The sequence below is a fragment of the Psychrobacter sp. TB67 genome (genome assembly GCF_000511065.1).
GTDB lineage: Bacteria > Pseudomonadota > Gammaproteobacteria > Pseudomonadales > Moraxellaceae > Psychrobacter > Psychrobacter okhotskensis.
Window position 1 is genome coordinate 1 of sequence record NZ_AYYA01000051.1, and the last position, 57671, is coordinate 57671.

53 protein-coding genes and 1 tRNA gene (1 of these 54 running past the window's edge) are annotated in these 57671 nt (G+C 43.5%); 16 read left to right on the forward strand and 38 right to left on the reverse strand.

The features are described from left to right. The first annotated feature begins 66 nt into the window (after positions 1-66). The 4 genes from W293_RS0108040 (at position 67) to W293_RS0108055 (ending at position 3101) form a co-directional block, all read left to right on the forward strand. On the forward strand, positions 67-372 hold the full coding sequence (locus W293_RS0108040) for an IS630 transposase-related protein (RefSeq protein ID WP_025651943.1): 306 nt from the start codon (positions 67-69) through the stop codon (positions 370-372). After that, positions 347-910 carry a transposase gene (locus W293_RS0108045; RefSeq protein WP_198015433.1) on the forward strand — a complete coding sequence of 188 codons (564 nt, stop codon included), beginning with the start codon at positions 347-349 and terminating at the stop codon, positions 908-910. The genes W293_RS0108040 and W293_RS0108045 overlap by 26 nt, the downstream gene beginning before the upstream one ends. Positions 911-917: 7 nt before the next feature. After that, a complete protein-coding gene (locus tag W293_RS0108050; RefSeq protein ID WP_025672618.1) occupies positions 918-1514 on the forward strand; it encodes an AIPR family protein in 597 nt (198 codons plus the stop codon). A gap of 267 nt (positions 1515-1781) precedes the next feature. Continuing rightward, entirely contained in the window at positions 1782-3101 is a 1320-nt protein-coding gene (locus W293_RS0108055) for a valine--pyruvate transaminase (protein ID WP_025651946.1), read from the forward strand. Between the two features lie 85 nt (positions 3102-3186). Here the strand turns inward: W293_RS0108055 and W293_RS0108060 are convergent, their stop codons facing one another. From W293_RS0108060 to hisB, 5 genes are all read right to left on the reverse strand, one after another. Beyond that, entirely contained in the window at positions 3187-4098 is a 912-nt protein-coding gene (locus W293_RS0108060) for a DJ-1/PfpI family protein (RefSeq protein WP_025651947.1), read from the reverse strand. 207 nt (positions 4099-4305) lie between these two features. After that, on the reverse strand, positions 4306-5154 hold the full coding sequence (locus tag W293_RS0108065) for a hypothetical protein (protein ID WP_025651948.1): 849 nt from the start codon (positions 5152-5154) through the stop codon (positions 4306-4308). 61 nt (positions 5155-5215) lie between these two features. Beyond that, on the reverse strand, positions 5216-5599 hold the full coding sequence (locus W293_RS0108070) for a hypothetical protein (protein ID WP_025651949.1): 384 nt from the start codon (positions 5597-5599) through the stop codon (positions 5216-5218). A gap of 142 nt (positions 5600-5741) precedes the next feature. Then, positions 5742-6386, reverse strand: coding sequence for an imidazole glycerol phosphate synthase subunit HisH (gene hisH, locus W293_RS0108075; protein WP_025651950.1), 645 nt, complete (start codon positions 6384-6386; stop codon positions 5742-5744). Next, a complete protein-coding gene (gene hisB, locus W293_RS0108080; protein WP_025651951.1) occupies positions 6387-7052 on the reverse strand; it encodes an imidazoleglycerol-phosphate dehydratase HisB in 666 nt (221 codons plus the stop codon). It lies immediately after the preceding gene. A 356-nt stretch (positions 7053-7408) separates the two neighbouring features. Here hisB and W293_RS0108085 point away from each other — a divergent pair, with 356 nt between their 5' ends. Beyond that, positions 7409-7831, forward strand: coding sequence for a hypothetical protein (locus tag W293_RS0108085; protein WP_025651952.1), 423 nt, complete (start codon positions 7409-7411; stop codon positions 7829-7831). A 111-nt stretch (positions 7832-7942) separates the two neighbouring features. Beyond that, positions 7943-8018: transfer RNA gene (locus W293_RS0108090), tRNA-Phe, on the forward strand. Between the two features lie 161 nt (positions 8019-8179). Here the strand turns inward: W293_RS0108090 and W293_RS0108095 are convergent. Further along, positions 8180-8554: a hypothetical protein gene (locus W293_RS0108095; RefSeq protein ID WP_025651953.1), complete on the reverse strand. Its 375-nt coding sequence runs from the start codon at positions 8552-8554 to the stop codon at positions 8180-8182. A gap of 179 nt (positions 8555-8733) precedes the next feature. On the opposite strand from W293_RS0108095, the gene W293_RS0108100 reads away from it, so the two are divergent. Together W293_RS0108100 and W293_RS0108105 are read left to right on the forward strand one after the other, a co-directional pair. After that, entirely contained in the window at positions 8734-9234 is a 501-nt protein-coding gene (locus tag W293_RS0108100; protein ID WP_025651954.1) for a DUF4385 domain-containing protein, read from the forward strand. A 127-nt stretch (positions 9235-9361) separates the two neighbouring features. Next, positions 9362-10039 (forward strand): phosphoglycolate phosphatase, encoded by a 678-nt coding sequence (locus W293_RS0108105; RefSeq protein ID WP_025651955.1) that lies wholly within the window; start codon positions 9362-9364, stop codon positions 10037-10039. A 27-nt stretch (positions 10040-10066) separates the two neighbouring features. Here the strand turns inward: W293_RS0108105 and W293_RS0108110 are convergent, their stop codons facing one another. Further along, a complete protein-coding gene (locus tag W293_RS0108110) occupies positions 10067-11644 on the reverse strand; it encodes a YifB family Mg chelatase-like AAA ATPase (RefSeq protein WP_025651956.1) in 1578 nt (525 codons plus the stop codon). A 493-nt stretch (positions 11645-12137) separates the two neighbouring features. Here W293_RS0108110 and W293_RS0108115 point away from each other — a divergent pair, with 493 nt between their 5' ends. From W293_RS0108115 to hemN, 3 genes are all read left to right on the forward strand, one after another. Further along, the gene (locus tag W293_RS0108115) at positions 12138-14651 is read left to right on the forward strand and encodes a penicillin acylase family protein (protein ID WP_025651957.1); all 2514 of its coding nucleotides are present in this window, start codon (positions 12138-12140) and stop codon (positions 14649-14651) included. 309 nt (positions 14652-14960) lie between these two features. Continuing rightward, on the forward strand, positions 14961-15905 hold the full coding sequence (locus W293_RS0108120; RefSeq protein ID WP_025651958.1) for an arylamine N-acetyltransferase family protein: 945 nt from the start codon (positions 14961-14963) through the stop codon (positions 15903-15905). A 155-nt stretch (positions 15906-16060) separates the two neighbouring features. Beyond that, positions 16061-17602 (forward strand): oxygen-independent coproporphyrinogen III oxidase, encoded by a 1542-nt coding sequence (hemN, locus tag W293_RS0108125; protein WP_025651959.1) that lies wholly within the window; start codon positions 16061-16063, stop codon positions 17600-17602. Positions 17603-17728: 126 nt separating this feature from the next. Here hemN and W293_RS0108130 read toward each other — a convergent pair whose 3' ends face one another. The 5 genes from W293_RS0108130 to W293_RS0108150 all read right to left on the reverse strand — a co-directional run bounded on the left by W293_RS0108130 (position 17729) and on the right by W293_RS0108150 (position 21348). Next, the gene (locus W293_RS0108130; RefSeq protein WP_025651960.1) at positions 17729-18589 is read right to left on the reverse strand and encodes an SPFH domain-containing protein; all 861 of its coding nucleotides are present in this window, start codon (positions 18587-18589) and stop codon (positions 17729-17731) included. A 38-nt stretch (positions 18590-18627) separates the two neighbouring features. Then, positions 18628-19119 carry an NfeD family protein gene (locus W293_RS16285; protein WP_051395162.1) on the reverse strand — a complete coding sequence of 164 codons (492 nt, stop codon included), beginning with the start codon at positions 19117-19119 and terminating at the stop codon, positions 18628-18630. A gap of 226 nt (positions 19120-19345) precedes the next feature. Then, the gene (locus W293_RS0108140) at positions 19346-19894 is read right to left on the reverse strand and encodes a porin family protein (RefSeq protein ID WP_025651961.1); all 549 of its coding nucleotides are present in this window, start codon (positions 19892-19894) and stop codon (positions 19346-19348) included. A gap of 207 nt (positions 19895-20101) precedes the next feature. Beyond that, positions 20102-20656, reverse strand: a complete 555-nt coding sequence (locus W293_RS0108145) for a porin family protein (RefSeq protein ID WP_025651962.1) — start codon at positions 20654-20656, stop codon at positions 20102-20104. 146 nt (positions 20657-20802) lie between these two features. After that, entirely contained in the window at positions 20803-21348 is a 546-nt protein-coding gene (locus tag W293_RS0108150) for a porin family protein (protein ID WP_025651963.1), read from the reverse strand. A 292-nt stretch (positions 21349-21640) separates the two neighbouring features. Here W293_RS0108150 and W293_RS0108155 point away from each other — a divergent pair, with 292 nt between their 5' ends. Further along, a complete protein-coding gene (locus W293_RS0108155) occupies positions 21641-22873 on the forward strand; it encodes an 8-amino-7-oxononanoate synthase (protein ID WP_025651964.1) in 1233 nt (410 codons plus the stop codon). 71 nt (positions 22874-22944) lie between these two features. Beyond that, on the forward strand, positions 22945-23754 hold the full coding sequence (locus tag W293_RS0108160; protein WP_025651965.1) for a methyltransferase domain-containing protein: 810 nt from the start codon (positions 22945-22947) through the stop codon (positions 23752-23754). A 145-nt stretch (positions 23755-23899) separates the two neighbouring features. Here W293_RS0108160 and dnaK read toward each other — a convergent pair whose 3' ends face one another. Together dnaK and grpE are read right to left on the reverse strand one after the other, a co-directional pair. After that, positions 23900-25843: a molecular chaperone DnaK gene (gene dnaK / locus W293_RS0108165; protein ID WP_025651966.1), complete on the reverse strand. Its 1944-nt coding sequence runs from the start codon at positions 25841-25843 to the stop codon at positions 23900-23902. 275 nt (positions 25844-26118) lie between these two features. After that, positions 26119-26724, reverse strand: a complete 606-nt coding sequence (gene grpE, locus W293_RS0108170; protein WP_025651967.1) for a nucleotide exchange factor GrpE — start codon at positions 26722-26724, stop codon at positions 26119-26121. A 703-nt stretch (positions 26725-27427) separates the two neighbouring features. Here grpE and W293_RS0108175 point away from each other — a divergent pair. Further along, positions 27428-28723, forward strand: coding sequence for an alpha/beta hydrolase (locus tag W293_RS0108175; RefSeq protein WP_025651968.1), 1296 nt, complete (start codon positions 27428-27430; stop codon positions 28721-28723). On the opposite strand, the gene W293_RS0108180 is transcribed toward W293_RS0108175, so the two are convergent. From W293_RS0108180 to fmt, 16 genes are all read right to left on the reverse strand, one after another. Continuing rightward, positions 28688-29815: a metallophosphoesterase gene (locus W293_RS0108180; protein ID WP_025651969.1), complete on the reverse strand. Its 1128-nt coding sequence runs from the start codon at positions 29813-29815 to the stop codon at positions 28688-28690. The genes W293_RS0108175 and W293_RS0108180 overlap by 36 nt on opposite strands. A gap of 156 nt (positions 29816-29971) precedes the next feature. Next, complete coding sequence (locus W293_RS0108185; RefSeq protein WP_227502402.1) at positions 29972-31006, reverse strand: metallophosphoesterase; 1035 nt, start codon at positions 31004-31006, stop codon at positions 29972-29974. 187 nt (positions 31007-31193) lie between these two features. After that, complete coding sequence (locus W293_RS0108190; RefSeq protein WP_025651971.1) at positions 31194-31655, reverse strand: thiol-disulfide oxidoreductase DCC family protein; 462 nt, start codon at positions 31653-31655, stop codon at positions 31194-31196. A gap of 131 nt (positions 31656-31786) precedes the next feature. Then, entirely contained in the window at positions 31787-32644 is an 858-nt protein-coding gene (locus W293_RS0108195) for a fatty acid desaturase family protein (RefSeq protein ID WP_025651972.1), read from the reverse strand. A gap of 116 nt (positions 32645-32760) precedes the next feature. Further along, positions 32761-33234, reverse strand: coding sequence for a hypothetical protein (locus W293_RS0108200; protein WP_025651973.1), 474 nt, complete (start codon positions 33232-33234; stop codon positions 32761-32763). A 79-nt stretch (positions 33235-33313) separates the two neighbouring features. Continuing rightward, the gene (locus W293_RS0108205; RefSeq protein ID WP_025651974.1) at positions 33314-34279 is read right to left on the reverse strand and encodes a TIGR01777 family oxidoreductase; all 966 of its coding nucleotides are present in this window, start codon (positions 34277-34279) and stop codon (positions 33314-33316) included. Between the two features lie 23 nt (positions 34280-34302). After that, on the reverse strand, positions 34303-34803 hold the full coding sequence (locus tag W293_RS0108210; RefSeq protein ID WP_025651975.1) for a hypothetical protein: 501 nt from the start codon (positions 34801-34803) through the stop codon (positions 34303-34305). A gap of 274 nt (positions 34804-35077) precedes the next feature. Continuing rightward, complete coding sequence (locus W293_RS0108215; protein ID WP_025651976.1) at positions 35078-35527, reverse strand: hypothetical protein; 450 nt, start codon at positions 35525-35527, stop codon at positions 35078-35080. Between the two features lie 57 nt (positions 35528-35584). Continuing rightward, positions 35585-36541: a fatty acid desaturase family protein gene (locus W293_RS0108220; RefSeq protein ID WP_025651977.1), complete on the reverse strand. Its 957-nt coding sequence runs from the start codon at positions 36539-36541 to the stop codon at positions 35585-35587. Positions 36542-36667: 126 nt separating this feature from the next. Next, complete coding sequence (locus tag W293_RS0108225) at positions 36668-37186, reverse strand: GbsR/MarR family transcriptional regulator (protein WP_025651978.1); 519 nt, start codon at positions 37184-37186, stop codon at positions 36668-36670. Positions 37187-37307: 121 nt separating this feature from the next. Continuing rightward, positions 37308-37937, reverse strand: coding sequence for an L-threonylcarbamoyladenylate synthase (locus W293_RS0108230; RefSeq protein WP_025651979.1), 630 nt, complete (start codon positions 37935-37937; stop codon positions 37308-37310). A gap of 158 nt (positions 37938-38095) precedes the next feature. Beyond that, positions 38096-39343 carry a DNA-processing protein DprA gene (gene dprA, locus W293_RS0108235; protein WP_025651980.1) on the reverse strand — a complete coding sequence of 416 codons (1248 nt, stop codon included), beginning with the start codon at positions 39341-39343 and terminating at the stop codon, positions 38096-38098. Between the two features lie 48 nt (positions 39344-39391). After that, the gene (locus W293_RS0108240; RefSeq protein ID WP_350588207.1) at positions 39392-40489 is read right to left on the reverse strand and encodes a LysM peptidoglycan-binding domain-containing protein; all 1098 of its coding nucleotides are present in this window, start codon (positions 40487-40489) and stop codon (positions 39392-39394) included. Positions 40490-40827: 338 nt separating this feature from the next. Continuing rightward, a complete protein-coding gene (gene thrC, locus W293_RS0108245) occupies positions 40828-42249 on the reverse strand; it encodes a threonine synthase (RefSeq protein WP_025651982.1) in 1422 nt (473 codons plus the stop codon). Between the two features lie 58 nt (positions 42250-42307). Continuing rightward, on the reverse strand, positions 42308-43882 hold the full coding sequence (locus W293_RS0108250; protein WP_025651983.1) for a transcription antitermination factor NusB: 1575 nt from the start codon (positions 43880-43882) through the stop codon (positions 42308-42310). Positions 43883-43948: 66 nt separating this feature from the next. Further along, positions 43949-45040 carry a methionyl-tRNA formyltransferase gene (gene fmt / locus W293_RS0108255; RefSeq protein ID WP_025651984.1) on the reverse strand — a complete coding sequence of 364 codons (1092 nt, stop codon included), beginning with the start codon at positions 45038-45040 and terminating at the stop codon, positions 43949-43951. Positions 45041-45271: 231 nt separating this feature from the next. Between fmt and W293_RS0108260 the strand changes: the two genes are divergently transcribed. Beyond that, a complete protein-coding gene (locus W293_RS0108260) occupies positions 45272-48205 on the forward strand; it encodes a response regulator (protein ID WP_025651985.1) in 2934 nt (977 codons plus the stop codon). A gap of 125 nt (positions 48206-48330) precedes the next feature. Here W293_RS0108260 and W293_RS0108265 read toward each other — a convergent pair whose 3' ends face one another. The 8 genes from W293_RS0108265 to rpmH form a co-directional block, all read right to left on the reverse strand. Continuing rightward, positions 48331-49005 carry a riboflavin synthase gene (locus W293_RS0108265; RefSeq protein ID WP_025651986.1) on the reverse strand — a complete coding sequence of 225 codons (675 nt, stop codon included), beginning with the start codon at positions 49003-49005 and terminating at the stop codon, positions 48331-48333. A 419-nt stretch (positions 49006-49424) separates the two neighbouring features. Continuing rightward, positions 49425-50510, reverse strand: a complete 1086-nt coding sequence (gene ribD, locus W293_RS0108270) for a bifunctional diaminohydroxyphosphoribosylaminopyrimidine deaminase/5-amino-6-(5-phosphoribosylamino)uracil reductase RibD (RefSeq protein ID WP_051395161.1) — start codon at positions 50508-50510, stop codon at positions 49425-49427. A 42-nt stretch (positions 50511-50552) separates the two neighbouring features. After that, positions 50553-51029, reverse strand: coding sequence for a transcriptional regulator NrdR (gene nrdR, locus W293_RS0108275; protein WP_025651988.1), 477 nt, complete (start codon positions 51027-51029; stop codon positions 50553-50555). Positions 51030-51151: 122 nt separating this feature from the next. Continuing rightward, positions 51152-52597: a tRNA uridine-5-carboxymethylaminomethyl(34) synthesis GTPase MnmE gene (gene mnmE, locus W293_RS0108280; protein WP_051395160.1), complete on the reverse strand. Its 1446-nt coding sequence runs from the start codon at positions 52595-52597 to the stop codon at positions 51152-51154. Between the two features lie 173 nt (positions 52598-52770). Continuing rightward, positions 52771-54462 carry a membrane protein insertase YidC gene (gene yidC / locus W293_RS0108285; protein ID WP_025651990.1) on the reverse strand — a complete coding sequence of 564 codons (1692 nt, stop codon included), beginning with the start codon at positions 54460-54462 and terminating at the stop codon, positions 52771-52773. 219 nt (positions 54463-54681) lie between these two features. Beyond that, positions 54682-55056, reverse strand: coding sequence for a membrane protein insertion efficiency factor YidD (gene yidD / locus W293_RS0108290; protein WP_025651991.1), 375 nt, complete (start codon positions 55054-55056; stop codon positions 54682-54684). Between the two features lies 1 nt (position 55057). Next, positions 55058-55429 (reverse strand): ribonuclease P protein component, encoded by a 372-nt coding sequence (gene rnpA, locus W293_RS0108295; RefSeq protein WP_025651992.1) that lies wholly within the window; start codon positions 55427-55429, stop codon positions 55058-55060. Positions 55430-55614: 185 nt separating this feature from the next. Next, a complete protein-coding gene (rpmH, locus tag W293_RS0108300) occupies positions 55615-55749 on the reverse strand; it encodes a 50S ribosomal protein L34 (RefSeq protein ID WP_007394757.1) in 135 nt (44 codons plus the stop codon). Between the two features lie 611 nt (positions 55750-56360). Between rpmH and dnaA the strand changes: the two genes are divergently transcribed. Beyond that, positions 56361-57671, forward strand: the 5' portion of a protein-coding gene (gene dnaA / locus W293_RS0108305; protein WP_025651994.1) for a chromosomal replication initiator protein DnaA. Its footprint extends 135 nt past the window's final position; only the first 1311 of its 1446 coding nucleotides appear in the window; the start codon lies at positions 56361-56363; its stop codon lies off the right edge, out of view.

Consider the following 57671-nt stretch of genomic DNA (forward strand, 5'->3'; position numbering starts at 1 on the left):
TATAGTCACCTGACCACAAAAATGTTATAAAATAAATCAACTAAACGATTACCACAATAAATAACCATGACTTACTCCCTAGATTTTCGCAAACAAGTCTTAAAAAGCTTAGATGAGGGCATGACCTTTGCTGAAGCTGCTGTTTTCTATGATATCAGTCCAACGACTATCCAGAAGTGGAAAAAGCGTCTTCATAGTAAAACCACTCGATATATTAAGCCCTACAAAATAGAGGATGAAGCCTTAGCTCAAGATGTCAAAGACCACCCTGACGATTATCACTATGAGCGAGCACAGCGTTTTGATTGTAGCCCAACAGGCATCAGTAAAGCCTTAAAGCGTATTGGTGTTAGCAAAAAAAAAGACACTTGAGCATCCCAAAGCCTGTCCTGTGAAAAGAGCGACTTATCTAGCCAAGCTTAACCACTACATTGCTCAAGGCTTTGCTATTGTCTATATGGACGAAAGTGGGTTTGAGAGTGAAACGATGCGTCCTTGTGGTTATGCACCCATTGGTAGCCCCTGCATTGGCAGTTACAATTGGCAAGCCAAAGATCGAACCAACGTCATTGGTGCACTATATGGCAAAACGCTGTTTGCACTCAATTGCTTAAAGACCAACATTAATAAAAAGATTTTCTATCACTGGTGCAAGTTCACGCTGATACCAAAGCTTAAGAGAAAATGTGTAATCGTTATGGATAATGCAGCCTTTCATAAGCGCGTTCAAAAGCTGCTTAACAGGCATGGTCACAGGCTATTATTCTTACCTCCTTATAGTCCTGACTTAAATCCCATCGAGAAAAAGTGGGCTCAAGTGAAGTTTTTACGCCAAGGTTGGATGGAAAATGACTTATCTAAATTGTTTTATGATATTCATCCAAAACATAACTCTTTTGTAGTGCAGTGACTATACTTTGTTACGTGCAACAGAACCCGTACAAAGACATTTGGAATTATTTTTCTTAAATGAAGGCTATTATTATGATAGACGGAAAAACTACTATAAAAATCAAGGGAAACCAGCGACGAAAATATTTAGTATTCAACTAACAGCTCAAGCGGTTCAATCTATTGCTTATAACGATCCACATACAGCTAGATCGCGTCCAACCTCTTTGTTAAAAACGGAAGCTAATTATAATAAAATATTTGATCCTAAGAAGGATTTTAAACCGATGTTCAACTGCTGTCTTATATATAAGAAAGGGCATAGTTATTGGCTAAAGCATTCTGATAGTAAAGAGAAGAGTAAAACATCGAATTTTAAATTACACTTAGGTATGATAATTTCTAGAATTTATTTTAAGAAGACAAACGTTTCTTTTGAAGATATATCTATTATTGATCTATCTCTGATTACTCAAAATATTTTCGAAGAAGCAATAAATTTTCTAGCTAATAGCATTGATAATTACTTACTAGCCAATTCAGAGAAAAATCTAATCAACATTGCAAAAAGTAAAGAGTTTACTGATTATCTGCTAGAACAGTTAAATAACAAATTTAAATAAATATGTTAGAAATTGCGCATTCTAATTCATTTAGATTAAGTTTTTAATTATCTTAAAGAACTTTTCAGTAACAAGGCTTTTCAGCACTGATTGAATTGGTATCTTGGCTCCAAAACCCCAAGCCCCTAAAACAGCAAATCCGAAACGCTCGCTATTGATTTGGCGGGCGTTTTTTTATTACGCTTATACGCGTACCCCGCATTTGCTATAATAGCGCCACTTTGCACACAAATAACTCCTACCCCTCATTAGCCCCACGGTACTCTTATGAAATTCTCAAAGTTCGGTCAGAAATTTACCCAGCCCACTGGTATCTCGCAATTGATGGATGACTTGGGCGATGCGCTAAAAAGCGATCAGCCAGTCAATATGTTAGGCGGCGGTAATCCTGCCAAGATTGAGGCGGTGAATGAGCTGTTTTTGCAGACTTATCGAGAGCTTGGCAATGATAATGATACAGGCGAAGCGAATAGCACCTCAATCATCAGTATGGCGAATTATTCTAATCCGCAGGGCGATGCGGCTTTTATCGAGGCTTTGGTCAGCTTTTTTAATCGTCATTATGATTGGAATTTGACCGCAGAAAATATCGCTTTGACCAATGGTTCGCAAAATGCCTTTTTCTATTTGTTTAACTTGTTTGGTGGTGCTTTCGCTGACGAACAGAGCGAATCTATAGACAAATCTATCCTACTACCGCTAACGCCTGAATATATTGGCTATAGCGATGTGCATGTCGAAGGTCAGCATTTTGCCGCAGTATTGCCACATATCGACGAAGTGACTCATGATGGCGAGGACGGATTTTTTAAATATCGGGTGGATTTTGAAGCGTTAGAGAACTTGCCCGCGCTCAAGGAAGGTCGTATTGGCGCGATTTGCTGCTCGCGTCCGACCAATCCAACGGGTAACGTACTGACCGATGAGGAAATGGCGCGGTTAGCTCAGATTGCCAAGCGTTACGAGATACCACTGATTATCGATAATGCCTACGGTATGCCCTTCCCTAATATCATTTATTCAGACGCGCATCTCAATTGGGATCATAATACGATACTGTGCTTTAGCTTATCTAAGATTGGCCTGCCCGGTATGCGTACCGGTATTATCGTCGCCGATAGCGAAGTGATCGAAGCGGTCAGCGCCATGAATGCGGTGGTGAATTTAGCACCGACACGTTTTGGCGCGGCGATTGCGACGCCACTAGTAGCGGATGATCGTATCAAGCAACTCTCCGATGACGTGATCAAGCCTTTTTATCAGCAGCAAGCTAAGACAGCAGTGAAGCTATTAAAAGAAGCGTTGGGCGATTATCCGCTAGTGATTCATAAGCCAGAAGGCGCGATATTTCTGTGGTTATGGTTCAAGGATTTGCCGATTAGCACCTCTGAGCTTTATGAGACTCTCAAAGAAAAAGGTACGCTTATCGTGCCGAGTGAGTACTTCTTCCCTGGTGTCGATATCAGCGATTATAAACATGCACATGAGTGTATTCGTATGAGTATTGCCGCCGATGAGCAGACTTTGATTGATGGCATTGCGGTGATTGGTGAGGTGGTTCGTGGGTTATATGACGAGGCTAAGTGAATAGTTTGAGCGTCTTATTTTAAAGTAAAAAAACGGACTATTAAGTAGTCCGTTTTTTTGCGCTATATATATATTTGAGAACAATCTAGCCTAGCTCTTTCAATAAAGCCTTGGCACTGATTTTACCAAACTCATTAGCCGCCAATGGCCCATCACCTGAAATCAGCTTTCTATCCTGATGCGTCTGCCCTGAGGCGAGCTTATTGCTAATCGTGACACCCAAATCCTCTAATTTTTCACCGAAATACCAAGGCATAGGTCCCGGCAGATAACCAATTTTTGGCATTTGCTTATCCATTATAGTTGGGAACGCAACCATTTCGTAACCTTTAAAGATAAAGTCTTTGTTAGCGTTATCGACTTGGTTTGAGCTATCAGGACTTTCTAAATTAGCTGCTAGTAGAGCAGCTGGTCCATGACAGATGGCTAAGGTAAATAAATCCTTTTCGTGACCCCAACGTAACAGTTCACCAAGATTATAATCTTCAGGTAAGCCTAGCATCGCGCCGTGACCGCCGGGAATGAAGATAGCGGCGTAGTCGTCACTTTTAGCCATGTCATTTTTGACAAAGTCAGCAATACTTTTTGGATTATTGAGCTTGGACTCATACTCGCTATAGATTTCTTTAACGTTTTCGTCATCCTCTGGCATGGCCCACTGCTCAACCTTTACTGACTCACCAGTTGGGGTAAATACGTCTACTTCAAAGCCCGCTTTTTTAAAATGCAGTAAAGGTACCATCATCTCGACTGGATGATTGCCTGTCTCGAATTTTTTATCATTGGTCATGGTCATGTACTGCTGCTCAGTGCAGACCATCATGATTTTTTTATCACCCGTATAAGGTGTGTCATAATCGGTATTATCATAGTTAGTTTTGCTCGGTGCTGCTATCTTGAGCGAGGATACGGAGGGAATATAAACTCCTTCCTCAATTTGTATTGGTTCTAAACCCAACGTATCTTTAGCTTTATCTAATAGGTCTTGGATATTCATAGTGACTCCTTTTTGATAGGTTTTTTATTATTTGTAGTTGTGGATAGCTCAATCGATAGAACCGATAGGCATATCGATTCAGCTTTTGTCTAAATGTAAGGTAACAAACTAAAAAGGCGTTAAATAGAGGAGAGTTTTTATGTTTCGTAAGCTTTGTAAGGGGTCGGTTGTTAAGTTGCAGAGTTTTCTATGTAACAACTAACCACTCTATAAATCAACTTTTATCCTAATATACTGCGTCTGTGCATTGACGCGACCGCCTATCTGCATGGCACTAGCGCTATGAGTCACCGCTACATATAAATAGCCGTCTCTCGCCCAAAATATATCAGCAGGATCAGTGATAGGCATCCAATTTTTAAAGCCTGCACTCATAACAGGGATGATCTCTCTGCCTTTAACTTTATAGAGTCCGAGATCGGTATGACCCTCATATGGGTTAGCGTAAGCTGAGATGATATAGCGTTTATTTGGTGAGAGATAAGGATAAGCTGAAAACTCTTGAGTTAAGAACCCTTCAACTTGATCAAACATTTGATAGTTCTGACTCTCCCAACGCAGTACTTCAACCAGATGCTGATCTAAGGCATCTATTTGGCCGATATATCTATACGTTTCGCCATCATCGTCACTATCGATATCTACTAGTTTCAAAGAGTCCTTAACCAGTTGAATGGATATGACGCCATCTTGTTTTTTAATCGCGTTTTTATGTGATAGATAATCGACAGCGAGCGGACGTTTTTTCTCAAAAAAGGCTTTATCTATTAATTCAATTTTAAGATAGTCATTGAGTACTTTGCCAGCTGGAAAAAGTTGATCTTTTTTGCCTACTGACAAATGCGTTATTCGATTTAACTCATTAGTATCAAGTAATTTGACAGGTACAGGTGTTGCGTGGGCTGATGGTTTTTTAATGGAGGGGTTTGTCGATTTAATGACATTCTGAGCAGCCATTGCCGAATGGTAACTGCCAAAGCTAAGTAGCAAAGCGGTTACTACCAGAAGAAGGTTAGCAGCGTAAGACTGAAACTTTGTGGAGATAAACATGGTCATAGCGCCTCTTTTAGGTTTGAAAAACAACCGCATTAATTTACCTTATTTTTATGGTAATCAGCTAAGATCGTTTTTTTAATAATCTAACGGTTGGCGCAGGTGCGGTGGGACGAAAAATCTTAGTCCATTTATTCAACCCATAAAGCACGTAAGGTATCAGGCAAGTATTGATCAAATCATGGAGACTTGCCTTGATGTCTACCATTCCTAATGCAAAAAGCCCTCTCGGTCTAATGATATGGCGGTTGTCTAAATACTCACCCAATAAAGCAATACCCGTGACGACGATTAAAGCTATAAAGGACTTAATACCTTGCTTTTTAATAATAGGCAGCAGCACAAGCAGACACAAAAGATAGACGCCGACACCGACATAGATATGCAGAGCATCTTTAGCCAGTCCGGTTACTTCAATAATATCGATTTTAAAGGTGGTGAAATCCACTAGAGTATTCCAAATATAAGCAAGTAGAAAATAACTGAGAGTATAGCTAAAAATTTATAACTGAACATAAAAAAGGCAGATTATACAATTGATAATCTACCCTCATACTAAAATAAATATTCATTTCACGTTTAGCGTCTCTCTAAATATTCCATTCGACGAAGTTTTTGAGCAGTTGCAAACCTGCAATGTGGCTTTTCTCTGGATGGAACTGGGTCGCAAATAAATTGTCTTGAATAATACTGGCACAAAACGGTTGACCATAATCACAGATAGACGCCACTTGTGAGCTGTCGGCAGGCGCACAGTAATAGCTGTGCACGAAGTAAAAATGGGCGTTGTCCTCGATACCATGCCACAATGGATGATCAACATCCATACCGCTGATGGTATTCCAACCCATATGCGGGACTTTAATAGTCGCACCTTGTTCGTCTTGCCACGTCGGGTCAAACGCTTCTACGCTACCTTTTAAAATACCAAGGCAATCTGTACCACCATTCTCAGATGACTGCTCAAATAACGCCTGCATACCGACGCAGATGGCCATGACAGGCTTGTTGAATATCGCCTGACGTACAACCTCATCAATGCCTGCTTCATGCATGCCAGCGATACAGTCGCGCATGGCACCGACACCGGGGAAGACTATTTTGTCCGCCACCGCTGCGATTTTTGGGTCATTAGTGATAGAGACTTCTGCGCCAACGCTCGACAGTGCTTTACTGACAGAGTGCAAATTACCCATACCGTAGTCTAATAGTGCAATCTTTGTAGCTCTACTCATCTAGAACGCCTCTTTGGTCGACGGCAAGGTATTCAAAGCGCGCTCATCATATTCGCAAGCCATACGTAGCGCACGAGCAAAGGCTTTAAAGGTTGATTCAATCTGGTGATGGCTATTTTTACCTTTGAGGTTGTCTAAATGCACCGTCATCCACGAGTGATTGACGAAGCCGTAGAAGAATTCGCTAAATAGATCCACATCGAATTTGCCCACGTGTGAGCGAGTAAAAGGAATGTCCATATGCAAACCCGGACGACCTGATAGATCAACGACTGCACGCGTCAAGGCTTCATCGAGTGGCGCATAAAAATGCCCATAACGACGAATGCCCTTCTTATCGCCTAAAGCTTTATTAAAGGCTTGACCAAGCGTGATACCCGTATCTTCTACACTATGATGATCATCGATAAAGGTATCGCCGGTACATTTAATATCTAAGTCAAACAAACCGTGACGCTTGATTTGATCAATCATATGATCCAAGAATGGCACGCCAGTGTCTACAGTGCCTTGACCCGTACCATCAAGATTAACGGTACAGGTAACTTGCGTCTCTGCAGTAATACGCTCAACGGTGGCGATACGTTCAGGGTGACCGTGTAGGTTTACATTTGAAGATTGGTTTTGCCCAGTTGTATTGGCTGTCGTTGTTGAATTGGCGGTCATGGCTACTCTCTATTAATGAAAAGCGGTCAATAAAATAGGACGAAAAAGTGCTTAATAAATGATCATTCACAGCTGCATCAGCTACTAACGAAAAATCTAAGATAAAATACGGTTAGCGTCGACGTACAACACTGAATTACTTGGTTTCATGCATATAAAATGCTGCCCATGCTCATCATAGCAAACCCTAACCACTCCTGCCACGACCGAGCAGTAAACCACGCACAAAATCGTGTCATTCTGCTAAAATAGTGGATTCAGTTTTATCAATCATTACTCGCGCCGACTCTGAGAACCCATACTCTACGGCCCTACACTCCATGACATTGTGCTGTCTCACATTATAGGAACCGATTATGCCCTTAGAAGCGATTGCCATCAACCGTTTGGATGCGCCACTTATCAAAAAACCTGCACGTGAGAATGAACTCTCGGAGCGCTTGCATGATTTGTATGACAGCGATGATAACCAGCCAAGTGGTCTCGAGGTATTAAGTATCGTTGAGCAGGGTTTTAAGCGTGGTCAAACGCTTTACGTCGGTATGTTCAATGATAAGCCTATCGCTGCTGTTGCCTGCTTTGACGATGGACAGACCAATGCCAAGCGCTTGCAATATCTTACTGTTCATAGCCAAAATCGTGGTCGTGCTATCGATGCCAAGTTTATTAAACTGGTTTATGATGCCGAAGTAAAAAAAGGCGTGCGTGAATTCGTCCCTGTTGATGCGGATATTCATCGTATTATGAGCGAGTATGAGCTACTGCGCGTTAAGGATTAATCTTAAGGTTAAAACCTTATATTTGACTATTTATGCCTTTTTATCGCCTATTATGCAAAAATCACTTGACAGTAACGTCTATATTTAGTTTAATAGCGCCTCAACGAAGACGGCTCGATAGCTCAGTCGGTAGAGCAACGGATTGAAAATCCGTGTGTCGGCAGTTCGAACCTGCCTCGAGCCACCATTCGTTTAAGCATTCTAAAAAGCCCTGAACAGCAATGTTTGGGGCTTTTTTTATGCTTAATTTTTATAGCCTTTTATATAGCCAATCCATAATAAGGCTTTAAGAATGAAATAAGAATGAAATAAGAATGAAATCGATATATTGATAACTATAAGTAAACGCTACTCTTGATACAGTCGACCACGTAATAGCAGATTACAACGCTCGCGTGAATCCAAGTCATAAATGGTCGCACGGTAATCAATACCGTGACGGCCTTCAAAAAACACCACCCGATCGCCCACGGCTAAAAAACAAGACGTACGCGCATCATAGATAAAACCATCAATGACGAATGCCAAATCACGATCTATCTCCCGTACCGTATAGGTCTCACCTTGTGGAATCAAACGCTCAAACCATGCGCTATGGGCGGCATTGGTGCTTAGCACACTTATGAGCAGCAGCGCTGATATCATAAAGATACTTTTTAACGACATCGCAAAAGTCGCGCCAGCTAAGCTGATTTTATTTAGGATATTTTTATTAACTGTCATGACCTTAACCTACTCAAACCTGCTCAATGATTGATTCTGTTCGCTATGCTACTTATGCTAAACGCTTACTGTCACGGTTGCATAACATTTCTGTGCTGTTTTTTAGACGGCAGTGCTCAGTATACTCGATAGCAATGATAATGCTAAATAAGACAGATAAATGCTAATAGGGATAAGCGATGAGAGAGTTTGATTATGATTTGGATTATAAAAACCTAGACTTGCGGGCGCAGCCTGAGCTGTATCGCGTCGGTCGCGGTGAGCAAGGCGTATTATTGGTAGAGCCTTATAAGTCTGAGATACTGCCGCACTGGCGCTTCGCCACGCCTGATATTGCAACTGAAAGCAGCGAGACAATTTATCAAATGTTTTTAGATTATCTGGCTGCCGATGACTTTGTCGGTGCCGATATGGCGCGCAAATTTATCCAAATGGGTTATACCCGCGCCCGTCGCTATGCCAATCATAAAGGCGGTAAAAAATATAAAGGCCCAGTACCTGATGATAAAAAAGGCCAAAGCGGCGCACATGGTCGTGCAGAGCTACCACGGCAAGAGGAAGATCCGATTAAAGCAGAGTCCGCGCGTATTTTTAAACAAAAATGGGATGAGTGCCGCGAGAACAAAGATTATCTAAAAATGAAAAAAGAGCATCGTGAACGCTACAAAGATATCGAGTGACTGCTGATGTTTATGATATTAAGAACAGTAAATAACTAAATTGACTGGTCTCAAAACACTACTGTGCTAAGGTATGGCACGATATACCAAACATAATAAATATAACGACTTTCAATAGTGAGGAATAATGGATAAGCAACTTTTAATTTTTGATTTCGACGGCACTTTAATCGATAGCGTACCAGATTTGGCTGATGCGACCAATGCGATGCTGACCACGCTCGGCAAAGAGACCTACCCTATTGACAGCATACGTAATTGGGTCGGCAATGGCTCAAGAATGCTGGTCGAGCGCGCGATGGTGGGTAAGGTAGAGGTGTTAGAAGGTGAGTTGACGGTCGAGGAAGCTGATCATGCCGAGCAGGTATTTTTTGAGGCTTACAATAATATTAGCGGTAGCAAAACTGTTGCCTACCCATATGTCGATAGCGGACTAAAGAAGCTGAAAGATGCAGGCTATACGTTGGCATTAGTGACCAACAAGCCGATTCGCTTTGTTCCCAAAATATTACAATCCTTTGGCTGGCAGGATTTGTTTGCTGAAGTGCTGGGCGGTGATAGTCTAGCTGTTAAAAAACCAGACCCCGCGCCGCTACTGCATGTTTGCGACGCTTTAGATGTAACTCCAGCACAAGCAGTCATGATTGGTGACTCAAGAAACGATATATTGGCAGGACAAAACGCTAATATGGACACTCTTGGACTGTCTTATGGTTATAACTATGGGCAGGATATTCGTGAGCTCAATCCTACCGCAGCGTTTGATGACTTTGCCACACTGGTTGATTATCTTTTACAAGGATAAATGATAAATTACTGAACATCACGCCAGCTACTTACTACGATAGCTCAATGCTTCAGACACATGTGCGCTAGTGATATCGGTACTGTCAGCGAGGTCTGCGATGGTACGAGCAACGCGCAAAACTCGATGATAACCACGAGCAGATAAATTCAAGCGTTGCTGAGCCAACTGCAATAACTGCTGCTCGCCCTCTCCTAGTTGAATATATTGATCAATCTCGCTAGGACTTAGCTCATTATTGACCTTTTTTTGCCGCTTTAATTGATGTTTGTGGGCGGCAGCGACCCGAATTCGCACTTGCTCGGAGGTTTCACCCGCTTGAGCATTTTGCAAGTCGGCGATAGGTAGCGCCGGCACAGTAATATGCAAATCAATGCGATCGAGTAATGGGCCTGATAGCTTATCTTGATAGCGCTTAATCTGCTCGGGACGACAACGACATCTTGCTGAGCCGTCACCATCATAGCCACATGGGCACGGGTTCATCGCTGCCACCAATTGAAAGTTGGCTGGAAAGGTCATCTGCGAGTTGGCACGACTGATGGTAATTTGCTTCGCCTCTAATGGTTGGCGCAGCACCTCCAACACAGTACGATCAAACTCCGGTAATTCGTCAAGGAATAACACGCCTTTATTGGCAAGGGTAATCTCACCCGGTTTGGGACGTGAGCCACCACCGACCAAAGCCACAGCTGATATGGTGTGATGAACTTGGCGAAATGGCCTTGTCCCATAATCATAATCACTGTCTGCGACCGAATAGGTGCTAGCAACTTCTAACGCATCCTCAGCACTCAAATCTGGCAAAATAGTCGGTAGCCGCGAGGCCATCAACGTCTTACCTGAACCGGGAGGGCCTGTAAACAACAGCGAATGTCCACCAGCAGCGGCAATCTCTAAGGCTCGCCTCGCATGATGTTGGCCTTTGACATCAGCCAAGTCCACTTTATAACCCGTGTGTTTTTCTATCGCAGCTGGCGGTACAATCGCTAAGCGCTCATAAGTAGCATTTGGATTGGTCAAAGATTGCAGATGATCGCAAACGGCTTTTAGACTATCCGCTGCCAATATCTCTACACCCTCGACACGGCTAGCTTCAGTACCATTATCGAGCGGCACGATTAACTGCGGCGTTTGTGGTTCTTTATCCTGCTCCGTCAATTCTGATTCATCATTATCTGCTGTCTGTAATACTTTGGACGCCAACACTTCCGCCTTTATGGCTCTAGCAACGGCCAAGCTGCCAGTGACTTGCCGCAAATTTCCATTTAATGCAAGCTCACCGATAAACTCAAACCCTGCTAGTACCTCTGGATCCAACTGATCGCTGGCTGCCAAGATGCCAATAGCAATAGGCAAATCCAGCCGTGCGCCATCTTTTGGCAGGTCTGCTGGTGCTAGATTAATCGTCAGGCGACGATTGGGAAACTGAAATCCAGAATTAAGAATCGCTGAGCGCACTCTATCTTTACTCTCGCGCACAGCAGCTTCTGGCAGACCGACGATGGTCAATGCGGGCAAGCCTTGTGACAAATGCACCTCAATAATGACTTTTGGCGCATGCAAACCGACGACTGAACGGGTATAGACTTGGGCAAACGACATCAGCGTTTCCTGATACAGGGAGCTATTGATAATAGAGCATTATTTATCAACGCGCAAATGTCGTGTTTTTTATCATTCGAATGGCTTGATTGCTGCTAAACGTCTATTTTCTAGTACGCATCCTAGACCGTGCCCTCATTTTAAAAATAGTGATAAAAAGGAGGTAAATTACAGTCAAACAAGGAAAACAGCGCAGATAATATCGAGATATTAGCCAACTACTTCACGCCCTCATCTTTTAATAAATGTTACCTATTAAGTTTTTAATGATTAACACCATGATTTGAAAGAATAAAATAATTATTAACTTTTATTTTTGTCTGACAAATAATTTTGTTAACTGACTAGCAAAGTATTTTCTTTTGGGTATATGATTAGTGAGTATTTGTACACTAAAAGCAACAATAGCAATTTATTGAGCGTTTAAAGCAGGCTAGATAAATGGATTATCAGCGCCTTAAATCGTAAAAACTAACCATGGATGGTGAAAACAATGAATATGTTGATTAGAAATCAGCGAGCGCCCACGCTCACGCTACTCACAATGGCCGTGTCCTTAGCGTTATTCGGCTGCTCGGATAATGACAATAGCTTTAACGATGACGATATCGATACCCCTGCCGCGACATATGAGGCCGATATTCAGCGTACCCAGTTTGGTATCCCCCATATTACTGCCAAGGATTATAAGGGGCTGGGTTATGGTGTCGGCTATGCTTTCGCTGAAGATAATATCTGCTCGCTCGCACATGAAATCGTAGTGGCCAGTGGTCAGAGCATGCTGTATTTGGGCGATGAAGGCAATATGGCCAGCGATGTATTTTATACCTGGTATAACTCTCCAGAGAGGCGCAGCAGTTTTTTAGCGGCGCAAGATCCAGAGGTTATCGATGCTGTAACAGGCTATGCGGCAGGTTATAGTCGCTATCTGCGTGATACAGGCGTTGACAATATTGATCCCGATTGTGCTGGTGTCGAGTGGGTACGCGAAATCGATATCAATGATCTGCTCACACTTTATGGCAAAGCCAATCTACGCGGTGGGCTTTCTAACTTCGTCGGCGCGATTGTGGCCGCGACACCGCCGGTAGAAAATAGCGTAATGGGCAGCTCTAGAATGCGTAGCGCTAACATAGATCCAGTCGTAGAATCCACGCCAAAATTCGATATGACGACGATTAATGTGATGGATGGTGGTAGTAATGCTTATGCCTTTGGTAGCGAGGTCACCGGCACTGACAGTGGTGTAATGTATGGCAATCCTCATGAGCCATGGGAAGGCGTTCAGCGGTTTTATGAGTTTCATTTAACAATGCCAGGCAAGCTTGACGTGATGGGGGTCGGTCAGCAAGGTCAACCCTTCCCTAATATTGGTTTTAATAAGGACGTCGCGTGGAGCCATACCGTCTCTACCGCCAAACGCTTCACCCTTTACCAGCTCAATCTGGTGGCTGGTGATCCGATGAAGTATATCTATAAAAACAGTGATGGTACCCTTGAGCAGCGTGATATTGAAGCCGTTGATGTGACCATCCAGCTCCCTGATGATCAGACCCTAGTTCGACCCATATACTTATCACAATATGGACCTATGCTAGCGGCCAATACCCTTAGTGATCTTTTGCCAACGTGGGGCGCTAACAATCTGGCTTATACGATTCGCGATGCCGCTTCAGAAAATCCACGTGCGTTAAATCAATGGCGCAGTATGAACCAAGCCACTAGTGTAGAAGATCTGGTCGATAGAATGCAGGACACCCTTGGTCTTGGGTTCGTCAATACCATCGCGACTGACCGTTACGGCAAGGCGCTCTATGCCGATATCTCAACCGTGCCGCATGTGACTAAAGAGCAGCTAGAAGCCTGTAGTGCCAATGCAGGGCCTTTCCTTGGGGCTTTGGTCGCAGCAGACTTGCCAGCACTAAACGGTAGCGATGCTGCCTGCGAATGGGGCACTGATGCGGACTCGCCACAAGCGGGTATTTTTGGTCGTTCAAACTTGCCATTTTTGATTCGTGATGACTATGTCGAAAACTCAAATGACAGCTACTGGTTGAGCAATCCTGAGGAGCCATTGACCGGATTCTCGCCATTATTACGTCGGCGTTTAGTACCTTTCTTAGGGCCTAATCCCGTAGATGGCGTTCCCCTACTGATGCGTACTCGCATGGGACTTACTCAAATATTGGATCGACTAAGCAATAAAGACGAGCTTGGCGGCAATACTTTTAATCTAGAAAATATGCAAGAAGTCGTCTATGGCAACCGTAGCTACGTGGCGGAGCTGGTACTCGATGATGTATTGGCAGATTGTAATGACAACGCTATGTTACCGCTATCCAGTGGCGGCAGTATCGATGCCACGCAAGCCTGTACGGTTTTAAGCAACTGGGACCGCCGTGACAACCTTGATAGCAAAGGTGCACACGTCTTTAGAGAGTTCTGGAACAATGTCAACTTCATCGAAACCACTGACACCGCATTTGAGGTCAAATTCGACGTCAACGACCCCGTCAATACGCCACGTGATCTCATCATTAATGACAATACGCGTACCGCTTTGGGTGATGCGATTGCTTACTTTACTAGCAAAAACATAGCCCTCGATGCAAGTTTGGCTGATTTGCAGTACGTGATTGATGCCGGTAAGAGTAACGAAAAAATCTCTATGCATGGCGGACTTGGTCGTGAAGGGGCTTTCAATGTCGCACAGTCTCGAGGTAGAGAAATCATTAGAAATGGCGTTAAGACGACAACCACAACAAACAGTGACGGTACTTACGGCCCCATTATTAATGGCCCCACCTATATGCAGACAGTGACCTTTGATGACAAAGGACCGATCGTAGAAGCGTTATTAGCGTACTCACAATCAGCAGATAGCACGCGGCCTTATCACCGTGATCAGACGCGTCGCTACTCTGCCAAAGATTGGATTCGTGTCCCCTTTAGTGCTGGCGAGATATCCGCGCAAGCAGTTGGTGATAAGATTGAATTAAGAGAATAATCTGAGGATCATTTGCAGTAACTATCGGTAAACGTATACACAAGACCTCAGATAAATTCTGGGGTTTTTTGCTAATATTATTCGGGGGTATGTTTTCAGTTCAATCTATAATCATCTAAATATATAGTCAAAACATCCTAAAAACGCGACGGTATTGCTGATATCAATTTTTTGTAGCCTCTGTCTACACAGGCACAGCAAGCAAGAAAAATGGATGTCAGCAGTGCCTGATGTATCGATATTACTTTTCATTCACTGTAGCCATCTAAATGAAGATATTCCTTAAAAGAAACTACGCTAGGATTATTTATGACCAATATTAATTACAGCCATTATCTGCAACAACTTGGGTTTACAGCATCAGAGATTGATCAGCCAATCATACCCGACTTAGAACACCTAAAACGCCTACAGCTTACGCATTTAACCCAGTTTCCGTTTCAAAGTTTAACCACCCTTGTAGACCGACCCGTTGATTTAGAAGACCGCTCAATCTATGACAAGCTCATTGAGCGCCGTGCTGGCGGATACTGTTATGAGCTTAATGGCTTATTTTTGGCGCTGCTGCGCCACTTGGGTTATGAGGCGAGAATCATTACTGGGGCAGTGACCATCGACAATCAGCTTGAGAGACACAATGCTCGCACGCACATGGCCATTATGGTGAGCATCGATGGCCAAAACTATTTGGTTGATGTGGGTTATGGTGGCTTAGTGCCCAGCGCGCCGTTGCTGTTCACTTATAACCAAGAAGACACTAATCAAAAAAATAACGACAGTCAAAATGCTTCGCAGATACAAACCACACCGCATGGTCGTTATAAAATCATCAAAGACAACAGTTTTGAAAATCAAATCGAAAATCCCATATTGCCACATGCCCAAGTAAACTATGAACGCTACCTCTTATGTTGTGAGGTTAAGTCAGAATGGCAGATGCTCTACGTCTTTGACTTATTACCACAAATTAAAATGGATATGGTGGTCGGCAGTTGGTATATCTCCACTTACCCTAACTCCCCTTTTAAACGCAGACTTATGGCTTCAAGGCTTGATAATGACGGCGTAAGGCATACTCTATTGAACCATAAATATCAGCGACATCAAGTGGGCAAACCCAGTAAAAGTAGCATTTTGACAAGCGTAGACGAAGTATTAATGCAGCTAAAACAGGTATTTTTGATAGATATCGCTGACGAGTTAACAGCCAGTGAGCGGCAGAAACTAACGGTCTTTTTAGAAAACAATGAATAGACAACAACGAAATCTTAAGAAGATTAACAAGGGTCAAACACCCTACTGTTCACAAGGATTTGCTATACTAGCGTCTATCTATTTAGACATAAATATGGCTGTGCACTTTGTGATAAATAAACAGCAATATATATGGTCAACACGAGGAATGCCGCATGACAGAATATACCGAACCAAACACTGAGCAACCTTATAATCGTGCCGGAGAGCAGCCGACGACCACACGCCCTGTTATGCAGCCAGACAACCCTTATGCCAGTACGCGCGGCAGTATTATGACCAAGCAGCTACCTGCATTTGATGAAGCGATTATTAATAAATACAATCGTTCAGGGCCTCGTTACACCTCTTATCCGACTGCTTTAGAGTTCTCCCCAATCCCTGATGACTTAGAAATAAAAATTCTGCAGAATCGTGAAGCGCGCGCGCCATTATCGCTCTATTTTCATATTCCATTCTGTCGCCATCTTTGCTATTACTGTGCTTGCAATAAAATTATCACTAAAAAAAACAGCGACTCCGGCGATTATCTGCAATATCTCATCGCGGAAATTAAGCACAAACGGCGCTTATTGACCACGCCAGAGGGCAGCAGTAAACCACTCGTTAAGCAGCTGCACTTAGGTGGTGGTACGCCGACATTTTTACGTGATGAAGAGATGAGTCAACTGTGGGCGTTTTTGCAGACCCAATTTGAATTCTTACCTGAAGATGAAGGCGACTATTCTATTGAAATTGACCCGCGCGAGCTGGGTGATGACACCTTAAAAACGCTACGCAATCTTGGTTTTAATCGCATCAGCTTAGGGGTGCAAGACTTGGACGAAACGGTACAAATCGCCGTCAATCGCATGCATTCGGCAGAAATGATCGAAAATGTGCTCACTGAAGCGCGCGAGCTTGGTTTTCATTCTATCAATGTGGATCTGATTTATGGCCTACCGCATCAAACGCCTGCGACCTTGGATAAAACCGTACGCCGCATCATCGAGATGTCACCAGATCGTCTGTCAGTCTTTAACTACGCGCATCTGCCAGAACGCTTTAAGGCCCAGCGTCAAATCAAAGAAGCAGACCTGCCAGAGCCGGCGGCTAAGCTTGCGATGCTCGGCAATACCATCAATACGCTGACCGAGGCGGGCTATCAATATATCGGTATTGATCACTTTGCTAAGCCTGATGACGAGTTAGCCATAGCGCAGCGCGAGGGCAACCTACATCGTAACTTTCAAGGCTACACCATCATGGGTGACTGCGACTTGATAGGCTTTGGCGTCTCATCCATCAGTCAAATTGCCAACGCCAATACCCGTTACATTTTGCAAAATGAGACAGACTTACAAGCATATCAAGCCAATATCGATGCGGCAAAAAGCAATCTTGCTGTCATGCCAGCAGTAAAAGTTATCAAGACATCGATTAAAGATCGCTTGCGTGAATATGTGATTATGAAGCTACTCTGTCATGACTATATCGACTTTAAAGACGTGAATCAGAAATTCGGTATCGATGCGATTACTTACTTCATTGATGAGATTCAGCAATTGGGTGAGATGCAAGACGATAAGCTCGTCGATATGGATGCTGCTGGAATTCGAGTCTTACCAAAAGGTCGCCTGCTTGGTCGCAACGTCGCGATGGTGTTTGATGAGTATCTGACAAATAAGCAGCAAAATCGCTTTTCTAAAGTTATCTAACTAGACTGGTTCTTGAGTTGATTATGAGCAATAAAAAAGACCTCAAGCGAGGTCTTTTTTTGGTTTAGCATAAAGGCTGTTAACTACCAAGCTTAAGTTTGAATGATATGATTCATAATTTAAGCACTAAACCTTAAGCTTATCGCCTACCATCCCTTTGACTGTACTGAGGATGTCAGCCGGTAATACCACCATTTTTGCATTGTCAGATTCAGCTAACTGACGAATCGACTTGATATATTGCTCACCGAGTAAATAGACAATTGGCATCTCTTCTGTGCCCATTGCTGCAGTAATCAAACGAATCGACTCCTCTGACCCTTTTGCCAACACTACCTGCGCTTCAGCATCACGGCGTGAGGCTTCTAGGCGACCGTCTGCCTCTAGGATAGCGGCTTGCTTTTGACCATCAGCACGGGTCACTGTCGCACGACGTAGGCGCTCTGCCGCCGCTTGCTCTTCCATTGACGCTTGCATGGTTTGCGATGGGTTAATATCTTGAATCTCTACGGTTTTTAGGGTAATACCCCAATCTGCAATATCTTCTGAGATGGCATGCTTTAGCTTGGTTTTGATTTCATCACGGCTAGATAATGCACTATCCAAATCCATCTCACCGATGATGGAACGCAAAGACGTCTGCACCAAATTACGAATACCATATTCATAATCTTCGATACCATATACCGCTTTATCAGGGCGCACGATATTAATATAAGCGACAGCGTTCGCGATAATAACCACGTTATCACGGGTAATCACTTCTTGTGAGGGAATGTCGAGCACGATGTCTTTGGTGGTCACTTTATAAGCGACATCATCAACGTAAGGAATAATGAGGTTTAGCCCAGGTTCTAGCGTTTGACTATATTTACCGAGGCGCTGCACGACCCACTTATAACCCTGCGGTACGATCCGCACGCCTTTAAATACGGTAAACATCACCAGCGCGATCAAAACGATCATGACAATACTGAAACTTTCCATATTCCACCTCTATCATTATATTTGCTTAATTATTATATTTACATACTCTTAGGTATCGCTGCCTGCGACTTCATACTACTGACAACCAATTCATTACCAACGATATCGGTCACGATTACCCGATCACCGACGGCCACTTGTTCTCCTTGCGTGCGGCACATCCATTCAGCGGCCCCAACGATAGGCACACTAAACCGTACCATGCCCGCTCTCTCAGGCTGCGGTGGCACGATAATCATACCGGTCTCACCGATAATAACGCTGCCACCCAATCCCGCTTTGGTACGATCCACTGACAGAGGTTTAATAAATTTAAACCATGCCAATAAAAACACCGCAGAAAGTATCAGCCAAATCACAATCTGGATAGTTAACGAAATGGGTAATAGCCACGACAGTGCTGCGACAATGATGGCAGCAGCGCCAAACCAAAGGCTGGCAAATGTCGGAACGAACATCTCAACAATCAGCAGCACAAAACCCAATACCAGCCAATGCCACGGTTCAATCATCCAGAGAGTCTCCATCATTGATATATTCCCTGTCTTTGTCATTCTAGCTTTCAATGTAGCACATTTCTAGCGTGATAATGCCTTAAAAATCATTAATATACTGCTACCGCTTCCCTGAGTAGAAACAAAAGCTCAATAAGTATTCATGAAAGCCTGATACAAAAAAAACGACCACATATGTGATCGTTTTTTTGTTTAACTGATTCAACTCTATAAATATCAAAGTTAAAATTATAGATTTATACTAGAATTTATAATTTGCACCAATAGTTAATAGCGTAACATCTTCAGCAACATAATCATATTCAGCTTCAATGCTCATGTTAGGGTTGAAGTTATAACCCAAACCAATACCACCAGCGACACCACTATCACTATCACTATCGCTATCAGAGTTTCCAAAAGCGTCGCTTAGAGAGACATCAATCTCAGCTTTAGCAAACCCTAGTTTACCTTTGGCGTATATATCAGTATTAGGGAATTGATAACGGTAAGTACCATAAGCACCATAAGTTTTAAGGTCATATTCACCTTTAATACCACTCACACCTGTATCTACATCAGCGTCATTAGAGCCTACATACTCAATTTCAGCACCAAAGTTAGAATCAAAGTTATAACCAGCATAAACTCCATAAGCAGTAGGATCGTCTAGATCATCAGCATCTACCAAGAACTGACCAACTTTTACGCCAGCGTATGGCTGACCAGCATAGTTGATGGCTGCTTGCGCACTAATACTCATTAAAGAACCAACTGATAATGCGATCAAAGCTTTTTGTAAAGTATTCATCTGTCTTCCTATTAAATAAAACTAAAATGTAGCCTGAGTGGACATAACAGAGCACATAAGTGAGCTGAACTATTGTTGAATTCGCGATTCTAGCAGAAGATTATTTTTAATGCATTCTTTTTTAGTGACTTCAACCGTATTTTTTTCGTACAAAAAAAACGACCGCCAAAGCGATCGTTTTTTATTCTATAATTGACTAGCAAGTATTTAGAATTTTAGATGTGCACCAACTGTCATAAGATCTGCATCGCTACCTAACTTATCATATTCAGCTTCTACGCTAAAGTTAGGGTTGACTGAATAACCAAGACCGACACCACCAGCAAGACTCGTATCACTTTCTGAGTAAGTCTCAGTTCTGATTTCAGTGTTACCAACATTGCGGGTAAAGTCACCCTCTATCTCAGTTTTAGCAACCCCTAATTTACCTTTGGCATATAGGCCCGTATTTGGGAACTGGTAACGGTAAGTACCGTACGCACCGTAGCTTTTAGCATCGATATCACCGCCACGGTAGTCAGCGTCATCTGAGCCGACATACTCTGCTTCGATACCGAAGTTAGGATCAAAGTTGTACCCACCGTACACACCATAAGCGGTTGGATCATCAGCGCCATCGACGTCTAGGTCAAACTGACCGACTTTAACACCTACGTATGGTTGACCAGTATAACCATTGCCATAAGAGACGGCGGCTTGTGCACCCATGCTTACTAAAGAACCAGCGGCTAGTGCGAGTAATGTTTTTTGTAGAATTTTCATTGTATTCTCCTAAGATTTTTTTATTAATTGCTTTTATATGGATTGTGATGGTAAGAGACGACCATAAGAATAGCTATCTCTTATTTTTATAATGAATCAGCCATCTGCCCGATGGCTTAAAACTTTATAACTTTAAACTTTGTGAATTAGAACTTTAGATGTGCACCAACGGTTAGCAACTTGGCATCAACATCGCTGTCCATCATCGCGTATTCAGCTTCGATACCGAAGTCAGGGTTTACTGAGTAGCCTAGACCGACACCGCCAGCGATACCTGTGTCACTTGTAGAGTTTGACACTCTCACTGGACCAGCAGTATAGTCACCTTCTACTTCAGTTTTGGCGACACCGAGTTTACCTTTGGCATAGAGGCCTGTGTTTGGAAACTGATAACGGTAAGTACCGTATGCGCCGTAAGTCTTGGCATCAAGGTCGCCATTGCGGTAATCAGCATCATCTGAGCCGATATATTCTGCTTCAATACCAAAGTTAGGATCGAAGTTATAACCACCGTATACACCATAAGCAGTTGGGTCATCAGCATTGTCAACGTCTAAGTCAAACTGACCGACTTTAACACCTACATACGGTTGACCAGTATAACCGTTGCCATAAGAAACGGCTGCTTGTGCACTGACCGTTAATAAAGAACCAGCTGCTAGTGCAAATAGAGTTTTTTGTAGAGTTTTCATTATTAGCTCCTTCAACTTATGTGGACAAACAAGTTATTTATTTATAGTGGGCGTTTTTAGCCATATCGCCTTGTTTGCTAACGATGAATACATAGTAACAAACTATTTCAGACACTCTGTCAGTGTTTAATGGTACGAAAGTTAAGATTTGAAAGTGTTTATCAGTGTGTGGGTTACAAAGGCTTAGATATGAAACTTTTTGTTACAAGCAGCCAATTTGTGCAATACTTCCTACTCATCAAGCACTCTATTCATGCCAAAAAGCCAAAAATAAAAGAAGGAATATTTCAATATGGCAAGTTCTATAGTGGCGCAGCTGCACGAATCATTGATCCATTTGAAGTCCCAGCAGCAATATCGTTGTTTGCCAAGCCTAGAACATCAAGGGCGCTATGTCGTCAGCCAAGGCAAGACACTGCTGAACATTGCCAGTAACGACTACTTAGGCTTGGGTGGTGATACTGAGCTGCAAACTGAGTTCCTTGAGCAGATACAACAGTTACCAGTGGTGAAGCGACCTAAAATGAGTGCCACCTCCTCACGCCTACTGACAGGCAACGACATACAGTTAGAAGCCCTAGAAGAAGAACTGCAAAATTGGTATCAAAGCGCCATAGAAAAACAGAGTTTGACCGATTCAAAGTCGGTGCTGGTCTTAAATAGTGGCTATCACGCCAACCTAGGTATCTTGCCAGCATTAACAACTTTGCCAGTCAAAACACTCATTTTGGCTGACAAGCTAGTGCATGCCAGCATTATCGATGGGATGCGCTTGAGCCAAAGTAAACTTGTCACCTATCGTCGTTACCGTCATAACGATTACGAGCATTTAGCCAAGTTTATTGAACAAGCAGACGAGACGGTTGAACGCATCATCATTGTCACCGAGAGTATATTTAGTATGGATGGTGACCGTGCCGACTTACAGCAATTGGTACAACTAAAAGCCGCAGACAGCCGCATTGAGTTGTATGTCGATGAGGCACATGCCATTGGTGTCTTAGGAGATACCGGATTGGGGCTCGCAGAAGAAACACAGACGTTGGCGGATATTGATTATTTGGTCGGTACCTTTGGTAAAGCGTTTGCGTCAGTTGGCGCTTATATCATGTGCGATGACATCGTCAAGCAATGGCTCATTAACACCATGCGTCCGCTGATTTTTAGCACCGCCCTACCGCCCATCAATCACGCCTGGACGCGCTTTATTTTAGCAAAAATGCCAAACCTCATTGACCAACGTGCCCACTTGGCTCAGATCTCTGTAAAGCTCAGTCAAGCCATTGCACAACGACATCACACCTCGCCAATCACTCAACATATCCGCTACGACTCACCCATTATCCCCTATATACTGGGCGATAATGGACGTGCTATTGCCAAAGCGCAACAATTACAAGCAGCAGGGTTTTACGCGCTGCCCATCAGACCACCTACCGTTCCTGCGAACACCGCTCGTATTCGCTTGGTCATGAATGCCAAACTAACCAACGAAGACTGCGAGCAGTTGATAGAACAATTATAAGTCTGTCATCTAACCGAGATGTCAGTCCTACTATCGACCGATAATGGACTTACTTGGATGTAATAAGCCGTATGAAAACACTCGACATACCTAATGACCTCAGTGCTAGGAAACAAATCATCGCTCGCCATTTTGCCAGTGCCAGCGACTATGACCAGCATGCCAGTATTCAGCAGACAGTCTGTCAGTATTTACTAGAAAACATTGCTCATACCAAACAAAGCAGTGTATTAGAAGTCGGTGCGGGTACCGGTCAAATGACACGACTACTGGCTGAACATGTTCAAAGTCAGCATTGGCTGATCAATGAATTATGCGCTGAACAAGCAGCTACCTTGCAATCGATTTTACCAACAGCTGAAATCATGATTGGTGATGCTGAGACCATGGAGCTAGAAGGAAAGCATAGCTTGATAGTCAGTGCCAATGCAGTGCAGTGGTTTGATAATCCGTTGAATTTTGTCACGCAATCAGCACACCGTCTACAGACTTCAGGTCAACTACTCTTCAGCACCTTTACGCCCAATAATTTTTTGCAAATAAAGACACTGACTGGTCAAGGGCTGTACTACCCCGACAGCACTGAGTGGCAATTGGCACTGGTCAATGCAGGTTTTGAAAATATCGAACTAGCGACTCAGCGCATTGATTTACCTTTTGCTAATCCCTACGCTGTCTTAAAACATATGAAGCTAACAGGTGTGTCGACCAGCCAGACACAAGTACAATCAAACAGTACCCAGCCCTTTATGTGGACAAAGGCACGTCTGCAACAGTTTGAGTCAGATTATTGGCAGCATTTTTCTGCACAAAACGAAGGTGGCCAGCCTTGCGTCAATTTGACGTATGAAGTACTGACCGTGATTGCGTTTAAACCCTAAATCAGCTATATAGTCAAAATATCCTAAAAACGCGACGGTATTGCGGATATTTGAATGTTCAACAGACCCTACAAACAGAAATTATAGCCATAAAAAAACGCACCCCGAAGGATGCGTTTTTTAATCTAACTAGTTAGTAGCCGTATTATTTTTTATCTTCGTCTACTTCAGTGAACTCAGCATCGACTACGTCATCGTCGGCTTGGCTGCTATCTGCTGCACCGTCAGCACCTTGTTGGAACTGGCTTGGATCCATACCTTCGGCGCCAGCGCCTGCATCAGCATAAATCTTCTGACTGACTGGCAAGAAAGCATTGTCTAACGCTTCAAGCTTGGCTTTGATGTCATCATGGTCGTCTTCTTTTGCCGCTGCTTCAAGCTCAGTGATAGCCGTCTCTACTGTTGACTTTTCTTCATCAGTGACTTTATCTGCAGCTTCTTTTAGTGCTTTTTGTACCGCATGGATACGACCATCTGCTTCGTTACGTACTTGCGCTAGGTTAGCGAACTTCTCATCTTCAGCCGCGTTGGCTTCTGCATCACGAACCATTTGTTCAACTTCTTCATCCGACAAGCCAGAATCCGCTTTGATCTGGATACTTTGTGCTTTACCAGTACCTTTGTCCGTTGCTGAGATGTTCATGATACCGTCAGCGTTGATGTCAAAGGTGACTTCGATTTGCGGTAGACCACGTGGCGCAGGTGGAATGTCCGTCAAGTCAAAACGACCAAGCTGTTTGTTTTGGTTGGCGATTTTACGCTCACCTTGATACACCTGAATGGTTACTGCTGGCTGGTTGTCTTCAGCGGTTGAGAATACCTGTGATTTCTTAGTAGGAATCATGGTGTTTTTCTCGATCACTGGCGTCATCACACCACCCATTGTTTCGATACCAAGGGTCAATGGCGTTACGTCAAGCAATAGGACATCAGTTTTGTCACCAGACAATACCGCACCTTGAATGGCCGCACCAGCAGCGACTGCTTCGTCAGGGTTCACATCTTTACGTGGCTCTTGACCGAAGAACTCTTGTACTTTTTGTTGTACTAATGGCATACGAGTCTGACCACCAACTAAGATGACGTCATCGACATCGCCGATTTTTAGACCAGCATCTTCAAGGGCAATCTTACAAGGACCCATGGTACGTTGTACTAGCGCTTCCGTTAAGCTCTCAAGTTTTGAGCGGCTGATAGTCACGACCAAATGCTTAGGACCACTGCTATCAGCAGTGATATACGGCAAGTTTACTTCCGTGCTTTGAGCACTTGATAATTCAATTTTCGCTTTTTCTGCGGCTTCTTTTAGACGCTGCATCGCAAGAGAGTCACCTTTTAGGTTAACGTCTTGGTCTTTTTTGAACTCGTCTACTAAGTAATCAATCAATGCTGAGTCAAAGTCTTCACCACCAAGGAAAGTATCACCGTTGGTTGCTAGTACTTCAAACTGCTGCTCGCCATCGACATCAGCGATTTCGATGATTGATACGTCAAAAGTACCACCACCTAAGTCATATACAGCAACCGTACTGTCGCCTTGCTTTTTGTCCATGCCATAAGCAAGGGCCGCTGCTGTTGGCTCGTTGATGATACGTTTTACATCAAGACCAGCAATTTTACCCGCATCTTTGGTTGCTTGACGCTGTGAATCATTGAAGTAAGCCGGTACCGTTACTACTGCTTCAGTCACGCTTTCACCAAGATAGTCTTCAGCTGTTTTTTTCATTTTTTTCAAGATTTCAGCAGAAACCTGTGGTGGCGCTAGTTTTTTGCCGTTGACTTCTACCCATGCATCACCGTTGTCTGCTTTGGCGATTTTGTAAGGCACCATGCCGATGTCTTTTTGCACGACTTTGTCATCAAAACGACGACCAATCAGACGCTTAATCGCAAACAAAGTATTGTTTGGGTTGGTGACGGCTTGACGCTTGGCTGACTGACCAACGAGAATTTCGTCATCCTTATAGGCGACGATCGATGGTGTAGTACGAGTACCTTCAGCATTTTCGATGACTTTAACCTTGTCACCTTCCATCACTGCCACACATGAGTTGGTTGTACCTAAATCAATACCAATTACTTTACCCATAATCAATTGCTCCTAATTTGTTTTTAAATATAAATGTTTGTATTGCTAACCGTATGGGTTGCCTGCACTTATTCAGCCATGCTGTATGAACCATACGGAACTTTACATATCAAACCTTTGCATATCAGACCATAGCCGGTCACTTGTTGCTTTATATCGGTTTGACCGTACATTTTTTCAAGTCAATAACCACGCAAACACAGTCTTTTGTGTGATTTTTTGTCAAAACCCTTAATTTAAGTAAGGTTTAACCATTTAAAATCAAGTGTTAAGTCCTATTGACCGACACGAACCATCGCAGGACGCAAGAGGCGGCCATTCAAGCTATAACCTTTTTGCAGTACTGTACCGACGGTATCCGCTTCAGCGTCTGGGTCGATGCCTACCGCTTCATGAAAATCAGCGTTGAACTTTTCACCTTGTGGTTCAACCACTTCTACGCCGTTTTTATTCAAGACAGCGACCAATGCTTTGTGAGTCAGTTGCACCCCTTCGGCGACTGGATCATTTGCATTCGCACTTTCGATAGCACGCTCTAAGTTATCAACGATTTCTAACAACTCTTTGGCAAATTTTTGTAAGGCGAATTTTTTACTTTTATCCGCTTCTTGTTCCATACGTTTTTGCGCATTATAGGCTTCAGCATTGGCACGGGCGGTACCTTCTTTGGCCTGCTTAACCTCGCCTTCTAACTCAGCGATACGCGCTTTAAAGGTGTCGATATCGATGTCATTTTCGATCGTCTCATTGGCATCAGCGTCTGAGTTGTTTTTTGGATCAAATTCTTTCATGGTTTCTTCTAAAATACTCTCAGCATGCTCAATATTGTCATGCGACACATTGTGCTCAGGGGATTCGTGATTGTTATTCTGCTCGCTCATGGTAGCTCCTTAGGATTATTAATAATAAAGGTTGGTTTTAAGGCACGATAAACTGACCAAACACTGGTCATTGTGCTGTTATTAATGGCCTAACTGTTTTCGTTCATTCTTTTTATAAATGCGCTTCAATAGCTGCTTGATAAAGGTGATGAGCATAAATTTCAAGCCTAACCTAAGGAATTTTTTGTTTTAGCAGGATAAATCATTGCAAGGCGTAGGGATTATCGTCACTAACACTATAAAAAGCACTCAACGTTAAGATAAATGACGGGTACAAATGATGATGTTTTTGTCACCGAGCCACGCTTAACTTTATGGTGACCAGCTTTTAAGATAGATTGGAATGTAGGGTCTGTTGAACACTCAAATGTGGCACTGGCAGTGGCTATTTTTTAGACAATACGCAGTGAAATTTTTGACGCCTAGTCATTCCAGGTTAGATAATTTCGCCATGTATTGGCAAAAAATAGCCCTGCCCCAAAGGGCTGATGCTAAAACCACCCCAAACGTTGTTGTAAACCTAGCTAAGGTCTCGACATTCTCGTCGGTTTACGCCTAGTTTGATGCGATTTTAGCGATCAGCAGTCCTAATATTTGAATGTTCAACAGACCCTCATATAAATCTTATGATTAACTGCTATATTAATCGTTCACTTATAAAGCCGATTAACTTTGTTTAAACATCGATTACAAGAGAGGGTTTATGCCTATTTTACCAGTGCCATCGCTCAATGCTTTATTGACAAAAACGCTTAAGACCGTCAAAACAACAGCCGCTAAAAATGCGCACCAGCATCATGTTTTGCACCATACGCTAAAAGGGTTGGATAATCTGCCAACGCCGCTACTCGAACGAGTTAATCTCCAATTAAAAGCGTCTACAGCGGAGCAATATCCCCTCGCTGACGCCCATCTGCGCCTGATACTTGCGGTCAGTAATAAGCTCAAGCGCCCATTAGCACTGGATAAGCTACCCAACCTACGGCAGAAATTTGGTACAGATGCGGTGTCGTTGCAAGCGCCTAGCGTTTGGCAACAAAATGCGAATGTCTCAGGAAATTCAGAGAACGCCGTCAGCTGGCAAGATAGAACCATTGCCAACGCTGACGGTGGTGACATGACCGTGCGCTGCTACCAGCAGACGAAGCAGAATAATGAGGGAAAAAGTGCGGATGAAGTCGCCATGCTGTTTTTTCATGGCGGCGGATTTTGTATTGGTGATATCGACACGCACCATGAGTTTTGTCATACGGTCTGCGCCCAAAATGGCTGGGCAGTCGTGAGCGTCGACTACCGCATGGCACCTGAATATCCAGCGCCAACAGCCCTTAAAGACTGTCTGTCGGCGTATGCTTGGTTGGCTAAACATTCTCAGTCACTTGGTGCATTGCCATCGCGCATCGTATTGTCTGGTGATAGTGCGGGTGGTTGCTTGGCAGCACTGGTGGCGCAGCAGGTTATTAAGCCTATCGATGCACTATGGCAAGATAATAATCAAACTGCTGAGACTGATAAAAAAGCCAATGATACTTTTAAAAATTCACTGGCTGATTTGCCGCGACCTTTAGCTCAATTGCCGCTCTACCCTGTCACTGATTATGAGGCTGAATATCCGAGTTGGGAGCTTTATAGTGAAGGCTTGCTGCTCGATCACAACGATGCAAACGTCTTTAATACTGCCTACACTCAGCATAGTGGTCTAGCGCAGTCTCACCCGCTTATCTCAGTCATGCACGGTGACAATGCGCACCTGTGTCCCAGCTATGTCGTCGTTGCGGAATTAGATATCTTGCGAGATGAAGGGCTGGCTTATGCTGAGCTTTTGCAAAAAGAAGGCGTTAAGGTAGAAACTTATACAGTGCTAGGCGCACCGCATGGTTTTATTAACTTGATGAGTGTCCATCAAGGTCTTGGCAATCAGACAAGCTATATTATCAAGGCGTTTGCTTGTTTTGTGCAAGACCTACTGACCAGTGAGGGTGATGAGCCAAATCTCTGAGCGCGAGCCCAGTCGAAACGGAATGCCCCAAAAGCCGTAACCAGATGACACCACAAAGTGACTGTCATTGATAACCTCATAGCCATAACCCAAGCGGTTGATGGCACTGACAATGAAGTTGGCGGGGAATATCTGACCGTTATGGGTATGCCCAGAGAGCTGCAAATCAATCGGCATTTGGCTGTGCTCAGCAATATCACTTGGTCTGTGGTCTAACAATATCAGCGGCTCAGCGCTATTGACCTGCGCCAGTAGCTCAGTCGTCGGGACGCGCTGACGCTTATGATTGTCGAAGCGTCCCATCAGCCAAAACGCTTGCCCTTGGTGCGTGAGGCGTATGACTTCGTCATTTAATAACTGCACGCCAGCAGTACGCAACGCTTGGACAATTGGCTGCTCGTGCCCGTACAAATCATGATTGCCTAAAGTTGCATAGACCCCATACGGCAGGCTTTTGCATAACTCAGCCAAGTTTTCTGCCATTTTATATGTGGTAAATGCCTGTATATTGTCATCCATGATATCGCCTGGCATCAGCAATATGTCTGCTTTATGCTGCACAATAAGACGATGCAGCCTATCTATTGCGCCAATCCCAAACAATCTCCCGATATGCAAATCGCTAGCGACCGCAATACGTAGCGGCTTGACCAAAGGCTTATCAATATCAATAGATAACTCACGCACCACAGGCGCATAAGCGCTGTATAGAGCATAAACAAATAACCCGATAAATACTGCCAATGCCAATATGCGCAACCCAAAATCGACGGTAGCCGATGTAGCCAGCACATCACCGGTTAGCAATGTGATTAGCCAATAGCCACCATAAAATAAGCTGGTAACTAAAGCCGTCAATAGCATAAAGTGCATGGCCAACATCCAACCACTGATCCAGCGATAGCTATTGGCAAATGCTCTATTGACACTGAGTAGCAGCAAAGCATTAGTAATAACAAATATGATGACCCATACCGAAGTTTGCAAACCTGCTGTCTGCCAAGGTTGTAACCACCATTGCACGCTTAGAGCAGCGCCGACACTAAAGAGCTGCAATAGCGCAAAAATGGTAATGAAAAATGCGTAGCGCATGAAGAATCCCTGAGTATGATGGTGTCAATGCAGTATGTTTTTAGCTAACCAGACAAGCAAAGTAGCTATTAACCAGCCTAACAGCAAATAAAAGCCTCTACCATTTAGATATGGTAGAGGCTTTATCATAAGGGTAACACTTTTTATTTAAATAGCTCATACACCAGACTGCAACGTAATTATCCAAACCTCAGAACGCGTACCCAGTCTAAATGGTACGGGACCGATGCCATAACCAGAGGTCACCAAAAACTGCGTATCGGCTATTTTTTTGCTGCCATAGTTTAGCGGTGTCAACCAATCCATCAGCGTCGTTAACGGGAATATCTGCCCGCCATGGGTATGCCCAGACAGATGCAAATCGACTGGCAGGGCGCTGACCTCATCCATCGCGCTAGGACGATGTTCTAAAAATAGCACTGGTTTATCTGTCTGTACTTGCGTTAATAACTCCTCAGCTGACAGTCTGGTACGATCGATGTCATCTGAGCGCCCTACCAGCCATACTGAGTCATTTAATAGTACACTCTCATTATCAAGCGCTTTGATGCCAGCCTCTTCCACCGCTTGAGTGATCTGCTTTTCATAACCAAAATAATCGTGATTACCTAAAGTCGTATAAACGCCAAGCGGTGCCTTTAGCTTTGATAGCTGCTCATGCATATTCGTATTATCGTAAGCAATGGTATTGTCATTCATAATGTCGCCAGCGATAACCACGACATCGGGATGTTGCGCATCGATAAGGCTTACCATTTTCTTTATCTGTCGATTGCCAAACCATCTGCCCAGATGCGTATCAGAGACAAGCGCGATATCCATTGGCTTATCCAGCGTCTTATCTATAGTGACTGTTAAACGATGTACGACGGGCGAATAAGCATTAAATACCGCTAAGCTAACAATGGCGACATAAACTGTAATGGCAAAGGTACGCAAGAGTATTGGACGAGATTTTCGCTTAAAAAGCTGATAAACGAGTAGCGCCACCGCAGCCGTTATCAGACCAGCATAAAGCATAAAACCTTGCAAAATACTGACGACTAGATAGACATGAAAGCGCTCACCCCAAAACTCAGTCAAACCATAAATGAGAGCACTATTATTAATAACAAAGACAGCTGCTACCAGTGCAGCTTTTGCAGCAGTAGTTTTTGGCTTTACAAACCAGCAAATAAGAACGCTGGTCATAACAGCTAGCAACTGAGTAAAAACGATGAAGAACCACATAGTAAGGTCTAATCAGATAAAGATAACGCTATCTTACGTCAAAAGCTGGATGCTCTGAATGTATTGTCTTTTTTTCCACAAAAACTTCATATGCTTTGCCTCTAAAGTGCTATTGCCACAAAACTAAATAGTGGCCAATAAAAGCCCTTTAACGTTTATCTGGTGCAATTTTGCAAACGCCATTGTCACAGGCTTGCATCACTGCTTTACCATAGATCAACTTGGTCACCCAATTCGGAATTCTATAACGATTGCGCGCGACATAGGGATAAGCTAAGTCACCCAGTTGTTTGACCACTGGCAAAAATAACAAGGGTGACCATTTCACGCCGCCCGTTCTGTAGAGCAGTCGTACGGCATCCATGTGCGTATACCAGTTATCGTAGCTGTCTTGCACACACATATAAGTCATCGCATCCTCACGGCTAAATCCTGCGGCGGCTAAATTATCAAGCCCCTCTTTCACAGGAACTAAGCGTATCTTCTCCGGCTGACGCACTTGCATATTGTGCGCCTCGGTGCTACATATGACGCATGCATCGTCGTAGTACATGGTGATGGATAAATGTGCTTGCTCTCTATAACTGTTGATATGATTTTGAATAATCATCTTATGACTCCTTTCTGAGTGATATAGTCAATCCTATATAAATCAGATACGGTGTCAGGCTCGCTTAGTCTACTATTTGTAGTACTTTCACTCGCCTTCCTTGTATCCAAATTATATTGAACCGACTATGGCTAAACATCAAAGTGATGCGAATGGGCATTGGATTTTTCAGTCACCCTAGACTCTTGATACTGATTGACTGGGGCTAAAAAGGGAATTACTGGCTGCTGCGTCCACTGCGGGGCAATAGCATCTAAACGCTTGGCCAGCATCGGTAAATGGTTGGTCGGCACCGCTGGAAACAGATGATGTTCGATGTGATAGAGCAAGTTAAAAGTCAGTAAATTAATCAATGGATGACGCTCACTACGGGCATATACTATCTCATCACAGCCATGATGGACGCTCCATACAGCAAAGAACCCCACCATCGTATTGGCCAATATCATTACCAATACGTGATACATCAATATAGGATGCATCGTGATAAAAGCGGTGGCAATCACTGCGAAAATAAGCAACATATCAAGGGCAACAAGAATACGATTGCGGCGGCTACCATGCGTTAAGCCAAACCACTGAATCGCTATCGAAAAAATTCCGCCGCCTAATATCGCTTTATACCAAGGCAGACGTGCCCAATTACCCTCAACGTCACTCTCTCCCAGCGGATCTCTATGATGATTAAGATGAGTATGCCGAATGGCATGCGTACTACAAAGCATAGTGATACTCAGCATAAATAGCATGAGCTTTGTGGCGACTTTACTCACACCTAAAGTACGGTGATAGCAATCATGGGCTTGTCTAAGTGCGGCGGTAAAAAAGAAAAACGTTGCAGCCAGCGCAAGTAGCCAAAATCCCTGCCACGCGCTCCACCATGACAATAATAAAAATGGTAACGATAAAAAGATATTATAAACCGTCTCAGTGGGCTTGAGCTGACGCAAATCTTGCCATTCAATATTGGCTAACGAAGGATGACGCATGATGTTCTCCTTGCTTTGTGATAAGCAGTAGCGACTCAAATTAAGCAACCACTTGTTTAGTAATTATAATTTCATTTTACTTTATTTCTGTCAAAAGTGAAATAACTATTTAAATTTTATTTGTATTTAGGTAATGCGATAAGACCCGTAATCACAGCGCTGATACCACCTGTCAAAACCTGCATAATAAGAGGTAGCTCTAGTAAAGATAGAAAGGCAAAGCCCATAAAACCACCCGTAATTAAAGAGATAAGAAGGCCTTTATAATTACAGTGAGCATTTACTTGCGCAAGAATCCAGCCTGTAAATAATGAAGATAACAGTCCTAATATAAATCCAAAAATTATATAGAAAATCAGCGCAAACCCTAGCAGCCAAACTATATTAAATACAGTGATAAAATAGGCGTTAGTAATATTGAATATTTCGGAACCACCAAAATTATAGTCATTAAACAAGACATCAGGTACTGCTACGCTTAACCATAGAAATATCCCACCCAGTGCCCCGCCAAATTGTGCATATTGATTTATTACTTTACCTTTAGGATAGCTAGGTGTTTTGACTGTACTAAACTCAATATCACTCATAAAAACCTCTATGTTGTTTCACATGAAACAACATATCATATAATTAATAATACTGTTTCACATGAAACATGCCACTCACTTACGACTTCTGCTGTTCTAATGCTTGTTTAAGTGTCGGCTGCTGGAACTCATACCCTGCATCTAATAACGCTTGCGGTAATACTTTTTGCCCATCTATTAGTAGCGTCGACATCTCACCAAACATCAGCTTAAGTAAGAAATTCGGTAGGGTAAAGAATGTCGGACGGTGTAACCATGACCCCAGTGTTTTGGTGAAAGTATGATTGTTCACGGGATTGGGTGCGGTTAAGTTGTACACAACCGCTGTTGTGTCATTTGTAGTCTGTTGGGTGTTTTCATGCATGGCTTGAGTGCTCACATCATCAGCTAGATGCTTCTCAATGATAAATATCGCTGCCCCTACCCAGTCCTCACGGCTGACCCAACTCATGATTTGCTGACCATCACCCAATTGTCCACCGACGCCCATCTTAAACGGGGTTAATAGTTTACCGAGCATGCCGCCTTTAGGATGAATGACAACACCAGTACGCACGATAGCCACAGGCACGCCATAATCATTTGCTGTCAACGCCAGTTGCTCCCATTCATCACATAATCGATGAGCAAAATCAGTCTCAAAACCACTGCTTTCGGTAAGAGGTTTGTCACCTTGAGTCCCATACCAACCAATCGCTGAACCGCTGACCATTAGCTTGGGTTTAATACTGGTGCGCTTAATAAATGCCAATAAGGATTCGGTAGGCTTAATACGGCTGGCAAGCAATTGCTCTTTGCGCTCATCACTCCAACGCGAGTCAGCGATACCTGCCCCTGCTAGGTTTAAAACAACCTCAAAGCTTTTATCCGAGCTCGCCAGCTCATCATAAGTCATCATGTCGATATCATTCGGATGGGCTTGGCTGCTATCACGCGTCAGCCAAGTAATGTGCAGCGCTTTATTTTGGGCACGGTAACGCGCCATAATCTCATCGCTAAAGGCACTGCCTAAAAATCCTGAGCCACCACTGATTAAAATATTCATGTCCTATTCCTTATATTTTTTGCTTATCGTTTAGTAAAACTTAATTCGCTATAGTCATCGTCTTCTTTTTTAACTTTTATATCAAAACGACTTTTACATACTTTTGGTAAAGCAATGCAGCCAGCGATGGCTGCATTGATAGCGCCAAATAATCCTATACCAATCATAAATGCCAATAACACCCCAACCTCTATCCATGAGTTAATGCCTAAATATAGGATGATTGCGCCCATATAACCTGCTGACGTTATAAACCCAATCAAAAATGTCGTGCGTAGACTCTTATGATCACCGCGCCATATATTCTTATAAGCGACAAGAATACCCGTCAATAAAGCAGGAATAAAACCAAGCAGACCAACATATAGCAATGGCTGATAACCAATCTGCGCAAAATCCGCATTCCTAAAAATAAACAATAGAGCCAGCTCTGCAATCAATCCACCAACCACACTCCCAAGCCCTGCAAATAGAATAATAACTGGTGAACAAGGGTAAGCAGCTATATTATTATTCGTTTTCATTCTATTTATCCCATTAACATTCATCGTTAATTCAGTATAAATACGGCGTTACCAAAGCCAATGAAATTACTGTGGATAATTAGTGGATCGTGGTTTGTCTCCTGTAAACGTCTGTCTCTTCTGCTTTCACTTTCGGTAATGCTATCAGACTAACTAGCGTTGTACTTATCCTGCCATCCAAACTTATGGCGAACCATAGAATAGGGAAAAACATCAATATTACTGAACCCATAACGATATTCTTAGAAGCAATTTTTTAGCTATTTTTAAAAAGTTAGCTTAATTCTTCGGTATATTCGTCTAATGTAGGTAAGGCTGACATAGCTGCTAACATAGCACTTACGCCTCCTGTCAAACCAAACGCCAGCAAATGAAGGATATCTATCATAGAACTCAAAAAAATAGCGTAGAAAACTGTTGTTACAAGATAACCAACTAAAAAAGTCTGTATCCACCATCCTCTTTCAATATATCGCTTTTGACGGACATGCCAAGTGCTAATGACAGACATAATGGCCATTCCAAATAGACCGCCACCGATGATATATATTGGCAAAAATAAAATAGCTAACAAACCTATGCTGTTATCAGCAGTGAATAAAGTTGCAGCAAATGGAAATAAAATGAGTTGAAAAAATGTGCCAGAAAGTATAAAAATTCTATGTACTTTTTCCTCAGGATAAACATTCAAACGATCACTTGGCTGAGTCGGTAACATGTCCATACAACCCTCCTTTTATTTGGCTGTCTACTTTGTTGACTGTCTAACTTGATAGTCACGCTACGTAAAGTTTCTACGAATCGGACATTCATTTTCATCATGATGTTTGCGACTTCCCGCTTTTATTTTTTGCCACTGATTGTCTATTGCGCTGATAACTGCGGCTTTATTAGGTGTTACCTGCTGGTCAGTCAGATGCGGCGCGACTTTATCCAGACGCTCTGCAAGCTCAGGTAAATGATTGGAAGGCACCGCAGGAAATAGATGATGTTCCACGTGATAAAGCAAATTAAACGTCAGCAAATTAATCAGCGGGTTACGCTCAGTACGAGCGATCGTCTCATCACAATCATGGTGCACGCCCCACACCGCGATGATACCAACGCTAGCATTGGCCAACATCATGGTCAGTATGTGGTACATCAATACTTGCGCTAACATGGTCAGAGCAGGAACAGCGACAGTAAATACGGTCAGTACGAGGGCAACCAAGACGACTAAAGCAATCAAGCCAAATTCTAGCCAAGCCAAGCTTTGATTGCGACGGCTGCTTAAACGCAGTCCTTGCCGATAGATAGCGAGCCGATAAGTTATCCCGCCGAGCAGTGCTTGCCACCATGACACATTTGCCAGACTGCCTTCAATATCACTATCGCCCAGCGGATCACGATGATGTGCCATGTGAGTGGCTCGAATGCTGTGCAAGCTGGTCATTAATAGTACGCTAAGCAATAATAATATGGCAGTGGTCGTACGCTTACCTGTCCCCAAACTATGATGATAGCCATCGTGCGCTTGACGGAATGCAGCAGCAAAAAACAAATAAGAAGCGCCGCATGCCAGTACATACCATGATTGGCTGGCGAACCACCAAGACAGTAGTAAGAACGGATATGGCAAAATAACATTGTAAGCGATTTGACCGCGCGTTAACTGACGCAAGTCTTGCCACTCGATTGAAGCAATAGCCTTTTTAATGACTTGCTCTTTATTAGCGTGTGTTTGATTGACTGTCATTTTACACATCCATTTGTCGTTGCTATTGTCATTAAAGCTTGACTAAAAATTATTTTTATTACATTAATTTCTGTTTAAACAGAAATTATATCGCAAATTTTTTATTTTAAATCATACAGCTTACTATTAACGTAAAACCTTTTTAATACTCGCGCCCAATTTGAGGACTTTTTTAAGGATACTTGTGGGTAGCTTCAGCATCTCAGACGACCATGTGGTCAGCGTGTTGACGAACTCTTGGGTATCCTTTATCCGCGCTTTTACTTCGCTATTTTCATGCTCAAATTCAGGACTGTCCATAAGTTCTTGTAAGAACTGCACCGTTGGCTCAAGCTCACGTTTTTGACGCTCAACGACGATAATACGTGCCAACTCCCAAACGTCGGTATTAGTCGTAAAATGATCGCGACGATCGCCCAATATCGATACTTTCTGTACTAGCCCCCAGTTTTGTAGCTCTTTAATACTGTTTGAGACATTAGAGCGCGCAACGCCAAGCGTCTCGGTAATCTCTTCCGCATTGAGCGGCTTACCGATGATATAAAGCAATGCATGAATCTGTGACATAGTGCGATTGACACCCCACTGTGAGCCCATTTCACCCCAATGTAAGATAAATTTTTCGGTCACAGGATTTAGTTTCATAGTATTTATTCGCTTAATATTTCATATAGTTTGGCTAATTTCTTAGTTCATATTGCATCATTCTTTTATTTCTGTCAATAATGAAATCAGAGAGTAATATCTATTGCTTGATTGCCATGCTCTAACGGACGATTAAACCTGTGATTGCATCACGTATTTGACTGGGTAAGGTATAGCCTAACGTCTCCGCCTGTAAGTAGCGGATTTGCTCGTCAAAATACCCATAAGCATCCGTAAGAGTCATAGCAGGCGGTTGCCCTGATGGATTGCAGCTTGTAGAAACCAACAGTCCAAAGGGATTATGCGCGCTGACCAACTGCTGGCATAGCTGACGGATAATGGGGTGAGCGATAACTCTGACCGCAACTGTCCGATGCTGCCCGGTTATCCAAGGAGGAATAGTAGTAATCAGCGCCTGCGGAATGGGTAACAACCAAGTGTGCGCTTGTTTGCATTGTAGCTTTATATTGTCACTATCCGTCTGCCAGCTATTAATGATTTGTTGGCGCTGACTGTCTTCTAAAGTATCTAATAAGGGCGCTAAACGCTCAGCACTGTCAGTAACGACAATCATACCTTTAGCTTTTGGGCGCTGCTTGATATCCAAAATACGCTGCACGGCTGCCTTATCATAAGCATCACAACCTATCCCCCAAACGCTTTCGGTTGGATAAGCAAGTAACTGTCCTTCTTTTAGCCACTTGGCAGCTTGAACGACAGAATCAGTAGTAAAGGATGCGGATTTTTTCATGGCTTGAAGGCTTCGAAAAGGTAGGAGTTTAAGCATTAATAATAACATAGGAGAGAAGCTGACTAAGTGAGCGACATTTAAATATTTATAAAATTGGGCTGACCTTAGCACCCTTAGAAATATTAAAGCATAGCTATCGTTGTAAACACCCAAATAGCCTATACGCGTAAATAACGCCCACCTTGCACGCTGATGACGCCTAGTAACTCAAGCTCCATCAATTGTCCAATCAGCTGCGGTGGCGTAAGCTTGGTACTGACTAACAACGCATCTAAATCTTGTCCATGCCAATCAAGCTGCTCATAAACCAGCGTTAAATGCTCAGGGGCGACGATAGCGCTTTTAGGAGATTTGATATTAGACGGTATCGGTTGGCTCACCGCTGGCACAGAATCTGTCTCTGCAGCATTAGCAGACTGACTGTTAGTCGAGGGCTTATGGTTTGAGTTGGTCGTCTGTGCTGTTGGTCGATAGCCATTATTGCCATAAGCCAGCTGACCATTGACGTCCTCAATGACTTGCTGAGGATGATAAATCAACGTCGCGCCTTCACGTATCAGATGGTGGCAGCCCTCAGCATTGCTATTATCAATATGACTGGGAATCGCAAAGACTTGCTTGCCCTGCTCCGAGGTTAGGCGCGCAGTAATCAACGAACCACTTTGGATAGTCGCTTCGGTGACAATAGTGGCTAAGCTGAGACCTGCCACCAAGCGATTGCGCCGTGGAAACGTATGCTTGTGCGGCGGCGTATCCGGCAACAGCTCACTGATAATACAGCCACCTTGCTCGATAATTTGCGCAAATAATTTATCATGATGATTGGGATAATACACTTCAATACCAGTGCCCATCACCCCAATGGTTCGACCTTGATAATCAGCATCTGTCTGCGCCAGTGCTCCTAAATGGGCGCGCTTATCCACACCCATGGCCAGACCGCTAGTGATGATATACCCTGCCTGTGCTAAATATTGTGCCATATCAAAAGTAATTTTTTGCGCATGGGCGGTGGGTTTGCGACTGCCGACGATGGCAATTTGTGCTTGCTGCAAACGCGCGCGCTGGCCACGATAAAACAACAGCGGCGGCGGATCATATATTTGTAGGAGTTGGGCGGGATAATCAGGCTGGTCGGCAAATAGCAGACCGTAGCGCCCCTCGATGAGCGCTTGCTGAATTTTATCGATACTGGCTTGTGTTTGCGCTGGCTGTTCATGGCGGGCAAGATGCGTATGATGAATACCCAATTGCCGCCAAGCGTCTACTTTGGCTTGCCAAGCAAGCTCTGCTACCCCAAAAGAAGTCATAAGCTTATGATAAGCCGATAATGACGCATTCACCTCAGTCCACAGCGCCAATATTGCGCGCTGCTCGTCGGATAACATTGGAGAAACTGCCGTCATAATAGTCTGACTCGCATTTACGGATTCAACTGACTTAAGAAGTCTGGCTTATAGATAAGGGGGTGGTAGTAGCTGATCACCCACGTTGAGCGGTAGCTCAGAATCAAGCACATAGGCGTAGCTAATATTATCAAAAGTATTGAACACCATCACCATGCCGCTCTGCTCACTGGGCAAGCGTACAGAGGCATCATTATCTTTGGTATCGCGTACCAACGCCCCTTTTTGATAGACAGTCAATACATCACCGGGTTTGGCACCATCAGTGTGACCCAAATTAATCGCGACCACACTACCCTTCGCCGCAGAACTGATTGAGTCCATGACACGAACAATCATACCGCCACGGCTAACGGTTGCAGGCGTTGGGTAAAATACGGGCGGGATAGAGTTGTTCAGCTCAACAAAAACGCGATCACCTTCACGGACTTCTTTGCCGTAGCTGTCGGTAAGCTGCAAGCTTGTGACGCCATTACTTTCTGTAGACGTAACCAATCCAGTCGCTACTTGGGTGACTTCAAGTCCGATGACTTGCTGAGTTTTTGGCTCAACATACATCTCGCCTTCACGGTAGATGCCATAACGCTGTCCAACGATAAGTGAGACGCCTTTGGCATAAACTTTGTCACCGCTTGCCGTGATTAAGTTACCTTTTTTAGACGCTAATATATAAGGCGTGGTATTAAAATCTGCTGGATTAACAATGATCGTTTTATCCAGCCAATGCTGGATCGCAGACCATGGAATAGGCGGAATGCTATTGGCCGTCGACGTGACTGATACGGAGGTGGTGACTGATGTGCCGGTTAATTGTTTTTCAATACCAGCACAGCCTTCACCTGTATCCACACCAACTAAAGTCTTACCTTGTATCACGCACAGAATAAGAATATCGTTAGGATAAATAAGGTTAGGGTTTTTGATTTGCTTATTGGTTGCCCAAATCTCTTTCCAGCGCCATGGACTGTCTAAATAGCGTCCTGAAATGTCCCATAAGGTATCGCCTTTTTTGACAATATAACGATTGGGCGCATCTGCTTTGATGGTTGGTGGTGGATTGTTAGCGTGGGCAGTGGTCATCAGCATGGCACTACTAAATGTCGTGATCAACAGTGCTTTTGCTATCGTTTTTAAGCTCATCTTCATTGTTATATCCACAATATGTACCGCTGTTGTCGCCACAATTAATACCATTTAGACCCTTTATTTAATCTTAAGCCTTGAGCATTATTAAAATTAATGACAAGCATAAAAGGGCTTAACAGTACGGTTATCATAACGCCTATAGGGCAGCTGTTCAGTGTAATTGGCTGGTGGGATTGCTAAAAAAGCGTCTAGCAAAATGATGAGTCGCCGACGCTGTTTCTAATATTACAATTATATCTACCATAACACAATCATAAACACTTTATTACAATGGCGTAACTTTTATGTGGACGCTTGTTTAATGGTTAAACAAAGCTAATAACAAGTCCAGCATTAATTCAGGCTGGATTTGGCGTCACATGTTGACGAATTTGCTCAGCGACCAGCTCAGCGTTGTTATCCAGCACCACCACGTGCTGTGGTAAGCTCTCCAAGCCTTCGGTATGCGCTGGCCGAGCAATGTCTATTGGCCCAATCGCTTCAACGATTGTGTCAGCAAATTTGACGGGTAACGCTGTCTCCGCACAGACAATGATTTCACCCTCTAACTGTAGCTCTTTAGCAACCTTGATACCGTCAGCTGTATGCGGATCAACTAGCTCACCATGCTGCTCATAAAGCGCTTTAATGGTTTGCAGGCGGTCGCTATGGGTCGACTTGCCAGCAGCAAAACCGTAACGGCTGTTGACTGCTTCCATCAAATCAGACAAATCAAATCCTTGGCCGGATTTCACCCCCTCAAATAGCTCATGAACGCGAGCGCTGTCTTTGTCGAGTAGCAGATAAACAAAGCGCTCAAAGTTAGAAGCTTTAGAGATATCCATTGACGGACTAGAGGTGACGTAAGTTTTTTCCGTCGGACGCGGCTGGTAAGCACCTTGATTAAAGAAGTCGTTTAGTACGTCGTTTTCATTGGTCGCGACGATTAGACGGTCAACGGGCAGTCCCATTTCTCGGGCGATATGACCGGCACAGATATTACCAAAGTTACCAGATGGTACACTAAAGCTGATTTTTTCATCGTTGCTCGTAGTAACGGCAAAATAGGCTTTAAAGTAATAAACGATTTGCGCAAGGATACGACCCCAGTTGATAGAGTTAACGGTACCGAGGTTATAAGCCGCTTTAAATTCGGCATCTTGCTGCAATGCCTTGACGATATCTTGGCAATCATCAAACATGCCATCGATGGCAATATTATGGATGTTATCATCGGTCAGACTATACATTTGCGCACGCTGGAATTCGCTCATTTTGCCGTGCGGTGACAGCATAAAGACTTCGATATTGTCTTTACCACGTAGCGCATATTCTGCTGCGCTGCCCGTGTCACCACTGGTCGCACCAATGATGGTAATACGCGCGTCTTTTCTTTTGAGTACGTATTCAAAGGCATTGCCCAAGAACTGCATCGCCACATCTTTAAATGCCAATGTCGGACCGTTCGATAATCCTAAAATATATAAATTATCTTCAAGCTTACGCACAGGGACAATCTCATCAGAACCAAATACCTCAGCGGTATAAGTACGCTCAATGATATCTTGCAAATCAGCGGCAGGAATATCAGTGGCAAAGCGCTGCATAATCGCCATGGCAAGCTGTGGATAGCTGAGCGTGCGCCACTCATCAAGGGTCGTACTATCAATGTTTGGATAGTGCTCAGGCAGCATCAAACCACCATCTGGCGCAAGCCCCATCAATAGCACATCACTAAAATCCATCGGCGCTGTCTGACCACGGGTACTGATATATTTCATTAGATTGTCCTGTCTATAATGAGGTTATTCAATATTTAAAACGGTTTATTCAGCAGTTTTATGCCATTGTCTTATGAAGCAACGCATAATAGAAACCATCGCCACTCGCGCTATCAATCGGCAAGCATTGACGACCAATTGCTTGTTCGATACCCCAACTGCAATCGTCGGTAAACTCAATCGCTACTGCATCATTATGATGCGTGATAAAGTCCTGCATTTGCTCGACGTTTTCTTGCTTTAAGATAGAACAGGTCACATACAGCAGATAACCACCAGCTTTGAGTTGTGGCCATAGATTGTGCAAGATGTCTGCTTGCAACAGTGCCGTTTGCTCGATGTCTTCTTCGGTACGAAGGATACTGATATCAGGATGGCGACGAATCACACCAGTCGCGGTACAAGGGGAATCGAGTAATATTGCATCAAAGACGGGTTCATTGGTAGCCGCTTTTTTGTTTTTTCCATGCTGCCATCTGGTCGCATCCGCACAGACGATATTGAGTGCGACACTTTTCTCTGCTTGCTGCAAATCGTGCTGACTTAGATTTAAGCGCTGTAAATTCTCACGAATACGCTCAATACGTGGTGCTTCGTTATCGATAGCTGTTACTTTGATATCAGCAGTCGCAGACGACGTTTCAGCATTATCTCGTTTCACGTGAAACAATGATGACTCGTTCTTAGAACTTATAAGCTCTAACCAGTGAGCCAATTTACCACCAGGTGCCGCACAAGCATCTAGAATATGTATCTCATTATTCGTATTTTTCGTATTAGATTTTTCAGCACTAAGCTTAGCCATCAATGCTTGATTAATAATCGGTGCAGCAAGTTGCGCATGCATGTCTTGTACGCTAGCAACCCCTAAAGCAAACTCAGGCAAAGCGTTAACGGCAGTGCTTTGATGTAGCCGGAGACCTTTGGTTGATAGCGTTGTAGCAGCGGCAGACTCTGACGAGCTCGCTACCTTAAAACCAGTCGTTAGCTCAACGATGTCTGCATCAATTTCTGCCCCATCCAACGCATGCTGATAATCCTCTACCGAAGTAACCGCCGAGTTCACTCGTAAAAACATCGGTGCTGGCTGGCGCAAGCCTTGGGTCAGCTCATCATACTGCTCGCTCCAATCTTGCTTAAGCTGATAAGCGAGCCAATTCGGTAGGCTGTGTTTTTTATCGCACTTCTTACGGAATTTGCTTGGATTCTTGGCGACTTTGCGCAAAATAGCATTCACCAAACCAGTAGAATGAGCAAACTCAATTTCCTTTGCAGCCTCAACAGTTTCATGAATCGCCGCATGGTCAGCCACCTCTAAATACAGCAACTGTACTAAGCCTACTTGAATGGTGGTACGCACCTCAACCTCATCAATAGGGTTGTCTGCTAAAGTATCGAGCAAACGTGCCAACGCATGCCACTGGCGCAATGTCGTGAGCAGCAATGCATGAGCAAAGCCTTTGTCACCATCATGCAAACTATTCAATAATGGATCAAGGACGCTTGAGAGCGACTGACCGTTTTGAATAGCCAGTAAAGTGCGGATCACGCGTACGCGCACGCTGCCATTCATTATAAGGTTGCTTGACGGTTTGAGCTTGTTGTTTCTTGGCGCAGTGCTGGTTTGTCTCATTAAATTTGATTTCCTTGACGCCTAATCGATAGCGCCTTGTGCAAGTAGGTTAAATATAAGTAAAAATTAGTTTGATTCTTTAGTGAACTGGTCACCATCATTTAATTGGTTGCCATGGCAAATTTGCTCGGCGGTCATCGGCTTACCACCCGCAAACTGTAAGTCGGTGATGGCTAAAGTGGCGGCTGATGATTCAGCTTCACTCTCTTTACCACAAGCGACTAGAATCGCTTTGCGGCCAACGCTCACCACAGTACCAGCAGGCTCATTGGTTTGCTGCGATGCATTCACAGGCAAACTGGCCAATATTTTGACCCGCTGACCTACCAAAAAAGTATAAGCGCCCGGCCATGGCGTCAGGCCACGAATTTGGCGTTCAATCTCCGTGGCGGATTGCGTCCAGTCGATTTCGCCTTCGGTTTTGACCAGTTTTTCGGCGTAATTGGCTTTACTGTCATCTTGAGCTACGGCTTGCGCTTGATAAGGTACCAAGTCTTGTAGCACGGTACTAATAGCTGCCGCGCCCAGTTCAGCCATCTTATCATGCAGGCTCGTGGCGGTATCATCAGCATTAATAGGAGCGCTGACTTTGTAGATCATATCGCCAGTATCCAAACCTTTATCCATTTGCATAATGGTAATGCCGGTCTCAGAATCGCCCGCCAATAAAGCACGATGAATAGGCGCTGCACCGCGCCAGCGTGGCAACAATGAGGCATGAATATTTAGACAACCATAAGTAGGCGTGGTCAATACACCAATCGGCAATATCAGACCATAAGCCGCAACAATCATGATATCTGGCTGATAAGTGCGCAAAGTCTGACGCGCAGCCATGCCTTCGGTGCTAGATTTTTTAAAGGTAGCTGGTTGTTCAACCACAATATCATTGGCCAAAGCAACTTGCTTGACCGCAGACGCTGATAGCTTTTGCCCGCGACCTGCTTTGCGATCAGGCTGTGTATAGACCGCGACAATCTCTATATTAAGTGTGTCCTGCTGGTTGATAAGCGACTCAAGGCTGACAGCAGCAAACTCAGGCGTACCCGCGAATATCACTCTTAAGGGAGCGATACGCTGCTGCTCAGCAAGCGTAGATGTCTGTTGCGGCTGGGTAGAATTTGTAGACAAATCAGAGGTGGAAGCAATTGTGGTCATAGTGGTGCATTATGTATGATTAATTCGTCCATTATAGGTGAGTTTACGACGTTGTGCCATGATTGTAATAGTGACAATCCAGCGTTACTAATGACACTATTTATCTTTATAATAGTAAAAAGCTCAGCTACTTATTCATAAATAAGCCAGAGCACGCAAACCTGTCAGATTTATCATTATTTTACGATCTGCCATCATGCCGACTTATTGTCGACTTAGGGTCATGCTTTTATGCAACAGTTTCAGTCTTTACAGCGCTTACTGCTCTTTTATACGTTGACACTATTGACCATGTTGTCACTGTACTACTTTGCGTTGTTTGACGATATTAAGACAGACAATAAGCAGCGGAGTATAGATACCTTTGAAACATTGCAGCATGCCGTTACTGAACACGCGCAGCCCCTAAACTCTGAAATCCAAGAAATACTGAGCGAGCCGTCTTTTGCAGGCATTAGTTATCAGATCATTTTTATGATGCCATCAGGGCAGACTCATATCCATCGTTATGTCCGTCCTAATGAGCGTGCATTTCCCACCGTCACCTTTCCTAATGTCATTACCTCATTGCCCTCTGATAGCAACAACTACGGCGCCTATACGCTCAACCCTCGCAACTTAACAGGAACGATTGAACTTGAGAGTGGTCATAAGCTCTATATCATATTGCGCCATAAACCCCTTGAAATAGACTGGATCTCCTATCGCTACTGGCTACCGCTAATGACGGCGATCATGTTCTTTATTATGGCGTTACTTTATACATTAAATCGCCAGACTAACTGGCAACAACTGATAGTTTATACCGATAATTTAAGTGCCAAAGCAAAGGATGCTTATTTGCCACCGCCGTTTGTTGACAAAAAATCGACGTCTGAGTTTTTGCGTCTAGGTCACGCGCTCAGTCGTATCAGTTACCAACTTCATAGTAACCATCGACGTATACAAACCTTGCAACATCGTCTTGAGCGTTTGGTTGAGCAAGCGCCGTTGCCGATGGTCATGATTATGCGTCACGGGCAGATTAGCTTTTTTAATCAACGTTTTGAGCGAGTATTTGATACATCATTCCAAAGTGATACCACCTACCAATTAACAGATTTTGTCTCAGCTGACGATGAATCGGTTCAGCTCCTGCTCCAAAAACTCTCTAGCTTGCGCGTTACCCGCACTCTAAACGTTCGCGGTATAGAGAACCAGCAAGCCTATCAATTGCATATTACCCCATGGTTTGGCGAACATGGACAAGTACATGGCTTTACCGTGCTACTAAATAATGTCAATGAGCTTGTCAATCAGAACACTCAGTTGCAGCAAAAAAATCAACAGCTACAAGGCAAGATTGATGAACTTAGTGAGCTTAAACCCGCGATATATCACGAGCTGCATCAACCACTAGAGACGATAATCGACACCCTTGAAGCCGTCAATACTGATACTTTTTCTATCCAGCAGCATACTGTATTACAGACGTTAACGAGGTCGAGCGACGCGATGTTGACGAGTCTTAATGACATGCTGGGCATGGAAGAGATTGACGTCAAAAAAACGCACCTTAAGATTGAATCTGTTGATATCTATAAACTGGGACAACACATCAATGACTTAGTCATAGAGGATGCACGGCGCCAAGGGCTTGAGCTGCTTTATTTTTTTGATCCTGACTGTCCGCGCCATATTGACACTGATCGCAAACGCCTTTGCCAAGTCTTACTGAGCTTACTGGATAACGCCATCACCTCTACTCTTGCAGGCTCTGTTTCCCTAACGATCGAAGCCTTTGCTGACGCAGCTTTACCACTAAGCGTCAATGACAGTGTACTGGTTACCAATGACGACATGACAGCAAAAAACCCGCATAACTGGGTAAGGTTTAGCCTGCAACATACAGCTGTAGATAACACTTCGCGCAAACAAACACCGCCGCTTACTTACGTTAAGCAAACTGATGTTGCAGCTAATGACCAAATACAGCAACCGCTTGTGCAGGCAAATCTTGCACACACCAAAGCCAATACTTTTGCGCAATTATTGGGCGGCTTCCTTGAGTCAAATAGCTCGGATAATGACTGTAGCACCATCAATTTGTATTTGCCTTGTCGTCGTCCAAGTTATCAGCCGGTCTATCACCTTAATGAGCAATTGACCAAAGTCCATCTGATTGCAGTAGTCAATCAAACGCTTGGTGCTGAGCATTTGCAACGTTTATGTGACTACTTATCTATACCAGCTTCTATTTATACCACTATCAATAGTGCAACTATTAAGCAGTTAACAAAACAGCTCGCAAAAGATGGGCAAACACTGGCACCCGTTCTGCTGTTAGATTATGAATATTATGAGAGCAACGCAATCGTATTCCCTAAGCCAGCAGCAGGGGACGATAAAAACATCAATGATAGTAGACGCAAGAGCTTGAGCCGCTTATTGGCTAATATCTCGCTACCAACGACACTATTGAGCATGAAGCCTGAGCGCCGCATTCCTTCTATGCTATTAGATCAATGCGATGGTTTTTTGGCTAAGCCACTAGACAATGCTTTATTATTATCTGAGCTGCTGCGTTTGACACTACCAGTCAGGCAGACGTTGGTAACCGCACAAAGCACTGATACTGACAAATTTGATACCGATAATCTTAATAATGATAATCTTGATAATGATAATCTTGATAATGATAATCTTGATAATGATAATCTTGATAATGATAATCTTGATAATGAGAGTCGGGCGCTGGTCACCGAGGTAGATGGCGCTACCATAGATATTTCTGACCACAAAACTACCAACGAGACCGCGCCACCGCTTATTTTGGTGGTAGAAGACAGTCCGACCAATCAAAAAATAGCGTGTAAGATATTAACCAAGCTTGGCTATCGTACCGTGGTCGCAGAAGATGGGCAGCAGGCGTTGAGTCAACTGCAAGCGCAGCATGAAGAGATTGCTCTTATTTTGATGGACTGCCGGATGCCGGTGATGGATGGCTTACAAGCGACCCAAGCGATTCGTGCGCAAGGGGATGATATTCCTATTGTGGCGTTGACAGCGAATAATACTGCAGAGGATCGCGATGCTTGCTTTGAGGTAGGCATGGATGAATTTTTGACCAAGCCTATCGATAAAAATAAGCTGCAATCGGTATTACAGAGTCTTATTAAAGATTAGGGCGTGCCCTCATTTCATCGTTATCAAAATGAAGACATGCCCTAATAGGTATCTTTGACACTCGCGATTTAAATTGGCTTGCAATTTAAACCAGAAAGAAAGTATGTATTGATAAATGTCACTTACTATCTCATAAAGCCGTTATCTGCTAAAAATGTCTCAGTGATGTTACTTGGTGCATTTTGCGCTGTCGCACTTGCAGTTTGTGGCTTGGTTAGCAACCGCTCTAAATAGCGCGCGACAATATCCACTTCAACATTAACCTTATCGCCTACCAACCAATGCTGAGCAATATTGGTAACTTGTGCGGTATGCGGAATGATATTTAAAGAGACGATATTGTCGCGTACCAAATTCGTCGTGAGACTAATACCGTCAAGCGTAATCGAACCTTTGGTCGCTGTATAATGCGCCAACGCTTGCGGTATTTCAATCTCAATATAGATAGAGCGCGCGTCTTTTTGCAATTTACACACGACGCCGACACCATCGACGTGACCGGCGACAATATGACCACCAAAACGGGTGGTTGGCAACATCGCCTTCTCTAAATTGATGATATGACCTGGTTTTAGCTCTTCTAACGCTGTATGCGCAATTGTTTCACGTGAGACATCAACCGAGTAATGATTGCTGCCAAAATCCACAACCGTCAAACAAATACCATTAGAAGCAATAGAGTCACCCAGTTTCACATCACTGAAGTCTAAATCATCAGACTCTATCGTCAAGCGTATGTCACCGCCTGTAGGCTGCATGGATTTGACCTTTCCGACACTTTCTATAATTCCGGTAAACATATCAACCTCATCTCATTATTATATTGCCGCGATAGACAACGTATTAGTATGTATTAAGAAGGCGTTTGTCTGCCTCTATCTTTTGGTGAAACATGCGTTTATTTTAAGCACAGTATGGGATAAGTTGTGGATAAGTAATGAAAAATCAACCCATACACCGTTAAAAACCTAGGTTTTGATCAAGTTATCCACAGTAGAGCAAAGTCTAAGAATAGATCTGTAAATACTTAAAGACTAACAATAAGTAATTGATTTTAAAGTATTTAATATATATTCTATATAAATTAAGGTCTTTTTGGTTTCATGTGAAACAAAGTTATACACAGTTTCATGTGAAACATCACCTGAATTTACTAACTTATCCACACTTAGCACATATTTAGTACAGACTGTGGGCAAGCTGTTTATAAGTGTTCATTTCATAAAGGCAATAAGGTCAGTTTAAGATCAGCACCAACTTGTTCATAACTGTCGATATCAAAACGCAGCTGCTGCGCTAACGATAGCGGATTAAAGTTCACCATCGGGCGCGCCTGTGCGCCTAATAAACAAGGCGCTTGATAAACAACCAGCTCGTCGACCAACTGCTGGCTCAAAAAACTGCCTGCCACGCTGGCACCAGCTTCAACCAACACTTCATAACACTGATACTCGCTGACTAAATTCCTTAATAATGCAGTTAAGTTATCCTCATGCCAATAAATCGTATCCGCTCGACGGCATAACTGATAATCAGACTTTAAGCTGTGCGCTAAGCGCTGACGCCTATCGAGTACGACAACCTTGGGAGCAGGAACTTGCTCAAGCGCTATACCTAACTGGTTTGAGCGTACATTTAATTGAGGATTATCAACGATGACGGTTTCGCTACCCGTAATAATTGCGCCACTGCAGGCACGTAGCTTTTGTACATCCTCGCGAGCAGCGGCACCTGTAATCCACTTCGACTCCCCTGTCGCCATCGCCGTACGACCGTCAAGACTGGTGGCTATTTTAAGCCGTACATAAGGCATCTGGGTACGCATCGCCTTCAAAAATCCGCGATTTAAGGCTTCTGCTTGCTGCGTTAATACACCAATAGTGACGTTGATGCCCGCCTCTTCTAGTAAACGCACACCACGACCAGCGACTTGTGGATTGGAATCTAAACCTGCAATCACTACCCGCTTAACACCCGCAGCAATCAGCGCAAGCGCACAAGGCGGCGTACGACCTGTATGACTACACGGCTCCAGTGTCACATAAGCGGTTGCCCCGCTTGCTCGCGTACCCGCCTCTTTCAGCGCAAAAACCTCGGCATGAGGCTCCCCTGCTTTCGGATGAAAACCTTGACCAACGATATCTTCTGCCTGAACAATGACACAGCCTACCGCTGGATTGGGCCTAGTAGTATAGAGACCATGCTTACCCTGCTCGATAGCAAGCATCATAAAATAGCGGTCTTGGGCATCTTGTTCATGGTTTGAAAATTTATGATTTGAGATTTTATGGTTTGAAAGCGTCATAAAGAGGGTACACTTAATAAATAACAAAACAGAGGGTTAAAACTATTTAACGTTGTCGTCCGTTTTTTCGCTGGGACGAATGTTAGCAATTTCTTGGTGAAAGGCATCGATATCTTGAAAATCGCGGTACACACTGGCAAAGCGTACATAAGCGACGTCATCGAGCGTCTTAAGCTCGCTCATAATAATCTCACCTAAGACTTTGCTGCTAATTTCTCGCTCACCCATTTGCCGTACACGCTTTTCGATACGGCTAATCATTGCCTCTTGCTCATCAATGGTAATGGGACGCTTTTGTAGCGGCAAGAGTATAGAGCGGCGCAGCTTTTCGTTATCGTAAGGCTCAATCTTACCGCTTGATTTGATAATTCTTGGCATCACCACCTCTACCATCTCAAACGTGGTAAAGCGCTCTTGGCAACTATTACAGGAACGGCGGCGACGCACTTGCGCCCCTTCTGCTGCAAGCCGTGAATCAATCACTTTGGTCTCTGACGCATTACAATATGGGCAATGCATACTATTTTCCTTATCTTAATACATTAAAGGCGGCAACATTAAAGCCATATTGAAGCGCTAATTAGGATGAGTGTATGAAACTTTTTAACCATTATTTTCCAATAGAAAAAGACTTAACTAATCTACTTACCAATACAAAAACTGCCAAAAATTTTACCCAGTAAATCATCAGCGCTGAACTCACCAGTAATCTCGCCCAAACTATGCTGCGCTTGACGTAAGCTTTCAGCCACCAATTCACCGGCCTGAAAGACGGTTAACTGCTCGTGCGCTTCTGTCAAATAATTTGCCGTGCGCCTGAGTGCATCCAAGTGCCTTGTACGGGCAATAAGACTGTTTTCGGGCGGATGAAAACCCACCTTAGCACACAATGCTTCGACCAATGTATCGATACCAACGCCTGTTTCACATGAAACATTGACTTGTTCATAACCACGATTCTTTATTTCGATCTGTGAAGCAGAAAGTGTTTTTTTATCGCTATTATCATTTAATAAGTCGCTTTTATTGGCAATGATTAATAGCCGCTTAGCCTCTGGGAGCTTGCCAAATAACTGCTCAGCCAACTGTAATGGCGTACTCTCTTCTTCAAGGTCACGAGTAACGTCATAGACCATCATCAGCATATCAGCTTGCGTAATCGCGGTACGCGCGCGCTCAATACCAATACGTTCCACCGTGTCTTCAGTATCGCGTAGACCAGCCGTATCGGTTAAATGTAGCGTTAGGCCGTTGAGTACCACAGTCTCTTGTAGCGTATCGCGTGTGGTGCCAGCGACGTCAGTCACAATAGCGCGCTCTTGCCCTGCCAAACGATTTAGCAAGCTTGATTTGCCTGCATTCGGTCTGCCTGCCAATACCACATGGATACCATCGCGTAATAGCTGACCTTGTTTTGCGGTCGCCAAGACTTGCTGTATTTTTTGCTGCGTTTGCTCAAGATTGGCTTGTATAACACCATCGGATAAAAAATCAACATCTTCCTCGTCGGGGAAATCAATCGCCGCTTCAACATGTAAACGCAGATGAATAAGCTGCTCAAGCAATTCATTGATTTTTTGTGAAAATTCACCGCTCAAGGAGCGTATGGCACTACTAGCGGCAGCAGCACTGGTCGCATCAATCGCATCAGCGATAGCCTCTGCCTGTACCAAATCCAGCTTATCGTTATCAAAAGCGCGGTAAGAAAACTCGCCAGCACTGGCTTGTTTGGCACCCAATTCGAACACGCGCGCGAGTAACTGATTTTGCAAAATCATGCCGCCATGCCCTTGTAGCTCAATCACATCTTCACCAGTAAAGGAATGTGGGCCCTTAAAATACAATACCAAGCCTTCGTCAATGGTCGTGCCATCAGCCTGATAAAAACGGCAGAAGCTGGCCATACGCGGGGTAAACGCCGACTTACCCGTGAGCTGACAAGCGATAGCATAGGCACGTGCGCCTGACAGACGAATAACCCCAACACCCCCGCGCCCAAGCGGTGTAGCAATGGCGGCAATGGTAGCCAATCCAGATGAATCAGTTGGGGCTAACGCCGCTTTGACAGAATCCACACTTATTCTCATTAACTAAAAACTCCATTATAGACGGCTCGGCGCAGGCTGACAAAACAAACTTTAAATAGCGGTATTTTGCGCTTTTTAACACGTATCAACATAAGCAAACATTAGGTTTGACGTATAAAAAAACCACCGCTTGTGCGATGGTTTTATTCATTATAAAGCAGACTGCTTGTTGCTTAATCAAGCACCTTGACGGTACGACGCTTTTGCTCTTCGTCGACTTTTTTATTCACAATATATTGCTGAGTCATACTAAACAAGTTGTTCACCGTCCAGTATAGAACCAGACCTGCTGGGAAGAACAGCATGAAAGCGGTAAAAATAATCGGTAAAAACTTCATTACCTTGGCTTGCATCGGATCAGCGGGCTGCGGGTTTAGCTGCTGCTGTATAAACATCGACGCACCCATGAGCAATGGTAATATAAACCATGGATCCATCGCTGATAAATCCTGAATCCATAAGATCCACGGTGCATGACGCAACTCAACACTTTCAACCAGTACCCAATATAACGCTAAGAAAATCGGCATTTGCATTAAGATAGGCAAACAACCCGCCATCGGATTGACTTTCTCTTCTTTATAAATCGCCATCATCTCTTGCGACATTTTCATACGATCATCGCCGTGCTCTTCTTTGAGCACTTTGAGTCTTGGTGCAATGGCACGCATCTTCGCCATTGAGTAGTAGCTCTTGTTTGAGAACCACATCAGCGCAATTTTAACCAAGACAGTCAGTAGAATAATTGACCAACCCCAGTTACCAATGACTTTATGAATGCCTTCCAAGATAGCAAACAAGATTTTTGATATTGGCCATAGCAAGCCATAATCGACAGTTTTGTTCAAACCAACTGCCACATCTTTGAGCTCAGACTGTACCTTTGGCCCAGCATATAGCGTTGCATTTAACGTCACTTGCTTGTTTGGTGCAACATTGACTGGCTGACTGTTGAAGCCGATAAAGTACTCATCAGCCGTTTCACGACTGAAGAACTTACCCGTGAAGTTTTCAGGCGTCCATGCAGAGACAAAATAATGCTGCACGATGCCAACCCAACCTTTATCACTGGTCGTAGTCAACTCACCATCACTAAAGTTACCAAATTTCAGCTTATTGTAAGGATCATCAGGGGTGCCCCAAGCGCCGCCCAAATACGTCGCCATGCTTAGCGCGCCTTTGTCAGACATGCCAGGATCTTTACTATCATCACGTTTTAACTGAGCAAACATCTGCCCTTGCCAAGCAGCGGCAGAGGCATTTTGAATTTGATAACTGATATCAATCGGATATTTGTCTTGCGTAAAGGTAAAGGTCTTAGTAATCGTCACGCCGTCTTTTTTATAAGTAAGCGGTACAGATAACGTTTGCTGCCCTTTTTCCATGACGTAATTATTAGCAGTATGACTGTAATTGGCACGACCTTCTGCGGTGTCAATACCATCTTGACCAATCAGGCCAGACTGAGCCACATAGACGCGATTACTATTATTTTCTAACAGTACAAAAGGCGTCTCGCTATCGAGCGTCGCGTTATACTGCTTAAGCGCAGCATAAACGATATCACCGCCTTCTGGATTGATTTTTATATCATAGCGATCAGTGGTGACTGTGATCAGCCCAGCATCTTTCGCAGGGGTAGCCGTCACAATGCCGTTATCGGCTGTCACGTTATCCACCGTCTGTACCGGAATATCACCTGCTGCGCCAGTCGTAGAGGGAATATCAGCACCCACTGACGTTGCAGCTTCTGATGCCGTGTCTACAGCTGGTGCATCGGCATAATCATCTCGCCATGCCAAAATCAGCAGATAAGCGGTGATTAGCATCGCAATGATGATCATCACCCGAAATATCTTTTGCATAAACCTTTCCTAGATTAAAAAATTAGGGAATGAAAAATTAGGGCATGTGTCATGACCACAGATCGCCGTTATCTATTAGCGCTGTGACAACGTACTAGCAGTCATTTACATAAAATGTGCATCATTTTACTAAAAATCCACCCTAAATGATACCAACAGTGTGGATAACTTGTGGGTAACTCAATAGATATCCACAAGTTATCCAGTTACTAACACGTTTTACGGCTGTCTCATCATATGGTTTAGGCGAGAAACATAGCTTGTAGTGTCTTTACCAACATATAAACCTTGAGCTTTAACAATCGCTAGCTCGATAGGGGATAAATATTGATAGAAATAAGAGGATAAGGGCAGCGGTACAAAATCGATGCCGTGGCCGCCTAACGGATGACAGCGGCTAATACGTTTTAACAAAAGCCAACTGCCTGACCAGACACCATGCCACGCTACCGCTTGTTTACCATAATTAGAACAAGTTGGATAATAGCGACAACGGGCAGGGATAATTGGACTTATTATCTTTTGATAAAAATAAATAAAATAATAAATCAAAGAAAATAAATATTTATTTATTTTTAAAATAATGAAATTCATTTTATTTTTTTTCTATTTTTTTAAAGATATTATTTATCTCATTTATTAATTCTTTATTATCTAAATCTTTAATAGATTTTTTAACAATGAAAACAATATCCTTGTTTTCTAGTTTTGCATATTTTACGCGGAACTGCTCACGTATTTGACGCTTGATTAAATTTCGCGCCACCGCAGTAGGTACTTTACGCTTGGTAATAGCCATACCGACTCGCGGCTGCTCGTGAGCATTGGTACGTATAAAAGCCATCAAATGGCTCTGGTGCAGCTTGCGCTCTGGGGCATCAAACACCTCACGGAAAGCTGCAGGCGTCAGCAGGCGTTGCTGTTTAGTGAAGCGGGCGGTCAAGGTAGCTGGAGCAGTATTGGACATAGTACAACCTAGTATCAGAGCGGGTGACAATATCAGAAGAATCATAAAATATAGAGACAAAAAAAGCGCCGATGTGGGCGCTTTTAATATATGGCTACGTGTCAGTTGTGATGATTGACTATCGCAATCTATAAATAATAGAAACACAACAAGCACTATTAGCCATGCTCATCGTCATCTACTAATTATACAGTAAGACGATGACGTCCTTTAGCGCGGCGACGAGCTAAGACCTGACGGCCTTTTTTAGTTGCCATACGAGCACGGAAACCGTGAGTACGTTTACGCTTGATCACGCTTGGTTGGAATGTACGTTTCATAACTCACCTATCAAAATAATGGACTAAATTCGTAATAACGGAGGATTATACCACCGCATAGTATCTTGGTCAATGAACTAATTTAATCGATGTTTAGATGAGTAGAGTACATCGTCTCTAAAGCCGTTTTTCTGATTACTCTTGCATCATCAATCTGTGGCTAGTGAATCCAGTTTAATTCCCTAGAAGTCCTTCTTTGTTAATTTAAACTTTTGAAAGTTATCCACAGAAATCTTTGAACTCTATAATAATTAACTATTAATATATATAAGTATTGTTGTTATTGGGAGGCCTATTATCTGTGGTTAAGTCAAAATTACCCTTTATTATCAAAATACTAGACTATGGGTAACCCTGTGGACAACCTGTGGGTGGAATATGGATAACTCGTGTTGTTAACTTATCCACAAAACTATCCACAGCCTTATCCACAAAAAACAGGATGTTATCCACAGGGTATTGTGTTAGATTAACACCCTACTTGATATGTGATTTTGCGTATTCTCTAAGAGCATTTTTGAGGTGATATTCATAGGCAATATGGATGTTGGTTGAGCAGTTATGCCGTTTAGGGCATTTTATTATTTCAGATTATGGGGTTATTATTTTTCATGATAGACACAGCAACTATTTGGGATAAGTGCCTAAACGATTTGCGTTATAACGTCAAAGATAACGTATTTACGATGTGGTTAAGACCCTTATCAGCCCATCAGGAAGCGCAGACGCTCATTATTCTTGCACCGAACGATTACTTTGTAACGTATATCAAAAAAAACCATTTGCAAGATATTCAGCAGCTGGTGGCCAAGCACAGTCAAGGTAGTATCGAGGAAGTGATCGTGCGGGTCGATAATGCAGGTCGTGAGTCGAACGACAATAATCAGTCGCAGTCAGGTTCGCTATTTGTAGAAGATAACCCCTCCCCTCCCCCTGACGAGCACAAATTTGAATCCATACATCAGAATAATGCGCGCGCAGATATCGATGCCAACATGCGTCATGCTACCCTAGCAGAATCTGCTGATGCCAAATCATTAAGCTATCTAAATCCTGATTTTACCTTTGAGACCTTTGTCACTGGTAAGTCTAACAACCTTGCGTACAAGGCTTGTTATGAGCTTGGTAAGCGTCAATCAAAGAATCGTCACAATCCTTTATTTATATATGGTCCTTCAGGATTGGGAAAAACTCATTTAATGCATTCGGTAGCGCACCGCTATTTAAAAAACAATCAAAGTTTTTATTATTTCACTTCTGAAAAATTTATTAATCAATTGGTTTATTCATTAAGAAATAATAAAATAGAAGATTTTAAAAAGAAAATAAAAAAAGTAGATTTATTAATTGTAGATGATATTCATGTACTAGCAGGAAAGACCAAGAGTAGTAATGAGTTTTTAACGTTATTTGCGGATTTTACCAGTGGTGACAAGCAACTGATTTTGGCATCAGATCGTCATCCATCGCAGATGACGGAATTTGATGAACGTTTTAGATCGCGTTTTTCTTGGGGTTTGACGGTGGCTGTTGATCCGCCTGAGATTGATACACGAGTACAAATCTTACAGAAAAAAGCAGCATCACACGGCATGACGCTCCCTAAGGAATGCGCTTTATTTATCGCTCAAAACGTGGTGTCAAATGTCCGTCGTTTAGAAGGTGCTCTAAATCAAGTATTTGCCAATGCTAACTTGACGGGTGCACAGATTACTCTTGAAATGGTGCAATACGCGCTAAAAGACATCGTCGCGATGCGGGTGCAAGCCGTCAATATGGATAATATCCGCAAAGTGGTCGCTGAATACTACGATGTGACTATCAAAGACATGATGGGACGCAAGCGTACGCGTAGTATTGCTAGACCACGGCAAATAGCCATGGCATTATCACGTGAATTGACCAGCGATAGCTTTCCGGAG

Bases quoted from the DNA above. Each gene is read 5' to 3' on its own strand.
- yidC (WP_025651990.1), bottom strand. From the start codon at position 54,462: ATGCAAAAGATATTTCGGGTGATGATCATCATTGCGATGCTAATCACC.
- W293_RS0108195 (WP_025651972.1), bottom strand. From the start codon at position 32,644: ATGCGTCATCCTTCGTTAGCCAATATTGAATGGCAAGATTTGCGTCAG.
- W293_RS0108155 (WP_025651964.1), top strand. From the start codon at position 21,641: ATGGCAAGTTCTATAGTGGCGCAGCTGCACGAATCATTGATCCATTTG.
- W293_RS0108180 (WP_025651969.1), bottom strand. From the start codon at position 29,815: ATGCGCTACGCATTTTTCATTACCATTTTTGCGCTATTGCAGCTCTTT.
- dprA (WP_025651980.1), bottom strand. From the start codon at position 39,343: ATGACGGCAGTTTCTCCAATGTTATCCGACGAGCAGCGCGCAATATTG.
- W293_RS0108110 (WP_025651956.1), bottom strand. From the start codon at position 11,644: ATGTCGTTTGCCCAAGTCTATACCCGTTCAGTCGTCGGTTTGCATGCG.
- yidD (WP_025651991.1), bottom strand. From the start codon at position 55,056: ATGAATTTCATTATTTTAAAAATAAATAAATATTTATTTTCTTTGATT.
- thrC (WP_025651982.1), bottom strand. From the start codon at position 42,249: ATGAAATATATCAGTACCCGTGGTCAGACAGCGCCGATGGATTTTAGT.
- dnaK (WP_025651966.1), bottom strand. From the start codon at position 25,843: ATGGGTAAAGTAATTGGTATTGATTTAGGTACAACCAACTCATGTGTG.
- W293_RS0108060 (WP_025651947.1), bottom strand. From the start codon at position 4,098: ATGAATATCCAAGACCTATTAGATAAAGCTAAAGATACGTTGGGTTTA.
- W293_RS0108205 (WP_025651974.1), bottom strand. From the start codon at position 34,279: ATGAATATTTTAATCAGTGGTGGCTCAGGATTTTTAGGCAGTGCCTTT.
- W293_RS0108040 (WP_025651943.1), top strand. From the start codon at position 67: ATGACTTACTCCCTAGATTTTCGCAAACAAGTCTTAAAAAGCTTAGAT.
- ribD (WP_051395161.1), bottom strand. From the start codon at position 50,510: ATGACGCTTTCAAACCATAAAATCTCAAATCATAAATTTTCAAACCAT.
- W293_RS0108220 (WP_025651977.1), bottom strand. From the start codon at position 36,541: ATGACAGTCAATCAAACACACGCTAATAAAGAGCAAGTCATTAAAAAG.
- fmt (WP_025651984.1), bottom strand. From the start codon at position 45,040: ATGACCACAATTGCTTCCACCTCTGATTTGTCTACAAATTCTACCCAG.
- W293_RS0108130 (WP_025651960.1), bottom strand. From the start codon at position 18,589: ATGGAAAGTTTCAGTATTGTCATGATCGTTTTGATCGCGCTGGTGATG.
- W293_RS0108065 (WP_025651948.1), bottom strand. From the start codon at position 5,154: ATGACCATGTTTATCTCCACAAAGTTTCAGTCTTACGCTGCTAACCTT.
- W293_RS0108160 (WP_025651965.1), top strand. From the start codon at position 22,945: ATGAAAACACTCGACATACCTAATGACCTCAGTGCTAGGAAACAAATC.
- W293_RS0108200 (WP_025651973.1), bottom strand. From the start codon at position 33,234: ATGAGTGATATTGAGTTTAGTACAGTCAAAACACCTAGCTATCCTAAA.
- W293_RS0108260 (WP_025651985.1), top strand. From the start codon at position 45,272: ATGCAACAGTTTCAGTCTTTACAGCGCTTACTGCTCTTTTATACGTTG.
- W293_RS0108210 (WP_025651975.1), bottom strand. From the start codon at position 34,803: ATGAAAACGAATAATAATATAGCTGCTTACCCTTGTTCACCAGTTATT.
- rnpA (WP_025651992.1), bottom strand. From the start codon at position 55,429: ATGTCCAATACTGCTCCAGCTACCTTGACCGCCCGCTTCACTAAACAG.
- W293_RS0108190 (WP_025651971.1), bottom strand. From the start codon at position 31,655: ATGATTATTCAAAATCATATCAACAGTTATAGAGAGCAAGCACATTTA.
- hisH (WP_025651950.1), bottom strand. From the start codon at position 6,386: ATGAGTAGAGCTACAAAGATTGCACTATTAGACTACGGTATGGGTAAT.
- W293_RS0108095 (WP_025651953.1), bottom strand. From the start codon at position 8,554: ATGACAGTTAATAAAAATATCCTAAATAAAATCAGCTTAGCTGGCGCG.
- rpmH (WP_007394757.1), bottom strand. From the start codon at position 55,749: ATGAAACGTACATTCCAACCAAGCGTGATCAAGCGTAAACGTACTCAC.
- W293_RS0108185 (WP_227502402.1), bottom strand. From the start codon at position 31,006: ATGACCAGCGTTCTTATTTGCTGGTTTGTAAAGCCAAAAACTACTGCT.
- W293_RS0108115 (WP_025651957.1), top strand. From the start codon at position 12,138: ATGAATATGTTGATTAGAAATCAGCGAGCGCCCACGCTCACGCTACTC.
- grpE (WP_025651967.1), bottom strand. From the start codon at position 26,724: ATGAGCGAGCAGAATAACAATCACGAATCCCCTGAGCACAATGTGTCG.
- W293_RS0108265 (WP_025651986.1), bottom strand. From the start codon at position 49,005: ATGTTTACCGGAATTATAGAAAGTGTCGGAAAGGTCAAATCCATGCAG.
- W293_RS0108145 (WP_025651962.1), bottom strand. From the start codon at position 20,656: ATGAAAATTCTACAAAAAACATTACTCGCACTAGCCGCTGGTTCTTTA.
- nrdR (WP_025651988.1), bottom strand. From the start codon at position 51,029: ATGCATTGCCCATATTGTAATGCGTCAGAGACCAAAGTGATTGATTCA.
- hisB (WP_025651951.1), bottom strand. From the start codon at position 7,052: ATGACCGCCAATTCAACAACGACAGCCAATACAACTGGGCAAAACCAA.
- hemN (WP_025651959.1), top strand. From the start codon at position 16,061: ATGACAGAATATACCGAACCAAACACTGAGCAACCTTATAATCGTGCC.
- W293_RS0108100 (WP_025651954.1), top strand. From the start codon at position 8,734: ATGAGAGAGTTTGATTATGATTTGGATTATAAAAACCTAGACTTGCGG.
- W293_RS0108225 (WP_025651978.1), bottom strand. From the start codon at position 37,186: ATGAAACTAAATCCTGTGACCGAAAAATTTATCTTACATTGGGGTGAA.
- W293_RS0108150 (WP_025651963.1), bottom strand. From the start codon at position 21,348: ATGAAAACTCTACAAAAAACTCTATTTGCACTAGCAGCTGGTTCTTTA.
- mnmE (WP_051395160.1), bottom strand. From the start codon at position 52,597: ATGAGAATAAGTGTGGATTCTGTCAAAGCGGCGTTAGCCCCAACTGAT.
- W293_RS0108055 (WP_025651946.1), top strand. From the start codon at position 1,782: ATGAAATTCTCAAAGTTCGGTCAGAAATTTACCCAGCCCACTGGTATC.
- W293_RS0108240 (WP_350588207.1), bottom strand. From the start codon at position 40,489: ATGAAGATGAGCTTAAAAACGATAGCAAAAGCACTGTTGATCACGACA.
- W293_RS0108120 (WP_025651958.1), top strand. From the start codon at position 14,961: ATGACCAATATTAATTACAGCCATTATCTGCAACAACTTGGGTTTACA.
- W293_RS0108085 (WP_025651952.1), top strand. From the start codon at position 7,409: ATGCCCTTAGAAGCGATTGCCATCAACCGTTTGGATGCGCCACTTATC.
- W293_RS0108140 (WP_025651961.1), bottom strand. From the start codon at position 19,894: ATGAATACTTTACAAAAAGCTTTGATCGCATTATCAGTTGGTTCTTTA.
- W293_RS0108230 (WP_025651979.1), bottom strand. From the start codon at position 37,937: ATGAAAAAATCCGCATCCTTTACTACTGATTCTGTCGTTCAAGCTGCC.
- W293_RS0108215 (WP_025651976.1), bottom strand. From the start codon at position 35,527: ATGGACATGTTACCGACTCAGCCAAGTGATCGTTTGAATGTTTATCCT.
- W293_RS0108175 (WP_025651968.1), top strand. From the start codon at position 27,428: ATGCCTATTTTACCAGTGCCATCGCTCAATGCTTTATTGACAAAAACG.
- W293_RS0108250 (WP_025651983.1), bottom strand. From the start codon at position 43,882: ATGAGACAAACCAGCACTGCGCCAAGAAACAACAAGCTCAAACCGTCA.
- W293_RS0108105 (WP_025651955.1), top strand. From the start codon at position 9,362: ATGGATAAGCAACTTTTAATTTTTGATTTCGACGGCACTTTAATCGAT.
- W293_RS16285 (WP_051395162.1), bottom strand. From the start codon at position 19,119: ATGATGGAGACTCTCTGGATGATTGAACCGTGGCATTGGCTGGTATTG.